Here is a 57,671-nt window from a genome sequence, read left to right as displayed (position 1 = left end):
GTTCTTGCAGGTGATCACATCTACAAGATGGACTATGAGATTATGCTGCAGCAGCATGTTGATAACAAGGCCGCTGTCACCGTTGGTTGCTTGACTGTCTCGCGTGAGGAAGCCAGCGCATTCGGTGTTATGGCTGTTGATGAAAATAGCCGAATCGTTGACTTTTTGGAGAAGCCTGCTAATCCTCCGAGTTCACCGGATAACCCGGATGAGTCCTTGGTGTCTATGGGGATATACGTGTTCGATTGGGCTTTGCTGCGTGAAATCCTGATTGCCGATGCGAATGATCCCGATTCCACGCACGACTTTGGCCATGACATTATCCCGCAGATCGTAAAAGACGGAAGGGCTTACGCGCACCGGTTTAGCGACTCATGCGTCATGAGCGGCCTTGAGACTGAGCCCTACTGGCGCGACGTGGGTACCCTGGACTCCTTCTGGCAGGCTAACCTGGATTTGACCGCCCACATTCCGCCGCTGGACTTCTACGATCGCACCTGGCCTATCTGGACCTATGGTGAGATTACTCCGCCCGCTAAGTTTATTCATAATGAGGGTGCCCGCAAGGGTACAGCGGTTCAGTCTCTGATTTCTGGTGACTGCGTGATTTCAGGTGCTCAGGTATCTAACTCTCTGCTCTTCACAGGGGTCAGGGTTCATTCTTTCGCTGAGCTGGATCAGGCTGTGGTACTCCCCCATGTAGATATCGGTCAGTCCGCTAGCCTATCCCGTTGTGTCATCGACAGCGACGTGCGCATCCCTGAAGGTCTCGTTGTAGGTAAGGATCCTGAAGAAGACGCCAAGTGGTTCCGCGTCACCAAGAACGGGGTAACTTTGATTACCCAACCCATGCTTGAGCGCCGTGCTGCGGCGCTGGAAGGTTAGTGGTAGGTATGGCTGGGCGCGTGAAACGTATACTTTCGGTTGCTTCCGAGTGCGCACCGCTGATTAAAACTGGCGGACTCGCAGACGTTGTGGGTGCTCTGCCCGCAGCTCTGGAGCCCCTTGGCTGGTCCTCCAGGGTACTCCTTCCGGCCTACCCTGGGCTATTGGACCGTATCGAGCGGGGGGTTCGAGTCTGGCATGATGATGACCTGTTCGGTGGCCCTGCAAGAGTGGTGCGAGGCAAGATTGACGGGTTAAAAGTGCTCTTGCTCGATGCGCCGCATCTTTTTGCACGCCAAGGTGGCCCCTACTCGGCGCACGGGCATGACCACCACGATAACCACATCCGTTTTGCTGCCCTCAGCTGGGCGGCAGCACAGATTGCCATGAATGGCACCACCGACAGCTGGAAGCCTGACCTTGTGCATGTTCACGACTGGCAGGCTGGGCTGGTGCCTTCCTACCTCAAGTATGCGGGGGCCAATATCCCCACGGTCATGACGGTACACAATATCGCCTTCCAGGGTGTTGTGGGTGCTGATCAGCTAGACGCTATGCGGCTGCCGACCTGGGATTTCACACCTGATTCACTTGAGTACTATGGTCTTCTTTCAACTTTAAAAGCAGGCATGGTTCATGCGTCGCATCTGAGCACTGTCAGCCCCAGTTATGCGCAGGAGCTCACCGACCCAGATTTCGGTTTCGGCCTTCAAGGTGTTGTTACGGCCCGCCGTGACCGCGGTGAGCTCTCCGGCATTATCAACGGTGTGGACACCACAGTATGGAACCCCGAGACTGACCCCGAAGTTGAGCCCTATTCCGCTGCTCAGCCGGAGGGCAAGGCCCTTAACCGTCAGAGGCTACTCAAAGAGTTCAATCTGCCGGAGCCTACCGGGCCCTTGGCTGTTGTGGTTACCCGTTTGACCTACCAGAAAGGTATTGACCTGCTGGTAGAGGCTCTCCCCAGTTTCTTGGATCGGGGGGGCGCGGTGGTTGTTCTGGGTTCTGGCGACGCGGAGTACGAGAGTGCCCTGATGGATTTGGCAGCTCGTTACCCGGATCGTGTGGGTATTCGAATCGGTTACGACGAGGCTTTAAGCCACCGTCTCTACGCCGGTGGGGATATCGTCTTGGTTCCCTCACGCTTCGAGCCCAGCGGTCTGACCCAGCTCTACGGTATGCGCTACGGCACTGTACCTGTTGTTGCGGCAACCGGTGGCCTGCGCGATACTGTGAGTGATGCTACTCCCGAGCGTCTGGCTGACGGTACCGCCACCGGCTTTACCTTTGGTGATGCTTACCTGGGTGGCAGGATTGATGCCGGTGCTTTGAGCTTCGCTCTAGGTCGCGCTTTAGACCTCTATGCAAATCCTCAAGCCTGGTCGAAGCTGCGCTCAACTGCCATGGATCAACCTGTTGGTTGGGAGCACTCTGCCCAGAAGTACTCGGAGATGTTTGATAATCTCATTGCATGAAGGTAGAAATTTGGGCACCTGGAGCTAGCAAGATATGGTTTTGTGTATTCGATGAGCAGGGGCTTGAAACCCGGCATGAGCTAACTCATCGCGACGGTGAGTACTGGGTAGGCGATATTGCTGGTTTACAGCCCGCAGACCGATACGGCCTGAGGGCTACCGGCTGCGACCCCATATTCAACCCGGATAAACTTCTGCTTGACCCGTGGGCTCAGCATCTTGATGCTCCCCTGCGCTGGCACCCTCTGATGGCAGTCGATGCCGAGGGCGACAGCGCAGCTGTCATGCCCAAGTGCATCCTGGCTGATCCTCTGCCTGAAGGACCGGATCCAAGGCTCAACCGCCCCGGCCATACCTGGGAGGAACTGGTGATTCTTGAGGCCCACGTTAAAGGTCTCACGGCTAAGCACCCCGATATTCGGCCCGAGATTCGTGGCAGCTACGCTGCTTTAGCGGATCCGGCAGTGCTCAAGCACTTGGGCGATATCGGCGTTAACGCCCTTGAGTTGCTGCCTGTCCAAGCTTTTATTGACGACCAATATCTTGTTCGACGTGGCCTAGTAAATTATTGGGGCTACCAGCCGGTGGCTTTCTCTGCACTTGAACCTCGTTATGCCTCTAAACACCCCAACGGGCTAGAGGCAGATGCAGAGTTCAGGCAGGCAGTGCATACTTTGCACGAGCACGGGATTGAAGTAATTCTTGATGTTGTTTTCAATCACAGTGGTGAAGGCGATCAGAGGGATTCCGTGCTGTCGATGCGCGGGCTCAACGATGCCGGTTACTATATGCGCAACTCCGATGGGTCCTATGCCAACGTCACCGGCACCGGCAACACCTTGGCGGTTCATAACCCTCAAGTACTGCGGCTCGTACTCGATTCGCTTCGCCATTTTGCTCAGCGCTACGGTGTGGACGGGTTCCGTTTTGATCTTGCGAGCACCCTGGGCCGTGATGAGACTGGGTTCTCCTCTCAAGCGGCTTTCTTCCAGGCTATCGCCCAAGACCCAGTGCTCAGGAAGCTCAAGCTGATCGCTGAGCCTTGGGATACCGGTTCAGATGGCTATCAGGTCGGAGGTTTTCCTCATCCCTGGCGTGAGTGGAATGATACTTACCGTGACGGAGTACGTCAGGCTTGGAGAGGAAACGGTGAAGCTGTAGGCCAGCTCGCTTCAGCTGTCATGGGTAGCGCCAGGCAGTTTGACCATTATGGGAGGCCAGCGACATCATCGATTAACTTCGTATCAGCGCACGATGGGTTCACCCTAGGCGATATCGTCAGTTATTCCCAAAAGCATAACGAAGCAAACGGTGAGAATAACAAGGACGGCCACAGCGAAAACTACAGTGACAACTTCGGTGTAGAAGGACCTACCGACAACCCAGATATTGCATCAGCCCGTCAGCGTCGCATTAGGGCAATGCTTGCTACCCTATTCCTTTCGCAGGGGGTGCCCATGCTGCTTGCCGGTGATGAGCTGGGGAATACACAGTTTGGTAATAACAACGCCTACTGCCAGGACAACGAGATCACCTGGATTGATTGGGAATCCGCTGATCGCTCCTTGATTGAATACGTTGGAAAGCTCACTAGCTTAAGGCGCCGTTTCCCTGAGCTGCGTCAGCGGGACTTTCTGCACGGTGAAGAGGTTAGCTGGTGGCGTTCAGATGGTGTACCCACTCAGGACCATGACTGGCTCAGCCCAGACTTTAAATGCTTCCAGGTAATGATAGAAAACATCCTGATGGTCTTTAACACCGGTGGTGAAATAGACCTGAAGTTACCTCCACACCCTGAAGGCAAAGAATGGCACCTTGAGCTTGCATCGGATGAATACCTACCGCAATCGGTTAGGGTCTACTCATAAGGCAAGGCTTTGGAGATAGTTTGATGGATTCATTCAGCGAGGCACACCGAGTATTGTTGGGTGTGCCTCGTTCTGTGTCTACAGCAGGGTGGGTTGTTGGCATTCTCCTGCGTCTGCCTCGCGGAGGTTAGCGATAGCGCGCTCAAAATCATCAAGGCTCTCAAAGGCCTGGTAAACGCTGGCAAAACGGAGGTAGGCTACGGTGTCGAGCTTTGAGAGCGGCTCAAGGATAGATAGTCCAACTTCATGCGCGTCAATCTCAGCTAGACCCTTGGCTCGGATGTTCTCTTCGACCTCTTGAGCTAGCTTAGCCAGGTCATCCTCCCCTACAGGCCTGCCTTGGCAGGCTTTTCGGACACCAGAAATAATTTTTTCTCGGTTGAAGGGCTCGGTCACACCTGAGCGCTTAATGACCGAAACAGCCGTTGTTTCTACGGTAGTAAAGCGTTTACCGCAATTGTTGCACTGACGGCGGCGGCGGATTGCTGAGCCGTCGTCGGTGGTGCGTGAGTCAACCACACGTGATTCGGCTTTGCGGCAGAAGGGGCAGTTCATAGTGGTGCCTCCTAGCGGTTAGTTCCCGGTTGGGTACGGACGGTAATTGCCTCACCGTGGGCAGGTAGATCTTCATCGATAGCTAGGGCAACGATATCGTCGCCAATTTCGGCCAGGGCATCTGCGCTATAGTCGATGAGCTGTACGGCCTTCATGAAGACTGAGGTGTTCAGGCCGGATGCGAAGGAGGCTGAGCCACCAGTAGGTAGCACATGGTTAGAACCTGCCGCGTAGTCGCCCAGCGGTACCGGTGAGTAGGAACCAATGAAGATGGCACCAGCATTGCGGATACGACCGGCCACTTCAGCGGCGTTCTCGGTGTGAATCTCCAGGTGTTCAGCGGCATAGGCATCGGCCACCGAGATAGAAGCTTCAAGGGTATCGGTGAGTACGATCCCCGATTGAGGGCCCGAGAGTGCCGTAGCCACACGCTCGGCGTGCTTGGTGGCTGCCGCACGGCGGTTGATAGTCTCTTGGACGGCCTTGGCAAGAGCCTGGGAATGGGTGATGAGGACCGAACCAGCGTTGGGGTCGTGTTCTGCCTGTGAGATGAGGTCAGCTGCTACGAATTCGGGCTTAGCGGTTTCGTCGGCAATCACAGCAATTTCAGTTGTACCGGCTTCTCCGTCTACCCCAACAACACCTTGGAGCGCACGCTTAGCCATGGCCACAAAGATGTTGCCGGGGCCGGTGATGGTGTCTACAGGGTCAAGGTAGTCCCCCGCGTCGTCTAGACCGTAGGCCATGGCGGCAAGGGCGCCGGCGCCACCAATCGCCCAGACCTCGGTGATGCCGAGCAAGCCTGCGGCTGCCAGGATGGTGGGGTGAGGTAGGCCGTCAAATTCTTTCTGGGGCGGGGTGCAGAGCACAAGGGACCCCACTCCTGCGGCCTGGGCCGGGACGGTGTTCATGATGACCGATGAGGGGTAGACAGCCAGTCCACCCGGGACGTAAACGCCGGCGCGGCGCACGGGGGTCCAGCGGTTGGTCAGAACAGCGCCGGGTGCTACCTCAATGGTCTGGTCGGCGGGGCGCTGGGCTGCGGCAAAAGCACGGGTGCGCTCGATAGCAACTTCCAGGCCCTTACGGACGGCAGGGTCCAGGTTTTCCAGGGCCCGGTCGATAGCTTGCTGGGGTACACGCAGCGCGCCCTGTTCTACACCGTCAAAGCGGGCGGCAAGCTGGCGCAGGTAGTCGGCACCGTCTGACTGAACCTTCTGGATGATCTCCTGGACGGTGGTGAGCGCGTTGCCAAGGTATTCGTTAGTCTGGCGGGGAACAAGGCGCCGTAGTTCTGCGTAGCTGTGGGTTGTCCCGCGCAGGTCAATGGTGCGCAGGGTGGGGGCGGGTGTTTCCCCTGAATTCTGGGTATTCTCTGATGTGCTCACAACCCCCATTTTAAGCCACCCGTCAAGCATAGAGGCATCTGTGACGCGGGCAAGCCCCTATGAGGTTTCTGTCTACCGCAATCCCCTTCAAATGCTGATAGATAATGCCCAGATTTTCTGGGCTTTCAAACCCACCACACCTGTTTTCTCTCAAAAATAAATACTCTTAAGCTATCGGTGATTACGGGGAGAAAGAGGTCGGGTATAGCCAGCCCACAAGGAAGGAACACCACAAAATTCCTGATGAAGCTCATTTAGAACAGGTTTACCCAGATCGCAACGCAGGTAGATATCATCCAGTGATGCGACGATATCGGCAATAGATCGGGGATCAAACTGCCCTACCAGCCGTTTTGCCCTACCCCTCACGTTGTTAGGGGTAGCACCAGCATCAATTACAGAGTGATTCCAGAGCCTACTATGGTGTGCACAACGATTTCGCAGATAGACCAGTGCCTTCACTCGGGAAGAAAAGCCCCTTTGAGCAAGACCAATCTCTGATGCAAGCCTCGCATGGAGGTTACCATTTGCACCTCGCTCGATTATTTTAGACAAAGTTCCAAAAGAAAAAGCTTGTACAGCTGACCAGATAGGAAGAGTTGAATACATCTCCCCTGTGGAAGATTGTTCTTCCTTGTATCGAAGAATATAGGGTTCTCGACTCCTACTGATATCCCTTAGACAAGATTCCACGACTCGGTCGCAAGTAGCCAAATAAAAGCTATCTTCCAGGTAGTTTCCATATGGCGAGTACTCTTCAGCTATCACTTTCGCAACTTTTGTTCGTAACATAAGTTCTACCGCAGTCAGTTGCCTGCTGAGCCGATAACGTATAGCTGCATCGGCTTGATAGATGTCTAGGATAGTTTCGAAAGAGGTTCCTTCGCTGAAGCTATCGTTGCCATCATGGGGTGCTTCCTGAAAATAGCGTGCATAGCCTGAAAACCGATAGTAGCTATCGGTTGCCAACAGTTGCCTGCAAGTGGTCTCATCCTCGATTATCAGGCCACGACTTTTGAGTAGTTCAAGCTGTTCTTGGATAGATAGGCTAGGCTTCAGGGTTTTTGCTCCAGATTGTTAAAAGGCCCCTCCCATTTGAGCATCCAAGAGAGGCTTGGGAGGGGGGCTATTACCTAAAGGCTACCACAGCAGTTATGGCTTACCTAGGCATCCAAGCAAGTTGGGCCTAGCAGTACCTTGAGGTCCCCGAAGAGCGCTGGGTTGGGGTTCACGCGCACATCGGCCCCCAGCCGCATCAAGACCCGTTTGGTTCGGGTATTAATCGCAATGCGCACCTCAGATTCACCCCTATGGTTGCGCAGGATATCGCGCAACTGCCCCAGGGTTTCCTCGGTAGCCTTGTACTCAGGAATCACAATGGTAACCGGTCCGCTAGCACCGTCAGCTGAAATCTCAGGGATGTGGAGCTCCTGCGCACTCAAGGTAACTGTCCCATCATCTCGGCGTTGCAGACGGCCCTTAATGGTGCAGATAAGATCCTCCGCCAAAATACCGGCAATCGGTTCGTAGGCACGGCCAAAGAACATGACCTCAATCGAACCGGTACGGTCTTCAAGTTCCAGACGGGCGTAGGGGTTACCGGAGTTCTTGGCAATACGCCGGGAAACACTGGTAACCATACCCGCAATGGTCACGATAGCCCCATCCGGCTTTACAGAATCCTCAGATAGCAAGCCCTGAACGGTTGAATCTGAAAGCGCATCCAGTGCATCCTCCAGCCCGCGCAGGGGGTGATCAGAAACGTATAGGCCCAGCATTTCGCGCTCAAAGTTGAGCTTATCGCGTTTCTCCCACTCGGGAACATCAGGAATCTGGACGGTCAGCTCGCTGGCCGGGTCATCGTCGTCCAGGCCCAGGCCACCGAAGAGGTCAAACTGACCTGCGGCCTCCTGACGCTTGACCGAGACGGTAGCGTCAATGGCCTCTTCGTGAATCATGGACAGCGGCCGGCGATCATGCCCCAGCGAGTCAAAGGCACCGGCTTTAATCAGGGAGTCCACGGTGCGCTTATTGCAAACCACCATGGGAACCTTGGACAGGAAGTCATTAAAGTTCTCGTAGCGGCCCTTTTCCTCACGCGCTTGGACCATGGCCGAAACTACGTTCGCACCTACGTTACGAATTGCGCCCATACCAAAACGAATATCATCACCCACAGGTGTGAAGTTCAGGGCAGACTCATTAACATCCGGCGGTAGGACCGTAATCTTCATGTGTCGGCACTCATTGAGATAGACCGCCAGCTTGTCCTTATCGTCGCCAACGCTGGTCAGCAGAGCCGCCATGTATTCCTGCGGATAATGGGCCTTCAAATAGGCAGTCCAGTAGGACACCAAACCGTAAGCCGCAGTATGCGCCTTATTAAAGGCATAATCAGAGAAGGGAAGCAGAATGTCCCACAGGGCCTTGACCGCTCCCTCAGAGTACCCGTTATCGAGCATGCCCTGATGGAAGGTAGCGTACTGCTTATCCAGTTCTTCCTTCTTCTTCTTACCCATAGCACGGCGCAGAATATCCGCCTCACCCAGCGAGTAGTTAGCCACCTTCTGGGCAATGGCCATGACCTGTTCCTGGTAGACAATCAGACCGTAGGTGGTGTCAAGAATCTCTGCCAGAGGCTCTTCCAGCTCTGGGTGAATAGGGGTGACTTCCTGCACACCGTTCTTACGCAGAGCATAGTTAGTGTGCGAGTTGGCACCCATAGGGCCCGGGCGGTACAGCGCCAAAACCGCCGAAATATGCTCAAAGTGATCGGGCTGCATGAGCTTGAGAAGCTGGCGCATAGGGCCACCATCTAACTGGAACACGCCCAGAGTATCGCCACGAGCCAGCAGCTTGTAGGACTCCACATCGTCAAGTTCAAGGGTTTCCAGGTCAAGATCAAGGTCACGGTTGAGTTTAATGTTCTCGATAGCATCAGAAATGATAGTTAGGTTACGCAGACCCAAGAAGTCCATCTTGATGAGCCCCAGGCCCTCGCAGGTGGGGTAATCAAACTGGGTAATTACCTGGCCGTCCTGTTCGCGGCGCATAATCGGGATAACGTCTATCAGGTTGTGGCTGGACATAATAACGCCCGCCGCGTGCACTCCCCACTGGCGTTTAAGCCCCTCAAGACCCTTAGCGGTCTCAAAGACCTTGGAGGCATCAGGGTCGTTCTCAATCAGGTCACGCAGTTCCTGGGCATCGTTATAGCGCTTATCGTCGGGGTTATAGACGTTGGCAAGCGCAATATTCTTACCCATCACATCATCGGGCATGGCCTTGGTGAGGCGCTCGCCGGTGGAGAAGGGGTAGCCCAACACACGGGATGAGTCTTTGAGGGCCTGCTTGGCCTTGATAGTGCCGTAGGTGACAATCATAGCCACCTTATCTTCGCCGTACTTCTCGGTCACATAGTGAATCACTTCAGAACGGCGGCGATCATCGAAGTCCACGTCGAAGTCGGGCATGGAGACGCGGTCGGGGTTGAGGAAGCGTTCAAAAATCAGATCGTGTTCCAGCGGATTCAGGTCGGTAATACGCATAGCGTAAGCCACCATGGAACCAGCACCGGAACCACGCCCCGGCCCCACGCGGATACCTTGAGACTTAGCCCAGTTAATAAAGTCAGCAACCACCAGGAAGTAGCCGGGGAAGCCCATCTGGGTAATAATCCCGACCTCGTACTCGGCCTGCTTGCGCACCTCATCGGGGATACCCTTGGGGAAGCGGTAGTGCAGGCCTCGCTCTACCTCTTTGACGAACCAGGACTCCTCGTTTTCCCCCTCGGGAACGGGGAAGTTGGGCATGTAGTTAGCCTTGGTGTTGAACTCAACGTGGCAGCGTTCTGCGATTTCCATGGTGTTATCGCAGGCTTCGGGGAAGTCACGGAAAAGTTCACGCATCTCAGCCGGGGATTTAAGGTAAAAGTTATCGGCGTCGAATTTAAATCGTTTGGGGTCCTGCAGGGTCGAGCCGGACTGCACACAGAGCAGAGCGGCATGGGCTTTAGCGTCCTCTGCGTGGGTGTAGTGCAGGTCGTTGGTGGCAACCAAAGGCAGCTTGAGTTCTTTGGCCAGCTTAATGAGATCGGACATCACGTTCTTCTCAATATCGAGACCGTGGTCCATAATCTCGCAGTAGAAGTTCTCCTTACCGAAGATATCCCTAAAGTCGCTGGCTGCCTGGATCGCTTCCTTGTACTGGCCAAGACGCAGACGGGTCTGAATCTCGCCGGAGGGGCAGCCGGTGGTTGCAATCAGGCCCTTACCGTAGGTCTGGAGTAGCTCCCGGTCCATACGGGGCTTGTAGAGCTGCCCTTCAAGCGATGCCAGCGAAGAAGCGCGGAACATGTTGTGCATGCCCTCGGTGGTCTCTGCCCACATGGTCATGTGCGTATACGCACCGCCACCGGAGACATCGTCACGACCGGAGTTCTCGTCGCCCCATTTGACGCGGGTCCGGTCCTGGCGGGCGGTGCCGGGAGTCAGATAGGCCTCAACACCGATGATGGGTTTAATCCCGGCCTGGTTGGCCTTGTTCCAAAAGTCGAAAGCACCGAAGAGGAAACCGTGGTCAGTTGTTGCTAGGGAACCCATACCCAGTTGTTTGGAATGCTCGAACAGATCGGTGAGTCGGGCCGCACCATCGAGCATGGAATACTCGGTATGCACGTGGAGGTGGGTGAAGTCTGTGCTAGCCAAAGCGCTTTTTCCTTACGAGATAGAGTCTCAGGGAGGGATGAGGGATCGATGTTAGGGGCGGTCAGAGCCAAAGTTGCCCTGACGCAGGGCATCCAATGCGTAAGCGAGGTCTTGCGGGTAGGGGCTCTCAAACTCCACCCTTTCCCCGCTCGTGGGGTGGGTAAACCCCAGGCGGTGAGCGTGAAGCCACTGGCGGGTAAGCCCCAGGTGGGCGCTCAAAGCGGGGTCAGCTCCGTAGGTGAGGTCACCGGCGCATGGGTGGCGCAGTGCCGAAAAGTGCACACGGATCTGGTGGGTGCGGCCTGTCTCCAGGTGTATCTCAGCTAAGGACGCCGGCCCAAAGGCCTCCACTACCTCGTAGTGAGTCACCGCAGGTTTTCCATCTTCGTTGACGGCAAATTTCCATTCGCTTCCGGGGTGACGGCCAATAGGCGCATCTATTGTGCCTTTGAGCGGATCGGGGAGGCCCTGAACCAAGGTGTGATAGACCTTGGTAACGGTCCGTTCCTTGAAAGCCTTCTTAAGTTCAGAGTAGGCACGCTCATTCTTGGTGACCACCATGAGGCCGGAGGTGCCCACGTCCAGACGGTGCACAATCCCCTGGCGCTCAGCAGCACCGCTGGTGGCAATCTCAACACCTGCGTGCTTAAGTGCACCAAGGACGGTGGGGCCGTGCCAGCCCATGGAGGGGTGGGCAGCAACACCGGTAGGTTTATCAACCACCACGATGTCATCATCCTGGTAAATCAGGCTCAGCCCTTCCACATGCTCCGGTTCAATTTCAGTTAGGTCACGAGGGGGCGTACCGGCAACAGTGATTGTTGTGCCTGCGGCGACCTTGGAAGATGCTTTAGTTTTGATGCTGCGGCCTTTACTGTCGGTGAGAGTTACTTGGCCATTTTTGAGCCAGTTACTCACTGTGGCCCGGGAATAACCGCTGAGTGTGGCTAGCAAAGAGTCCAGGCGCAGGCCAGCCTGTTCAGCACTGACAATACATTCGATGTTTACAAGCTCACTCATTCTAGGCTTCTTCTTTCTTCCCCTGTACGGTGGTTGCACTGATTTCACGCTGTCCATCGAGCCTGTACCCCAAGAAGGTTAGAAGAACGATGCAGGCCATGGACATGCAGATGGCTGCATCCGCGATATTGAAAATAGCGAAATTGGGCACTGAAATATAGTCGACGACATGCCCCCTACCGAAACCCGGTTCCCGGAAGAGACGGTCGTGGAGGTTACCCACTATGCCCCCCGCTAAGATAGCCAGCAGGATTGTCCAGACAAGAGCACGGGACCTCATAATCAGGACGGAAGTGACGATAGCTCCCACCGTTGATATCACCGTAAAAATCCAGGTGGAGTTCTCCCCCATAGAGAAAGCAGCACCAGAATTTAGGTAGAAGCGCCACCAGAGCAAGCCATCAATCACGGTGATGCTTTCACCGGGCAGCATGGTGCTTTCGACGATATGTTTAACCCACTGGTCAGCGCCGTACACCACAGCAAACAGAAACCAGACAAGAACAGCTTTAGCTACACCAGAGACTGTTCGCACGGGAACCAGTCTTGTATTTTCGTTGAGTGATTGCGCCACTACTGCCTCTCTGCCACCTTGGATAAAACTGCCTTCTTAGCTTATCGTGTTCCCACCATAACCAAGGACAGCACGAATTGTTTTAAACATGACAGGCGGCACCTCACTAAAGTGAGGTAGCCGCCTGTTTGTGAAAGGCTAGGCCTTTCTACTGCTGGTTATTGCTAAAGACTCCGCGCTGGCCGAGGTTATTGTTCCCGCCACCTTGCGAAGGGGTGGGCTGGGCTGCAACGGATGCCTCGGACTTAGGTTCAAGTGCGGGAGTTTCTTCCAGGTTGGCAAGTTGCTTGCTCAGGTAGTCACGCAGTGTTGTGCGGTACTGGTTCTCAAAGGAACGCAGCTTGGCAACGGATACCTCAAGTTCCCCCTTGGCCTTCTCGAGGTTGCCAAGTACAAGGTTTGATTTGTCCTGAGCTGCAGTAACGAGCTGGGTTGCTTCTTCGCGCCCCTCGTTGATGAGGCGGTCACGTTCACGCTTGCCCTCAAATACGTAGTCGTCGTGTACCTTCTGAGCCATAGCCAGCAGGCCGGTAGCACTGCTGGGCGATGCAGAGTGCTCTGCGGGGCTGGCAGTAGCGGGTTCAGCAAGGGCAGCAGCGGGAGCAGGAGTTGCTTTAGTCTCAACAACGGGCTCGGGTTCAGCTGCAAGAGGTGCACTTACCTGCTGGGTAGGAGCAAGCGAAACCTTAGCCTCAGCTTCTTCAAGCTGACGCTTCAGGCTGGCGTTTTCGGCGTTCAGTCGACGGAGCTCGATGACGATCTCGTCTAGGAAATCGTCAACCTCTTCTGGGTTGTAGCCTTCCTTAAACTTTGTCGGTTGAAAGCGCTTATTAATAACTTCCTCAGGCGTAAGTGCCACGGTCGTTCACCTCTATTTTCTAATCTTTTGCTTCGCCCGTAGTGTCCCCGGTGCGCAGGTTCGTATGCTGATATCAAGCTTTTAGGTGATAGCTAGCAGGCTAGCTCATCTTGAGCGCTGTGAAACTTTTTAAAGTTGCTTGGCGCTAACTTAACGAAGCTCGAACTTTCAGAGCGCTGAAAGCTCGGGTAGACCCCTATTTACTACAAGATAAAACTACCTGGCAAATGTAAAAGTCGCAACATTTGTAGCGGGTATTACCTTTATCTGGCCTACAAAGTAGCCGTTGTGCTGGACATTTCTAGGTCTTTGCTCTGGTCTTATATTGAGCTTCACGCAACTAGCTGTCTGACTAGTGGTTTTAAGAAAAGCTTGCTGTCAAAGAGATCAGAAGCTGGTAACCAATAAACAGGGCCATCAACAGAATCATAAAGCCAAGATCCAGGGAAAATGATCCAAGGTTCAGGGGCTTGATGTAGCGCCGGGCCAGGTTCATGGGTGGATCTGTTACTGAGTAGACCAATGATGCCAAAATCAAAGCTAAGCCGCGCGGTCGCCAGTATCTCGCAAACATCTGCACCCAGTCAAAGACTAACCGCACCATAAAGAGCACGATCAGAAGGTAGACCAGGACTGCTAGGACAGCAAAAATGTAACCCATGTAAGGTCTCTTGACTAAATCTGGTTAAAGGGAGTGGCTTCGTCGCTGTCTAGCGCAACAGGTACCTCAACACCTTCAGCGCCCAGAACCTCAAGGTTGGCTGGGGTCAGCAGAAAAACTTTGTCAGTCACACGCTCGATGTGGCCGTTGAGTGCAAAAGCAAGACCTGCTGAAAAGTCAATTAGACGCTTAGCGTCGTTATCCCCCATATCGGTCACGTTCATGATGACCGGAATGTTTTCGCGGAAAGACTCCCCAATAATCTTTGCATCGTTGTAGGACCGAGGGTGAATCGTGGTAATGCGGCTCAATTCTTCACTGCTTTCTTGGTTGGGTAGGGCTACTGCTGTTTGGCCGGAGTGGGAGGATTGAATAGGAAGAGGCTCCCAGGAGTTCCCCTCTTCGCTGGAAAGATCTTCGGGATTTTTTGAGTCAACATAGCCTGCCCGGTCACTTTGGTACCGCGAATTCTCCGGGGAGATTCCCCGCAGAACGTCACGTTCAGCTGTTTCTGCATAGACAGTCTCAGCGGGGCGATCCGACTCGTAGGCATACTGTTCGTATCGGTCATCAGCCTCAAAAACGGTTTCTTCATAGACCGTTTCGGGGTGACGGTGGGCTTGATCGGCCCTGTCGTCATCGTGCTCAACTTGACCCAAGCCTAAATAGGCCATGGCCTGATGTAGTGTGCGAGCCATCTATGCCCTCCCTCTGAACGGCTACATATACCGCTCTCTGCGGTATTTTTGCCTATGTTCCAACAACCTTTTACAGTACCAAAAACTCCGCCTTATTTCGTGCAGGCCAGCCACAGCATTGCCTTCCTATTCGCGGTGAAATTAGGCACTTGGCCGGGACCCCATAATTTGCGATCCCACACGAACTGTAGTTGCCCCCCAGTATATAGCCGCCTCCAAATCTTGACTCATACCTGCTGAAATCTCAGTTGCTTCGGGGTGTCGCTCCTGTAGTTTTTGGGCATAGCCGTAGAGCCGTTCAAAGGCTGCATAGGGGTCCTGCCCAAGAGGGGCCACCGCCATCAAGCCGCCCAGAGTCAGCCCCGGCGAGTTGCTGATAAGCTCAGCCAGCGACTCAATATGGTCAGGAGCCGCACCGCCCCGATACCCCTGGGCAGCCTGCCCAGCAGTGACAAGACCCGACTCTTCAAGACTTACCTGGATCAGACAGCGCAGGCCACCATGCTTCATGCCTGCGGGCGCTTGACATTCCCCCGCTTCATACCGTGCTAAGCGATTACCATATGCCTTGGACAAGGCTGTCACAAGCTGTGCTCGGTCTACTGATTGAACCTCCGTAGCATACTGTACCGCTGACTTGGCTTTGTTGGTTTGGAGCTGCCCGATAAAAGACCAGTTCAACGGATCCGCGGAGCCAGTATAGGTAGCCAGTTCCTGTGCCTTAGCGGCGGCCTCCTGGTCCCGGTTCTCCCCCACGCGCCGCACTCCAGCATCATAGAGTGCCGCCACATCTGAGGCCGGGAAGAACTTTGTGACCACTACCAGCTCAGGAAGTGGGTCAGAGCTCACCCTGGCCCCACCGGCCTGTGCGGCGGCCTGCTCAATAGTTACCCGGACGCTAGCTAACCTCCCGGCAAGATCAGATGCTCGCTCCGCGCCGTACACCAATCCCATCTCGATACTCCCGATTCCTTGAACTCTAATTCTTCTCAATCCAGACTAGCCCAGCAATGCGCCCGGCAGGCTCACCGTTTAGGGTGTGCCCTCGGTGCGAGAAAACGTCATGGTTTTCAAAGGTACAGGCCCCGAGCTGGCTAGAAACAGCCCCCTCCCCTAAGAGCTTGACAAGGATAGCGCCTGCTCCAGCAGGCAAGTCCAAAGCAGGTGTCCCCCAGCTGGTCAGAGACTCCACCTCGGGCAATAAGTTAGCTGACTCATCACGCATCTGCTGGGGCACTTCGTAACATTTTCCGCAGATTGAGGGGCCCAGCCAGGCCCTTAAACCCACGGCACCTCGAGCTTTGAGGTCATCAACCTCACGCTGAATTACCCCGTCCAGCAGCCCCCTTCGCCCAGCATGGGCTACACCAATGATGGGGCTACCGCTGCGACTATCTTCACCGACAAAAACTATGGGAATACAGTCAGCAACCATGATAGCCAAGGGAACCCCCTGGCTAGAGCTTGCAGCATCCGCCACCGGAGCCAGCTCCAGGAGCTGGTCAGGCTCAGAACCCTTAGACTCGATCCTTGGCCTCGAATCAGCATCGAAGACATCTGTACCGTGCACCTGGTTGAGGTAGATAAAGCCCTGCTCCCTCGCCCCGCCGAGTAGTTCACTTTCCAACTCCCGCCTATTCTCCAGAACTTCTTCAAGGTTCTCCCCCACATGTAGGCCTAAGTTACCAGCCCCTATCGCTGTAAAGCCGATGTGGACCCTCGATCCGTCTGAGGTGTGTGCAAGGTGTTCAGAAAATAACCGCGCAGAGGTTTGAGGCATGACTGTCCTTTGTTCACTGACCATCTTTTAAATGCAAAGGAGGGTGAAAGCTGTTTCCAGCTTTCACCCTCACATCTCTTAGTCCTGTACTAAGCTACCGGCTGCCGGGGCTTACTTGAGGAAGTCGGGCACATCGAGGGTGTCACGACGAGTTGCCTGAGTATCTTCAACAACGGGGGGAAGATCAACGTCAAAACCTGCGTTGGTGGGGATATCCGCACCGCTGCCGTTCCATGCGTTAGGAGCAGGTGCAGCACCAAAGCCATTGCCGGGAGCCACTGGAGCAGCTGAAGCGTTGCCGAAGCTCTGCTGGGTGCGAGCGGCCTGGGTGTTAGCTGCGCTGTTGTTGTTGGAATTGGTCTCGGGGTTTACCGAATCAAAACCTGCAGCAATAACGGTCACGCGAGCTTCATCGCCCAAGGCATCATCGATAACGGCACCGAAAATGATGTTTGCATCGGGGTGGGCAACCTCCTGAACCAGGCGTGCGGCTTCGTTGATTTCAAAGAGGCCCAGGTCAGAACCACCCTGAATCGACAGTAGAACGCCATGCGCACCGTCGATAGAAGCCTCCAGTAGCGGGGAGGCAATAGCCAGCTCAGCTGCCTTAACAGCACGGTCTTCACCCGATGCCGAGCCGATACCCATAAGTGCCGAACCGGCACCTTGCATAACGGACTTAACGTCTGCAAAGTCAAGGTTAATCAGACCGGGGGTGGTGATGAGGTCGGTGATACCCTGTACACCCGAGAGCAGAACCTGGTCAGCCGACTTGAAAGCGTCGAGCATAGAAACGTTGCGGTCTGAGATAGACAGCAGGCGGTCGTTAGGAATGACAATGAGAGTATCAACCTCATCGCGCAGTGCTGCGATACCGGTTTCTGCCTGGTTGGAGCGACGACGACCTTCAAAAGTAAAGGGGCGGGTGACAACGCCAATGGTCAGGGCACCAAGAGAGCGAGCGATACGGGCTACAACGGGAGCGCCACCAGTACCGGTGCCACCGCCTTCACCAGCGGTGACGAAAACCATGTCGGCACCCTTGAGGACCTCTTCGATTTCCTGTTCGTGATCCTCAGCTGCCTGACGACCAACATCGGGGTTAGCGCCTGCACCAAGACCGCGAGTCAGCTCACGGCCTACATCAAGCTTGACATCGGCATCTGACATCAGGAGCGCCTGAGCGTCGGTGTTGATGGCGATAAACTCAACGCCTCGCAGACCAACCTCAATCATGCGGTTGACGGCGTTGACACCGCCGCCACCAATACCGACGACCTTAATAACTGCCAGGTAGTTCTGGGGAGTTGTTGTATCCATGGATTCCCTACTATGTTTACTGTTTTCAGAGCAAATCAACCTTAGATTTAAGGTTGAATTTGGCACAAAACTATTGATTCAATCAATGAAAGATTATCAACTTCACCCAACAATGTCGCCCCAGTTTTACCTCAGGCCTTATTTTTCTCAGAAAATCTCTAGGTAAAGAACAACCTTAGGTAAAAGTTGAGACTATTTGACGGTGGGGACAAGGGGACTTGAGACGTCATAGGTTTGGACCGCAGTTTCTGCACCCACAGATGTCATCAGCTGAACTAAAACCTTAGCTTTAAGTTCACTTTCGTCTGGAGTGCCCCATACGACCTTCGTTCCGTCTACCATCTCCAGGGTGATAGTCGAAGCGGAATCGGCCTTAGCTTCCGATACCTGCGACAGGATAGAGGTCGGCAGAGCGGCCAGCACTGTTGTTACGGTATGGAAGGCCCCGCTCCCCAGAATCTCGAGCCCGCCACTGACCAGAGGAACCCCAGCAGCTTCAACAGAAGGAGCTGTACCAAGCTGTACACCCTCGTTATCGACGAGAACAAAAATCCCCTCATTATCAACAACTGCAACCGGAACTCGTTCACGAAGCTGGACAACTAGCTCATGAGGAGGTTTAGCTTGCAAGGTAAGGCCGTAAAGTACATTCTCATTACCAATAAGCGAAGCTACCTCAGACTCTGTAATTTGGGTCATCGGCACACCCTCAAGTTGCTTGAGTTGCTCTTGGATAGTTGCTTCATCAAGCAGAGAGGCTCCCTCCACCTTGATAGTGCGGGTTGCCAACAAAGGTGAAAAGAAGACAAGGCCAATAAATAGAGCTGCAAGAGCCAGCAAGGCCAAACTTGCATACAGCCAGTTCTTCCAATTCCAGCGATTCTTTCGCCGTGAGTTGAGGGCAATAGGGGCAGGTTGGTTGCCCCCATCCTCTGCGATGACAGGATCAGGAGAAATCTTGCTATGGTTTTGACGCCATTGAGCAAATTTGCTGTTCTCTGAGAGATCAACCAAATTGTCATTCGACTCTTCGAGCTGTGCAACCTTGGAAGAGTTCAGCCTAATACGCGGTTTACCTGCCTTACCTGTTGCCGAAGAAGTAGCTTCATCAGCTTGTGGGCCCTGATTGCGCTCCTCCACTAGCCCCGCACACTTTCACGATCAGAGAGCTTGTGCACGAGAACCTGACCAAGGTTCGTTACATCCCCTGCTCCCACCGTCATAATGATGTCGCCCGGTAAGGCCGCGGCGACAAGGGCATCAAGTGCCTCATCGACGTTAGCAGCATAATGGACCTCAGAGAACCCCGCATCGGTGATCAAATGGCTGGTAACACCCTCAATGGGCTGTTCGCGCGCCGGGTAGATATCTACAACGTATGACCGATCAGCTTGAGCTAAAGATTCCGCAAATTCACGAGCAAATTCTTTGGTCCGCGAGAAGAGGTGGGGCTGGAAAATAACATAGAGGTTATGCCCCTCAGCTACTGTCCGCCCGGTTTCTAGGGCCCTATGCACTTCGGTGGGATGGTGGGCATAATCGTCAAAGACCTTCACACCGGCCGCCTCACCGCGTAGCGTAAAGCGACGGTCAGTGCCCGAAAATTGGCTGAGCGCACCAACCGCGGCTTCAGGGCTCGCACCTGCTATCAGAGCGCACACAAATGCAGCTGTAGCGTTAAGCTGGTTATGAATCCCCGGGACGGGAAGGGTCAGAGTAATATGCCCGCTGTGAGCTTTATGGGCTACTGTAAAATCCCACACAAGGTTTGATGAGCATTCGGTGCCTTCAGAGGTGATGCCTGTAATCCGCACCATGGCGTCTTCACTCTCACCGTAAGTCACAACATGCACTCCAGCTGCAAGTGCGCGCGAGGCAAGCAAGGCAGAACCACGGTCATCGGCGCAGGTCACAAAGACTCCACCGGGAGCCATAGAGGAAATAAAGCGGTGGAAAGCCTCAAATACCCGTTCATCTGTGCCGTAAAAGTCGAGGTGGTCGGGTTCTGCGTTAGTAATCACCGCAATCTCAGGGCGGTAGCGCACGAAAGAACCGTCAGATTCATCGGCCTCTGCCACAAACCAGGAGTCCGGCCCTGCCGCCCCCAGGTGGGCGTTGGTGTTAAACCCGGCAATAGTTGACCCAACAGCAAACGAGGGTGCCAGCCCCAGACCGTCGAACATCACAGAAATCATAGAGCTGGTCGTAGTCTTGCCGTGGGTGCCCGCCACAGCGATAACCTGTGAATCACGCATGGTGGCCGCAAGTGCCTCTGAACGATGAAGGATACGCAGGCCCCGAGCGCGGGCCTCCGCCAGTTCCGGGTTAGTTTCCTGGATAGCGGTTGAGATGACCACGGTATCAGCGCCAGCGATGTTCTCAGCAGACTGCGGGACCGAAACTTTGGCCCCCAGTTCCCTCAAGGAGGCAAGAGCCGGGCTTTCTGACTGGTCTGAACCGCTCACGGACATACCGGCACTCAGCATCAAACGGGCAACAGCAGACATGCCAGCACCGCCGATACCCACAAAATGTACTGCCCCTAGCTCAGAGAGCACAGGCCGTTCCGGGAAAGGAGGGTTAAGAGGTGCCGGAAGATCAATCGAAAGATCCAGCAATGAGTCAGTCATGCGCGAGCCGCCTTCAATACTTCTTCTGCCATCACCTGCGAGGCATCACGGATGCCGTGCCGGTAGGACTTTTCTGCCATGTCGCTAAGTTTAGCCTTATCTGCAAGAAGCGCCGGGACATTAGCCCGGAACCAGCTAGCAGTGAAATCTGAGTCCTTGACCAGTATGCTGGCACCCGCAGATACCAAAGACTGCGCATTTAGGGCCTGCTCGCCATTACCGATAGGCAGAGGCACAAAAATTGCGGGCAAACCAACAGCTGCAATCTCGCTGACGGTTGCCGCGCCGGATCGCACAATCATCAAATCCGCTGCAGCATAAACGTCTTCCATAGATGTCACGAACTCCACCTGACGGTACCCGGGTGCCTGCCTAAGCTCACCGGCAGCATCTTTAAGCGCCTTATCGCGCCCGGTGATATGAAGCAGCTGGTAACCGGCAGGCTGAACCTCATCGATAATCTCAGAGATAGCACGGTTGAGGTTCAAAGCGCCGAGCGATCCACCCGTGACAACCAGAGTTGGTCTATCGGGGTCAAGCCCCAGACGTTCACGTGAACCTTTTTGAGCCTCTGGCCGGTTAAGAAAGGCAATGTTCTGGCGCATCGGCATACCCACAGTTCGCGCCCCGGCAATGGGGGTATCGGGGAATGCAGTGGCCACCAGGGCAGCTTTCCTAGCACCGGCTTTGTTGGCCAACCCGGGCTTAGCATTTGCCTCATGAATAACCACAGGAATATTTAGCTTGTGTGCAGCAAGGTACATGGGTGTGCAGACATATCCACCGACACCGACCAGGACGTCCGCTTTGGTATCGCGCAGGATGCTCTCCGCCTGCTTTAGGGAACCGCGAAAGCGCAGGGGGAATTTCAGAGCTTCGAGGCTGGGACGGCGGGGGAAAGGAACCTTAGGGATAAAGCTAATCTCAAATCCAGCTTCGGGAACCAGGGTAGCCTCCATGCTGTTTTCGGTACCTACCGTAAGAATCCTTGCCTCCGGCTCACGGTCTTGGATAGCCCGAGCGATAGCAAGCATAGGGTTAATATGCCCGGCAGTTCCGCCACCGGCAAGCACGACAGTAGGTGCATGGGTCATAGGATATTTCACTCCCTTAGGGTTCAGTTTCGCCCCTTAAGTTTACGCGTCATGGGCTCTTGGCACACTTTGAGCGCAAAGGGTTCAGTGTAACCTGCCCTTATTTTTTGTGATTAGGTAAATCTCGTGCCTTGCGGATGGTACGCAGGCCTTGAGGAACTTTCCGCTCTTGTGGGGCTAGGCGCTGAACATGGGCGCTCCCCTCAGCAGGAGCCTGTTTTACCTGATGCTGGGGTTTAGGAGCTGGTGCAGTGGTGCCTTCAGCGTTTGCTGGAGGCCGTGTGGCTGAGCCAGAAGCCTGAACTGAGCCACTCTGGTATGAAGCCGGCGGCTTCTGCTGAGTCCGCTGAGGACGAAGGGGTTCACCGGTGTTTAAGCGCGGTGCAGTAGTCGCTAGCTTTTGGCCTCCAGGCACAGGAGCCTGCCCCGGCCTTCTTGTCTGCTGTCGCGGTACCGAAGCCTGGCTCTCACCCAGAGCTGACGCCTTTCCTTGCGAGCGGTTATGACTTTTACCATTGGGGCGAGCCTTGCCTCCATCAACGAGGGCCTTCCACCGGTCCAGGAACTTTTCAAGGGTCCACCCGGCACCATCGGGGTCCTTGGCTAGTGCAATCTGTTCTCGAGCAACCACACGCCCAAGAGCCACGCGACGGGCATCGTCCTTTTGCTTCTTGGCGTTTACCAGGCCGGTACGTTCCCCCACAATCGGGTTAAGTGGGGTCTGCCGGGCGAAGGCAATCAGCACGCCCACACCAAATAGCACGGAGACCAGAGAAGAACCACCGGCAGAAATGAAAGGCAAGGGCACACCAATAACGGGCATGATGCCAACGACCATGCTGATGTTTAGCAAAGCCTGACCGGCTATCCAGGTGATGATGCCAATGGTCGCGTAACGGATAAACAAATCTGAAGAACGCAAAAGAATACGCATCGAGCAGTAGATGAGGGCAGCGTACAAGAGAATCAGAGCTACCGCACCCACCAGCCCCAGCTCTTCACCGATCACAGCAAAGATGTAGTCGTTGTGGGCCTCAGGAAGGTAATTATATTTCTGACGAGACTGGCCTAAGCCAACCCCCCAGAACCCACCGGTTGCCAGCGCTGCCAAGCCTGAGTTTGCCTGATCACAGGTCGTTTCCTGGCATTCGCTCCAGAAAGAAAAGGTGTTAAGGATACGCTCGATACGGTTAGGGCTGGTTACTACCAGAGCAAGAGCCCCAATCAAGAGCGCCACAATGCCGATGCGAACCGTTGAAGGCGACGGGCGCGCAGCCATGAAGATAGCTCCGAAGAACATAACGTAAATCAGAACCGTCCCAGCGTCGTGACCGGCCAAAATGAGAGCCACGACCAAGCCAAACCCCAGGATCGCGGGAAAGAGCGCTTTATAGAGCGCCTGGCCAGTTGTCCCCCGGTCAATTCTGCCCTGGCGGGAGTATACGGAGGCTAACCACAAAATCATCACGGGCTTGGCAAACTCAGAAGGCTGCATACTGAAGCCAAAAACATTCAGCCAGTTGCGATTACCGTTAACCACACTTCCAAAAAACATCACGGCAACGAGAAGGGCAACAACAACCAGCATCGCGAGGTTAAGCGCGAGGGAGGGCCTATAAAACCTAACAGGTACCAGGAACCCCACAATCAGCATGAGCAGGATGCCAACCGCAGCGAATACCCCCTGGGTGCTGGCCTGGCCATAGGGAGTGTGCCCCACGGAAATCTGCTCCACACTTGATGCCGAAAGAACCATCATCACACCAAAGATAGATAGAACAAACGCGGCAACAGACAGGACGATGGGCACATCGGTCAGCACCATCGAGCCCAAACGTGTTTGGGCCTGCTCCCAGATATCCCGGACCTTGGTGATCAAACCGCCCAGCCGGCTCTGCTGATTCTTCGATGATGGGGAGGCTGTAAGGTTCATGCTCCGGTTCTCTTCTCTTCAGTCAGGTGGCACTCACCCGGCGGGTTAGATGCTGGAAGAAGAGCACCTAGACGTATCGGTGCTCCCCCTGTTAGTACTAAGAATTAATCTGGTTCACAAGATCTGCTACCGCGTCGATGAAGGCATTGCCTCTATCGGCGTAAGAAACGAACTGGTCCATAGAAGCCGCTGCGGGGGCCATAAGAACCGTGTCATTCTGGGCTGAGAGTTCGTGGGCTTTAGCCACAGCAAGTCCCATGACGGCTCTTCCGTCACGAGCATCAGCTAGGAGCGGGCTCTCAGTCATGTTATAGACGGGCACTGCCGGTGCCTGCTTAGCCAAAGCTGAGATCAGGGCAGCGGTATCGGTTCCGATGACGACAACGGCTTTGAGCCTGTCCTTATGTTCGGCTACCAACTCATCGTAGGTAACTCCCTTGGAAAGCCCCCCGGCAACCCAAATCACGGGCGTGAAAGAACTCAAAGACGCGTTGGCTGCGTGCGGGTTGGTGGCTTTGGAGTCATTGACCCAGAGCACCCCGTGAGTATTAGCCACAAGCTGGATACGGTGAGCACCCGGCTGATAGTTCAGTAGGCCCGCTTTGACCTCCTCGGGAGAGATCCCGGCAGCTCGTGCCAGGGCAGCGGCGGCCAGCGCGTTCTCCACCGTGTGTCTGGTGGGGAGCTGTCCGGTATCGGCAACCTCTGCCAGCTCTAAAGCCTGGTTGCGGCGGTCTTCGAGGAAAGCACGATCAACGAGTAAACCGTCAATAACACCGACCATAGAAAGCCCGGGGGTATCAGCCCAAAAACCGATAGCTCGTGCGCCCTCAACTACGTCAGCTTCTTCAACCATCTGAACAATTTCTTGCTGGTTGGCGTTAAAGATGCAGGCAACCTGAGTGTTCTCGTAAATGCGTGCCTTATCGGCCAGATAGTTGGCGTAGCCTTGGTGCCAGTCCACGTGGTCCTCCGCCACATTCAGCACAACTGAAGCGAGCGGTGACATGGAGTAGGTCCAGTGGAGCTGGAAACTAGAGAGTTCAACGGTGAAGAAGTCGTAATCAACCGGGTCACGCAGGGCATCGAGGATAGGTGTACCCACGTTGCCCACCGCGATAGCTTTGTGACCTGCCGTTTGCAGAATTGATTCAGTCATGCCAACGGTGGTGGTTTTGCCATTGGTACCGGTGATACAGAGCCAGGGTGCTAGGGTTCGTCCCTCCCTCTCACGCAGTCGCCAGGCAAGTTCAACATCTCCCCAGATTTGGATTTTCTGGCCTACAGCATCGGCCAGGATGCCGATGGTAGGGGCAAGCCCGGGTGAGGTCACGACGAGCTCTGCTGGCTGACCGTCTACCAGGGGAAGCGCTTCCATAGCGTCGGGCCCAAGTACAGACCCGGCAGAACCAACAATCGCCAGGGTGTCTGCTTTGCCACGGGTGACCTCGTTATCATTCCCATCGACGACAACAACACGAGCTCCCAGTTCAATCAGAGTGTCTGCTGCTGAGAAACCGCTGATACCAAGACCCGCCACTACAACACGCAACCCAGCCCAGTCAGATTCCCAACGAGTTAGCGATTCAAGTCGCTCGTAGCCGTACACGGGATTAGCGTTTGTTGCCTGCATTAGAAGGCACCTCCGTTGATGATAAGCCAGTCGCCGTAGAAAATACCGAGGGCTACCGCTACAAAGAGGCCCGCCAGAATCCAGAAGCGGATAACGACGTTGACCTCGGCCCAGCCCTTCAATTCAAAGTGGTGCTGGAGGGGAGCCATACGGAAGATGCGCTTACCACCACTGAGCTTGAAGTAACCCACCTGCAGAATAACGGAGATAGCAATCGTCACGAAGAGCCCCGCGATGATGGGCAGGAGCATCTGGGTGCGGGTAATAATGGCGAAAGCAGCCAGTGCGCCACCCAGGCCCAATGAGCCGGTATCTCCCATGAAGATGGTTGCCGGTGAGGTGTTCCACCAGAGAAAGCCGATGAGGGCACCAATCAGTGAAGCGGCAAGAACCGCCATTTGGCCGGAATCAGGAACCTCATAGCAGACCCTGTCCAAGGAGCCGGGAACGCACAGGTGCTGAGCCTGCCACATAGAAATCAAAAGGTAGCCGCTGAAGACCATAATGGCTGCGCCGGTTGCCAGGCCGTCTAGACCATCGGTCAGGTTAACCGCGTTAGTGGTTGCCGTGGCAATCAGATTAGCCCAGATAATGAAGAGAATCATGCCAATAAGAGGGCCAGCAAAAGCCAGGTTCAGCCAAGAGATATCACGGGTGAAGGATAGGTGGTAGCTGGCAGGTGACCAGCCCCGGTCATCCTTGATCAGGAGAACACCTACCGCAAAAAGCGTGCCGATGAGCCCCTGCAGAATAATCTTGCCCTTAGGTGTCAGGCCTTCGCTTTGCTTCTTCCAAATCTTTGAGAAATCGTCAATGAAACCCACGCCGGCCATGCCCAGCATAAGGAACATGGTCAGTAAGACCGAAGCGGAAGGGGCCTGCCCCACGCCTGTCAGCAAGGGGGTCAAGGCCATGGAAAGGAAGAAACCGAGTACGGTGGCTACCATCATCACCACACCACCCATAGTGGGGGTGCCGCGTTTAACCTGGTGTGATGTGGGCCCGTCTTCGCGGATGAACTGTCCGAATTGCTGCTTGACCAGCCATTGGGTATAGACCGGAGTCGCTGCAATCGAAATGATCAGGCCCAAAGCCGCAGCCAACAAGATAGAAATCATGTGGTGTCTTTGCCTTCCCAGTTATAAGTTGTCTGAAGTGTTGGTGGCAGAAGCAGTTTCTGCACCACTGAAAGAGTTTAGCGGTTGTGCAAAGTCACCGGCGCTCTTCCAGGGCTGATTTGAGCCTTTTGAGCTCACCGGTACGGTGAGGTTGCCCTCAAAGTCTGCAACCTGTTGGCCTAGAATGCCCAGGCCAGCTCCATTTGAGGACTTGAAAAGTACAATGTCGCCTGGTTCAAGCTGGCCTTGCAAGAGTTCGAAGGCCTCTTCGCCGGTAGCAACCCAGGTTGCCTCATTCCCCCAGGAACCTTCCAAATGGGCGGTGTTATATATCGGTTTAGCGATCTCGCCCACTGCAATTAGTTTGGAGATGTTGAGTCGTACAGCGAGCTGGCCGATTCGGTCGTGCTCGGTGAGGCTCTGCTCCCCCAGCTCCAGCATGGCTCCCAAAACCGCCCATGTTCTGTTGGTGCCGGGTTGCCGGCCCAAAGAAGCAAGAGTTTGCAAGGCTGCTGTCATGGATTCGGGGTTAGCGTTGTAGGCATCGTTAATGACGGTTACGCCATCGGCCCGGTCAGTGCGTTGCATTCTCCATTTAGAAGCTGCGGCAGAGGAGATAAGGTTCTGCGCAATGACGTCGGTTGGGATACCAGCTTGGTAGGCAAGGGTAGCTGCCGCTAACAGGTTGTAGACGTGGTGCTCACCGATGAGCTGGGATGACACCTCATACCTCTGCCCATCAGGGAAAATAAGCGTAAATTCAGGTTTGCCTTGGGAGTTCGTGCTCAGGTTTTCCGCAATCACACGTTCCTCGGTTACCCCGGGGTTGGACGTGGTGGTCAGCTCAGCTTCCCGACCCGCCACACCAAAGTAAGTCACGGGTGTACTTGCACGGTTAATCATGCGTCGTACCCTGTAATCGTCAATGTTGAGTCCCAACCCATGACGAACACCTTCAGCCATTTCACCCTTGGTTGCTTCGATCTTATCGACGCCCCCAAATTCACCGGCGTGAGCGGTACCAACCTTGAGGATAATTCCGTAGTCAGGCTGAATCATGTCAGTCAGGTAGCGAATGTTGCCGACCCGGTCTGCCCCCATTTCAATGACCAGATAACGGGTATCTTCCTCCGCACGGAACACGGTCAGTGGAACCCCCACCTCACCGTTGAATGAGCCGACTGGTGCCACGGTCTTGCCCACTGCTCCAAAGATAGCGGCCAGGAGGTCCTTGGTCGTAGTTTTACCCGCTGAACCGGTAATACCCACCACGGTTACCTCACCACGTTCACGCAGACGAGCAAGGATGAAGGCGGCCAGCTGCCCCATCGCCAGGACAACGTCATCTACGAGTACTGAAGGGTAGGGAACCCCAGCTTCGTCCTTGACCTCGCGCTCCACCAGAGCCAGCCGTGAGCCCGCAGCAAAAGCCTGGGGTAGGAAATTGTGGCCGTCAGTCACTTGACCCGGCTTAGCTAGGAAAAGGCAACCGGCAGTGACTTGGCGGGAGTCGGTTGTAGCTGAGGTACACGAAATAGCAGCCGCCTCCGCTTCGGATAGGCCCAATAGGGTTCCTCCCACAGCGGCGGTAATCTCAAGGGCAGACAGTTCAATCATGGGTTTACCTTAAGCTACTTCTGTTCGTTCTGATAAGCGGGTAGGACGCTGTAACCAGCGGCCAGGAGCGCACATGCTGTTTCGACTCGGTCATCGAGTTCAAGGTCTGTTCCAGCTACGTCCTGAGCCACCTCGTGCCCTCTACCAGCAATAAGGATAGAGTCTTCGGGACCGGCCAGTTCAATAGCCCGGTTGATAGCGGCTGAACGAGGCTCGATATTGAACACCTGCTGAGCTCGGGCCCCGCCTTCAACGGCGGCCAAGGCACCTGATTCAACGGCCTCACGGATCGGGCCAGGAGCTTCATGGTGCGGATCATCGTCGGTCACGATTACGATGTCGGCGTAGGATGCGGCAATCTGCCCCATGAGAGGCCGTTTGGTCTGATCCCGTTCACCGGTGGCGCCGAAGACGATAATAATCTTGCCCTTGGGATTAGCTGGTTCGATTGCTTCAAGAGCCCGTTTAAGGGCATCGGGATTATGGGCAAAATCGACCAGTGCAGTCGGAGCGGTAGAAATGAGCTGCATCCGCCCAGGGACCACGGGTGCCAGAGTTTCAGAGCGAGAGAGCTTCTCTGCCACCTGGCTCCGCTCCCCTTCATGCTGGACAGACTCAAAGACCATCAGGGCAGCTAGAGCAGCATTTGAGACGTTGAAGTCCGCAGGGAGCTGAGTCGAGCTTGCCAGTTGCAAGCCGTCCCCGCGTTCCAGCACAAAGCTGTGTCCGATTCCGCTCCGCTGAACCCGAATCAGCTTCCAGTCGGAAGGCCCTAGCGTAGACAGCTCCGACCCGGCTTCAAAGCCAGCCCCCCTCTTGGTCGCCAAGCGAACGACGGCGCGGCTCCCCAGATTCTTGATAGCACGGTCAGCCATCTTCTGACCCCACTCATCGTCAACGGTAATCACCGCACGGCGGGTGCGTTGGGGGGTGAAAAGCTCGGCCTTGGACTCAAAATATTTCTCCATGGTGCCGTGCAAATCTAGGTGGTCTTGGGTCAGGTTGGTAAAACCAGCAACATCGTATCGAATGCCATCAACACGCCGGTAGTCCAGAGCGTGTGAGGAAACCTCCATAGCTGCGCTGCTGATACCCTGCTCACTCATGAGCGCAATCAAAGAATGGACGTGGGGCGACTCCGGGGTTGTTAGCTTGGAAGGAATTGCCTGGCCACCAGCCAAAATCTCAATGGTGCCGATCAAGCCCGTGGTGTGGCCCAGAGCCTGCATAGCTGAGTTAATCATGTAGGTGGTAGTTGTCTTGCCGTTGGTTCCAGTCACGGCAAAGAGTCGGGGTGCTCCCCCGTTTGCAGGCTGAGAACCGTAGATACGAGCAGAAAGTGGCCCAACCGCTGCCCGTACGTCGGCGGTCACAATCACGCCCAGTCCCTGCGGCAAAGCCCCGTCCTGCTTTATAAGTTCAAGGCCATCAGCATCAGTCAAAACTGCGGAAGCCCCACGCTCTAAGGCCGCAGCAATAAAGGTAGCACCGTGAGTCTTTGCCCCCGACAGAGCAACATACAGATCACCTTTCTGAATCTCACGCGAGTCCAGGGTGATACCGCTAATAGGCGCAGCGGCTTCCTGCACATGTCGTGCCTCCTGCCCCAGATCGATAAGCCACTCAGCAACCTGCACACAGCTGGTGCGGTTAACCTGACGGGGGCGCAGAGTCTGTGCGCTACCGTTGAGCAGTCTTTGATTGTTCACGGGGTTTCCCTCCAGGTATAGCGAGTGAAATTAAAACTTTATCTGGCGCTCTGGGCAGCGCCCCTTATTCGTAGCCTCTACTTTAGCCGGTTTCATCGTGACCCTCGGCAAATTTGGGGGTCAGCTGAGGCTCCGTTGAAGAACGCGGCACGTTATAGGTGTGCAAGGTCTTCTCCATAATCTCAGCGAACTGCTCGGTTGTGTTAGCTAGGCCTACAGCGGCGGCTGTTGTTTGAGGGCGATGGATCGTGACAGAGACCAAAAAGCGCGGATCTTCCGAAGGCGCAACCCCCACAAAGGAGGTAGTCCAACCGTCATAGGTCGATGAGTTCTTTCCTACGTTTTCAGCGGTGCCGGTTTTACCGGCAACCCTGTACCCCTCAACCTGGGCACCCTTGGCACCGCCCTCGTAGACAACGGCTTCCATAATGCTCAGGGTCTTGCGGGCAGTTTCCTCGCTAACAATTCGGGTGCCCTCCTCAACAGGGCGTTTTTCCTCGGTCCCCTGATTATCGAGAACAGCATCGATGATGCGGGGCTTGAGCATGACGCCCTTGTTAGCAATGGCCTGATAAATCATGGCGGTCTGGAGGGCCGTCTGAGCGATACCCTGGCCAAAGAGCACGGTGTACTGCTGGCGGATATCCCAATCCCGCCAATCACTAACCAGTCCCTGAGACTCACCGGTCAGCTCAACCCCTGTGAAGTCTCCCAGGCCAAATTTCTTGAGCCAGTTATAGCGCTGTTCTTTGGTCAGTTTGCTCCCCATCATCACGGTACCCGTGTTCATGGAGTCTGCGATAATTCCAGTTACGGTTCGCTTCTGGGCAGGGTGAACGAAAGCATCGGTAATGGTCTGCTGATCAATCACTAGCTCGGCGGGCACGTGAAAAACCGTCTCGGGAGTCACTAGCCCCTCATCAAGAACCGCAGCGGTGGTCAGGATCTTCTCCGTCGAACCCGGCTCAAAAACCTGAGAGATAGCACGGGGATTCATATCTGCAATCTCGAACTTATCAGAGCCAGGATCCATGGTAGAAGAATCCGCGAGCGCAAGGATAGAACCATCACGGACATCCATGACAATGGCAGTGCCCCACTCAGCTTTGAGCTCATCAGCACGCGCCTTGACAACCTGCTGAGCAAAATACTGAACGTCTTGGTTGATAGTAAGGCGAATGTTTTTACCGTCTTCAGCGGGTGTGTTCTGTTCATCTCCGATAGGGATACGGATACCGTCAGCGGAGATTTCATAGACTCGCAGTCCGTCCTTACCCGCCAGATGCTCTCCCATGGTTCGTTCAATACCCACAGAGTTATTGGCGGTTCGGGTTTGGTTACTGGTCCCGTCAACGGCTTCCTCAACGATGCTGTAGCGACCTACTACTGACCCAGCAACCTGCCCGTTGGGGTACTTACGTTCGCTCAGAATCTCACCGTATATATAGGGAGCCCCCAGTGCTTGAACCTTGTTATAGATAGCAGGAGTGACATTATCTTTAACTACCTTGTATCGCAGGTTGCCGTCCAAGGCGTTTTTGACATCCTCATCTTTCATCTCAAGGATATCGGCTAGCTCGTAGACAAGCTCGGTGGCAGTTACCTCAACTGGCTTGTTGCTCCCCTCCTCGTACCTTTTGAAGGGGCCAACTGCGGACTGATCAACGGTGATGTTATACCTTTGGACGCTTCGAGCCAGGACGTTACCGTTGATATCGAGAATTTCCCCTCTCAGGGCGGGGATGACCTGCTCGCGGGTTCTTTTCTTCTTTGCAGCATCCGCTAAGCCGTCGGGGTCAAGCCCCTGTAGGTAGGCAAGACGAGCACCCACAAGACCAAAACCAGCGGCCGCGATAGTGCCGGTTAAGAATCCACGGCGCCCTACAGTCTCTTTTATCCCCTGAACGGGATCTTCATACTGCGAGCCCTTCATGGTTCCACCTGGTTCTGTCACGGTATCTGTCTTCCTGGTTGTTGCGCTGATGCTGATGCGCTGAGGTGCCTGCCTTCTTAGGCAAGCACCTGAGCGTATAAGCCATGGTTACCGGTTGGCGGGTGCGCTGGAGGGAGTGGAAGGCTGAGGCGAAGCCTTGGATGATGCTCTAGCCGATGCTTTAGCTTTAGCCTTTGCCTTAGCTTCTTCTTGCTTCTTGCGTTCCTCCTTCTTGCGCTCTTCCTCGGCCTGGGCCTGAGCTTTCTCATAGGCTTGGGTATCGGACAGAGCCGGAGGGGCAATACGGTTTTTGCTTTCTGCCTGACCCTTCTCAGCTGCCATAGGAATACCGGTAATCTCTCCCGTATTTAGATTCAGCGTAGCTTGGCTTGAACCTGCTACCAAGCCAAGCTGGCTGGCGCGGATGGCCAGATCCTGGGGTGCCTGGTAGTACTCAATCTCCTGAACAAGCGCTTCATTTTCCTGGCTGAGAGCCTGCTCTTGCGAACGAAGCTCCACCAGCTTGTACTGACGAGACGCCATGACGATGCTAAGTACAAGTACAGTGAGCAAAGCAACCAGCATTGCACCCAGGGCAATGAAAACACGCCAGCGGTTTGACTGCGCTTTCAAAGACCGAGAACGAGACAGGGGACGACGTGCCGGGCTGGAAGTCCCAGCCTCAGCAGGGACCACAGTCAGGCGCGGTTTAGCATCCGCTGTACCAGAGTCAGCTGCAATAGGGAATCGGGGTTCCGCGCTCATGGTTTTACCTTAGTGGTCTTGATTTTTTCTGCTGCTCTTAGTTTTGCTGAGGCCGCCCGCGGGTTTTCTTGAATTTCTTGCTCTGTGGGAGGCTCAGCACCCCGAGTTATAATCTTAAGTTCGGGTTTGTGTTCCTCAAGCTCCACGGGGAAACCCTTGGGTGCACTCGATGTTGAACGTGCGGTGAAGCTCCGCTTAACAATTTTGTCTTCCAGGCTGTGATAGCTCATGGCAACACACCGACCACCCATATTCAAGGCATCAATTGCGGCGGGGATAGCTCGTTCGAGCGCATCAAGTTCATGGTTAACTTCAATACGGAGCGCCTGGAAGGAGCGCTTAGCGGGGTGACCGCCTTTACGTTGTGCGGCAAGAGGAACAGCCTGCTGGATAACCTTAACCAACTCACCCGTCGTTTCAAAAGGCCGTTCAGCGCGGGCCGCCACGATTCTCTGAGCGATGCGGGCAGCAAACTTTTCCTCGCCCCACTGGCGAATAATACGCCGCAGTTCAGTCTCTTCGTAAGTGTTCACTACGATTGCTGCGGTGAGTTCTTCCGTGCCGTCCATGCGCATGTCCAAAGGTGCGTCGTAGGAGTAGGCAAAACCGCGTTCACGTTCATCGAGTTGCATGGATGAAACGCCCAGATCAAAGAGAACACCATCGACCTCGCTGACACCGGCTTCCTCCATAGCCCGGGGAATCTCATCGTAGACGGCGTGTACCGGGATAAAGCGCTTACCAAAACGAGCAAGGCGCTCACCTGCCAACCGGTGAGCCATGAGATCACGATCGATACCAATCAGGGTCAGCCCCTCAAATCGTTCCAGCATAGCCTCTGAATGCCCACCCATACCGAGTGTTCCATCAATAACCACAGCACCTGGGCGGGAGATTGCGGGCGCAAGAAGGTCCAGGCAACGGTCGAGCATGACCGGAACGTGCCTGTCTTTGGCAGCCTTGCCGGGTGAGATGTTCTCTACCTGAGTCAAGGTTTTAGCTCCTTGCAGTGGTGGTTGGTTGTCAGCTAGTGAAAGTCTTTAGAGCATGAGCCCCGGAAGAATGTCCTCGTCTGTTTCTGCAAAGCTTTCCTCTTGTTCCCGGAGGTAGGTTTCCCAAGCCTCCGTACTCCAGATTTCAGCCCTTGAACCTGCGCCGATGACCGTGAGCTCCTTTTCAAGCCCGGCGTAGTCCCGCAGATTCTGAGGAATAGTAATTCGTCCCTGTTTATCGGGGACCTCATCTGAGGCTCCCGATAGAAAAACTCTAATGTAGTCTCTTGCCTGCTTTGAAGACAGCGGGGCCGCACGCAACTGCTCATGAATACGTTCAAACTCAGAGACAGTAAAAACGTAGAGACAACGCTCCTGACCGCGCGTTAGGACAAGCCCAGGCTCAAGCTGTTCGCGGAACTTAGCCGGCAAAATGAGCCTGCCTTTAGCGTCAAGACGGGGAGTGTGCGTCCCTAGAAACATCACACCACCACCTCTTGCTCTCGTTTTTCGTGTGCTTCCGAACCCAACGGGAAACTACACCAGTATTGCTCTACCCCTCCACTTTACTCCACAATGCCCCACTGCATATACCAAAACTAGAATTTTCAATAAGTTTTTGAGCGTTTTCACACTCAAGCCACCGCTGAGGTTTATGCAGGTTCGTGCATTAAACAGGAATTCCTTTTTGCCTCTTAATTCGTTTAAAAACAGCAAATCTCTTTAAGGCACAAAAAACCGCCCGGTAGCTACCGGGCGGTCCAAAGAACTGCCTGCCTAAAAGCGTGTACCGCCTTGGCGCTTATCCCATTTCTCCTCTAGTCCCCTCATAAAGGATGAGGGCCCTTTAGAGGACCTGGGGGCAGATACTCCCTTTCCTGCCTTCGGGGAGGAGTTCCGGGGAGCGGTAGTTGCAAAATATAGGCCAGCACTAGCAAGGAGGAACCCGAGGACACCCACAATAATGAGCTTGCTGGCTACACCGGCGATGATCACACCCAAACCCAGGACAGCCCCCAGGGCACCTAGAACCAGGTGACGAGGTGATGCAGTCAAAGCGGGAGCCACGACATCCTGCGGCCCGGTCATAGTAGATGCGAAAGCAGGATCGTCATTGAGCTGCTTCTCAAGCTGAGCAAGAAGTTCTTTCTCGCGTTCCGATAGCGCCATGGCATCTCCTAGAGCTTGTGGAAAGGACTGGAAAGTTACCGAGAACCGCGCTCAAACGCAGGCCAGGTACCGAACCATTTCAGTCTAACCATCTTACATTTTGTCAGGCTAAAGACCCAAGAAAAAGCCGCAAGGGTTTGAATTTTATTCTAGGGGCCCTTTTCTTTGGTCGGCCATCAGCAACCGTGCAGGTATCAAACCTCTAGCCCCGAACTTTGCCTGGATGAGGTCCATGGTAGATTCAGCGCCCTGCCAATGCTGGTGGCGGTCAAAGTCACCCACATCGAGGTCATCCTGAAGCAGGGCGAGTTGCACCCCTGCACTCTGAGCCTCCAGCTTGTCAGCGCGTACCCCCAGCAGACGGATCGGCCGGTGAGAATTCCCGCGAGAGTCGAGAATTCCATTCCGACTGAGATAGGCCTGAACCGCTTCGAAGATCTGCCGCCCTGAGCTTGTTGCCCCCAGAAGAGGGCAGGATCGGGTCAGCGTCTCAAAGTTGGAATAACGAATTTTGATGCTCAGGCTACGGGTTTGCTTACCCGAAGCACGCAGACGCCGCGCGACAGTCAGGCACAGGCCATAGAGCTCAGTAGCCAGGACTGTGGCTTCTTGTTGGTCCTCAAGAAATGTATGCTCGGCTCCTATGGATTTTTCAACCCGGTGGTTTTCTACCGCACGACGATCAATGCCCCTCGACATCTCAAACAGATGAGTTCCGGCAGACAGCCCAAAGCGACTTTGGAGCCACCCTAGCTCGTACCCCCGAAGTTGCTTGACTGTATGTATCCCCAGTCCCTCAAGATGGGCAGAGGTCTTGGCCCCAACACCCCAGAGCCGCCCCACCGGCATAGGGTCCAAAAAATCCTGTATTTTGTGGGGCGGAATGACCCAGAGGCCCTTGGGCTTAGAAGCAGAGGACGCCATTTTGGCAATAAATTTCGTAGAAGAAATGTCCGCTGATGATGGGAGCCCCAGTTCATCAGCTATCTGTCGCCGCGCCTTCTGAGCAATCTGTACAGGGTTGCCCTGGGCGCGGATAGCCGAGGTGAGATCGACAAAAGCCTCGTCTACGCTGACCTGCTCCACCCGGTCTGTAATCCGGTGCAGAATAGCCATGACCTTACGGGAGTAGTCACGATAGTTAGAGGATGGCTCAACCACAACAGCATTAGGGCACAGTTGCAAGGCCCTAGCTAAAGGCATGGCTGAGCCCACACCATACTTTCGAGCCTCATAGGAAGCAGAAGTGACCACAGAACGCGGAGTGTTCCTGGCGACAATGATGCTGCGCCCCTTGAGTTCTGGCCGGAAAAGCAATTCCACGTTCACGAAGAAGGCATCCATGTCAAGGTGCATGATTACGGGCGCTGGCTTCCTCAGCTGATAGCGCTCCCGACTCTCCCACCCCACCTGGCACCGACCTTTACAGCAATTAGAATATATGTTCTAACAATCTAGGTTAGTCGAGATACCCAAACTTTGCCAGACCAATCATTCAATCCACTAGACTGGTTACACCTGCTCATACCACCCAAGGACGCCATGACCCCCCAGCAAGCATCCGATCCCGCCTCTCTGGAAACCTCCCGCTATCTTGAGGCCTTGGAGCTTGAAAGACAGCGTTTCTTTGCGCGGCAAAGAGAAATTATGCTGGCTGTTTCCAAGGAGACTCTCCCTTTGCTTGACTCCATAGAATCTCTTTCCTCCGGAGGCAAACGACTACGGGCGCTTCTTGCCTACTGGGGATATCGCGGTTCAGGCGGTGCCGGTCTGACTCCATCTATCGTTAAAGCCGGGCTTGCTATTGAGCTCTTCCAGACTGCTGCGCTGATTCACGATGACATTATTGACGCTTCCGATACCCGCCGTGGTGCCCCCAGCCTACACCGCCGCTTTGAAGCCATGCACACTGACCTTAGCTACAAAACCAGCGCCGAAACTTTCGGCGTTTCTAGTGCAATCCTGGCGGGTGATCTCTGCCTTTCGTGGTCAGAGATGGTGTTCTCTTCTATTCCTGAGCTGACAGCACAGAGCGAAGCCCGTTTTATTTTTGACCTGATGAGAACCGAGGTTATGGCCGGGCAGTACCTCGATATTGTGGGTGAAGTTGTCCCAGAAGAAGAACCCGAGCTGGCCCTTGAACGCGCTCTCAACGTAATTCGTTTTAAGTCAGCAAAGTACTCCTGTGAACACCCTCTGGCCTTAGGCGGTGCTCTTGGGCAGGACCTGAAGCATGGGGAGCCGTCCTCCCTGCTCCATGGGTACCGGACTTTTGCCCTCCCCCTGGGAGAAGGTTTCCAGCTCAGGGACGATGTGCTAGGTGTCTTTGGGGATCCTGAGACAACCGGGAAACCTGCCGGAGATGATCTCCGAGAGGGCAAGCGGACCGTGCTTACGGCGTTTACCGCCATGAAAGTTTCAGCCCAAGAACGAGCTTTCCTGGAGGAATCCTTGGGTTCCCCCCAGCTGGATCCCGCAACTATCACGGCCCTCCAGGACCTCATGCGAAATAGCGGCGCGCTAGAGGCCACCGAGGCAATGATTAGCGAAAAGAGCGAGCAGGCACTGACCCAGCTGGCAGAGCTGAGCATCGATGCAGATGTGATGCAGGCCCTCCGAGAAATTGCAGCTAAGGCTCTGAACCGTAGCTCATAAAAAGACCGGGGTGCCAGTAGCTGTATTCAGCACACCAGCACCCCGGTCCAGAGCATCCATCTGATTTACCAGGCCAGAGCGGATGCCCTTCGGCGGATCTCAGTCTTTCGGCCTTCAAGGAGAGCATCGATAGGTCGACCGGGCAAGGAGTCATCCTCGGTGTAGAGCCACACGATAGCTTCTTCGGCGGTAAACCCTGCGTCCTTAAGAACAATGAGGGTACCCTTCAAAGATTCCAGGACACGGTCCTGACGGATAAAGAGCGCGGGAACTTTCCTAACCCCGCTCTCGGGGTCACGAACGGCAAGCAGAGTGCCATCGGAAAGTAGGTTATGAACGCGGGTTACTTTGAGGTCAAGGGCTTCGGCAATATCCGGAATCGTTAGCCAGTTACCTACCAGGCTCATTACTTGGGGTGTAGTTTTATCATCAGTCACCTAACCATTGTGCCCTAGAACCGGGGTAAGCGGTAGCATGACGTGTTCTTACCCTCATCACTTCTGCACTACCGCCCGCTAGCTGGCGCACGTAAGATGGTAAAGATGTCTGAACAGAACGCTGCTGCCCCCTGGCTGACCGGGGTAATTTTTGACGGTCATTTCGAGGTCGGCCACCTGATAGCCCGCGGAGGCATGGCAGAGGTCTACCACGCGGTTGATTTGTGGTCCAATAACCCCGTTGCGGTCAAGGTGCTTTTACCGCACCTTTCTGCGGATCCCACTCAGCAACAGAAGTTTTTCCGGGAGGGTGCGGCGCTCAGCAAAATCAAGCACCCTAATGTGGTAGGGGTTATAGCCTCAGGCACTGAGAAGGTCCATGGACAGCAGGTGATGTTCCTGGTTCTGGAATACGTCCACGGGTGCACCCTTTCTCAGCTACTGAAGGTAAGGCCTGTGCTCTCGGTCGGGGAGCTTCTCTCCATTATGATTCCTGCCGTCGAGGGACTGTCAGAAGTCCACGCTCACCGGCTCATTCACCGCGACATCAAACCCGCCAATATTTTGCTTGAAGATGAGCACCAGACCATCAAGCTTTCCGATTTTGGCCTGACCCGCCGCGCTGACCAGAATGCGACCGGCCAGCTCATGGGCACGCCCTCCTTTGTGGCCCCGGAGATTCTCGATGTTCGTGCTTCTGTCGGACCCGCCAGCGACATTTTCTCAGCCGGTGTCATGATGTACCGTATGCTCACCGGCCGTATGCCGTTCGCGGTAACAGAAAATGACCAGCAGGTGCTCTACCATAACACCAACACCGATATCCCCTCCGTCACTCAACTGGCCCCCGGAATTTCCTCGGATATTGCGGGTGTAGTCAGCTGGTCTACGCGTCGCAACCCTGCAGATCGACCCCAAGATGCCACCGAGCTCTACCGCGCTCTTCAAGACTGTCTGAACCGTTCCACCGCTGATGAGAGGGCTTTCCGTGCACCTCTAGTAACCGATCTGCCTCTCACAAGGATGTGGGAGGACGTTACCGAAATCGCTGACCGATCCGGCATGACCCGTGTGTATCGGAACACCCCTATCTCTGCTTTTGGACAGGCCGATGACCTCATTGATGTAGAAGCTGATACGTCAGCGCCACTGACTGCGCACGAGAAAGCGGTGCGTTCAGCCGCTTCAGCGCCGGTTCAGGTCTATGCCCCCACCCAGATAGCCGGTGTGGGCCCCATGACCAAGCCTCAGGCGACACAAAAGGCGAGCGCGTCAGCTACCCCAGAGTCTGACAGATCAGGCCATGAAACTCTCTACTGGGACGTGGCTCAGGACCCCAACACCACCGTGGCCTTCTCTGGACTAAGCCCTGCCACGGAAGCAGCAAATGCACCGGCCTCTGCGCCATCGGCAACCAGCATCTCCGCTAGTTATACCCCACGTCGGGCAGGGCAAACCCAGCAAGCAGGTGATGCTTTCATTCCCGCACATTCTGCTCACCAGAGTCCAGGCATCGTCACAGCTAAGAGCCAGGCAGAACGCCGCTCCCCTGCTGAACCCTGGCGAGCAGCACCTCAGCCGGTAGCCCTGCTAGCTTTCTCGGCCTTCTTACTCCTTGGACTGGTTGGTGCCGGATTCATCGGTTGGTGGCTAGCTACCCTACTGTTTTAGCTCTATGCTTCGACCAAAACTAAAAGCCATCTGCCCTATCTGGTACCAGATAGGGCAGATGGCTTTTCAGTAAGTAACTAGAAAGCTAACGGATTGAGACTGTCCCTTTTAGCGGCGGGCCAGGTACTCAGCAACCTGGAAAGCGATTTCCAGCGACTGCTGGTGGTTCAAGCGGGGATCACATAGAGTCTCGTAGCGGTCAGCAAAGGCCGCTTCCTCAATCGGATCAGAGCCGCCCAGGCACTCAGCGACATCGTCGCCGGTCATTTCAACATGGATTCCACCGGGGAAGGTGCCCAGGGCTTCGTGGACCTCAAAGAAACCCTGAACTTCATCGGCCACATCATCGAAGCGGCGAGTCTTGTAGCCCGAGGGAACAGAGATGGTGTTGCCGTGCATGGGGTCGGTAACCCAAACGACCTTGGCACCTGTTTTCTGCACGCCTTCGACAATCGCCGGTAGCTTCTTACGAATAGTAGCGGCGCCCATGCGGATAATGAAGGTTAGACGGCCAGGATCGCGTTCCGGGTCAAGCTTGTCAATCAGGGCAAGCGCATCGTCAGCGGTGGTAGTGGGGCCGAGCTTCACACCGATGGGGTTGCGGACCTTGGATAGGAAGTTGACGTGGGCATCGTCCAGGCCGCGGGTTCGCTCACCGATCCAGAGGAAGTGGGCTGAGGTATCGTAGGGGAGGTTGGTCCGTGAATCAATGCGGGTGAGTGCACGCTCAAAGTCAAGGAGCAGAGCTTCATGTCCAGTGTAAACATCGGTGGTTTTGAGCGGTCCAAAGTCAGTGCCGCAGGCCTCCATGAATTTGACGGCTCGGTCAATTTCGGCCGCGATAGACTCGTAGCGAGAGTGAGCGGGGTTAGAGGTGAATCCCTTATTCCAGGAGTTCACCAGTCGTAAATCGGCAAAGCCGCCCTGGGTGAAAGCACGAATCAGATTCAAGGTGGATGCGCTGGTGTGGTAGCCGCGAAGCATACGGCGAGGGTCGTGGACTCGGGATTCTTCGGTGAAGTCAAAGCCATTGACCATCTCGCCGCGGAAGGAAGGCAGTGTCACCCCGTTGCGGGTTTCGTCGTTGGAGGACCGGGGTTTTGAGAACTGCCCGGCCATACGCCCCATCTTTACAACGGGCATAGACGCACCGTAGGTCAGGACTACCGCCATCTGAAGCAGGGTACGAATACGGCCCGATATCTTATCTGCGGTTGCACCGGCAAAGGTTTCGGCGCAGTCACCACCTTGCAGGAGGAAAGCTTCACCGTTTGCCACCCGCGCTAAATCAGCACGCATCTGATCGACTTCACCTGCGAATACAAGCGGAGGTACGGTGCTCAGTTCACGCATGACTTGGGCAAAATCTGGGTGATTAACCCACTGAGGGTGCTGGTCAATCTTGAGGGAACGCCACTCGTCGAGTTCAGATAAATTCTTGGTGCTGGGGCTGATATCGGAGGTCATGACGCGATAAATCCTTAGTATAGTGGTCGTTCTCTGCCTCGTGGGGAAAGGCTTTCTTGATAAAGTATGGTCTTGGTTGGGGTGCCCTACAATGCGAGTCCATCATATGACACCCCTAACCGGTCTAGGCTTCCATGATGAGCCGGGGCACATACCCTCCTCGCTTAGGGGGTGTAATCAGGGTGCAACCTGCGCAGTGCTTCATCTGCGCTGATGTTCTCAGAGGCCATAAGCTTCTTAATATCGCCAGCATAGGCTGGGATAATCTTTCTGCCGGTGAGTTCACTAATTTTCTGCATAACTAAATCAGCAAGTTCCCGTTGAGCGGCCCACTGGTCTTCCCGGTGAGCGTAGGGGGTCGTATCAATCGGCTCACCAATAATGGTTCGCACGCGGATGGCTTTCCCCTGGTGGCGCACATGCAACCTATTAGATCCCGGCCTCTGAACATACTCATTGCCCAGTTGCGCAACCGGGATAATAGGAACTCCAGCTTCAAGTGCTAGGCGGGCAACACCAATTTTTGCCCGGTAGAGGCGGGCATCGGGGCTGCGGGTGCCCTCTGGGTAAATGCCCACCAGTTTCCCCTCTCGCAAGGCTGATACTGCCGCGGCAAGAGACTGGGCTGATTTAGCTCCACCAGAACGATCGATGGGAAGCTGCCCCACCGAGGTAAAAAACCATTTCATCAACCTACCTTTGAGGCCTGGGGTAGTGAAATAGTCTGATTTGGCCAGGAAAAAGACCTGACGGGGTGCGGCAAGTGGCAAGAAAAGAGAATCCACAAAGGACACGTGGTTACTTGCCAATATGGCACCTTGGTCACCAGGGATGTGTTCAGCACCCACCACATCGTGATGGTATACCCGTTGCAGGAGGGGTTTGAGCACGAAACGAAGCTGCATATACATGCGAAGTCACTCCTTGGGGCAGTACGCTGTTTTCCTACCAAACATTGTAAGCACGGGCCCTACTCTGCTAAAAAGAGAAGCGCACTCTTCCGGACTGCTTTTGTCTGTTTTTCAGGCTAAATATAACCGCTAGTTTAAGTAAGCTCATCGTGTAGATCAGTAGATTAAGAAAACAGCTCTCTAAGAGCGCTAATCGTGCAGTCCGATTAATTTTGCCCTGTAAAATTGCTCAGGATAAGATGCCCATGCGTGGTGCCGAAGCCACAGCCCGTTCCATCCCCAACGGTGGGGTGAGATTGCAAAGGTAGCAAGGTGAAAGAAATACACTCCCCGCAACTTGTCAGCGTTGACCCATGTATCAACGTGACTGAAATGGTGGAACGTCGCGCGCAGGACAGCAGGGACCCTGTTGTCTACCGAGTACAAAAGTCGCCAGGCAACTGGGTGAACGTAACCGCCAAAGAGTTCCGTCGTCAGGTCATTGACCTCGCCAAGGGGCTCATTGCATCGGGCATCGAAGCCGGAGACGTCATTGGCATTATGAGTCGTACCCGCTACGAGTGGACCCTGATTGACTTTGCGATTTGGTATTCAGGCGGTATCTCTGTACCTGTCTACGAGACATCTTCCCCCGCCCAGGCAGCATGGGCGCTTTCCCACTCGAAGGCTAAGGCCGTATTCGTTGAAAACACTAAGCTGGCCGGTGTTATTGAGAAGGCCCGTGACCTCACCGACGAGGAGCTCTCTCTTGAGCGCCTCAAGGATGTGTGGGTCATTGAGGACGCAGCTATTTCCACACTGGTTCAGGCAGGTTCCGGGGTAACCGATGAAGCTGTCTTAGAGCGGCGTGCCCTAGCAAACCTCGATTCGCTTGCTACCATCGTCTACACCTCGGGAACTACTGGCCGCCCCAAGGCCTGCCCCATTACCCACGGTAACTTTGTACGGCTCTGCGTTAATTCCAAGCTCACCATTCCTGAGATCGCCAACGAAACAAACTCAACACTCCTCTTTTTGCCACTAGCTCATGTGCTGGGTCGTATCATCGAAATCCTTGCTTTTGAGGCCGGGCTGACCGTGGGGCATGCCCCCGATATCAAAAATCTCTCCACAGATCTAAGTTCCTTCCGGCCAACTATGCTCCTGGTTGTCCCCCGAGTCTTTGAAAAAGTCTATGAGGGCGCAATCAAGAAATCAGAGAAGGGCGGCAAGATCAACGCTAAGCTCTTCCACCGTTCCGTTGAGGTTGCCATTAGGTGGTCAGAGGCTCAAATTGCGGGAAAGATGACCCACAAGCTAGCACTCCAGCACAAGTTTTACGACAAGCTGGTGTACTCAAAGCTCCGTGAGGCAATGGGGGGAAAGGTTCGTTTCGCTGTTTCAGGTGGAGGCCGCCTTGCCCCGCACTACGGCCACTTCTACCATGCTGTAGGTATCCAGGTTGTTGAAGGCTACGGTCTGACGGAGACTACTGCACCGCTGGCGGTGGGTCGTATTCGCGGATTCGATATCGGCAACGTCGGTACTCTAATTCCGGGCGGTTCAGCCCGAATCGCAGAAGATGGTGAACTTGAATACCGCGGTGTCGGTCTGATTTCTGGTTACTTGGATAACCCCGAAGAGAACGCGGCAGCCTTTACCGAGGACGGTTGGTTCCGAACCGGTGACCTGGCCCATATTGATGAGGACGGTAAAATCTATATCACCGGCCGTAAAAAGGAAATCATTGTGACCGCTGGCGGTAAAAACGTCATGCCGGTACCCGCCGAGGACCGCCTACGTCAGGCCCCTATGGTTTCTCAGGCCATGCTGGTAGGCGATGAGAAGCCCTTTATCGCAGCACTTATCACCCTTGATCCCGACGTCCTTCCCGATGAGCTGGAACGTATCGGCCTTCCGCCCACTCTTACTCCCAAGGAGGCCGCCAACCACCCGAGCGTCCGAGCAGCCATCCAGAAATTTGTGGACGACGCGAATGCCCTGGTGTCCAAGGCTGAGTCGATCCGCGAGTTCCGTATCGTTGACAAGGACTTCACCGAAGCTGAGGGACATCTGACCCCCTCCATGAAGGTAAGGCGCAAGCAGGTTCTTGCCGATTTCAACTCCTATATTGAAGATATCTACAACCGTACCAAGACTTCAGTGACCGAAACGGCGGCGCAGACTGCCGAACGTGTTCAGGAGATTAGGGCAGAGCAGACTGAGAAGTGGGAAGAGTTCAAGTCAGTGCAGGGCCAGAAGTTCCAGGACTTTACCGGTCACCAGGCTGGGCGGTTCCAGGAGCTGGCCGAAAAAATTCAGCAGGCATCTCCCCTCTCAGCTTCAAAGAATACAGCAGATCAAGGCCGTGAAGGATCTGCTGAGGGCGGTGCTAGTTCGGATTCGACCAAGCCCTAGCTTCTGAGGGTAGGTCAATCCAATAGAGTCAAGCCCCGAACCCTTATGAGGGTTCGGGGCTTGACTCTCGTTAGTTCTGAGCCGAAAGCAGAGAGAGCAACTAGAAAACTCTAGCCTCCGGTGCACGGTACCTCTATCTCAGAGTGACTTGCTAGGAGTCCAGCTCCAGGCCCAGAAGCGCGTTCTCTACAACTTCAGTCAGGGCCGGGTGGATCCAGTACTGGCCACGAGCCATATCCCGAGCAGAAAGGCCAAAGCTCATAGCCTGGATGAGGGGTTGAATCAGGGTTGGTGATTCTTCACCAATCAGGTGTGCTCCCAGTAATTGACCGGTATCCTTGCGGGCAATCAGTTTGCAGAGCCCCTCAGAGTCCTCCATGGCCCAACCGTAGGCAACGTCGCCGAACTTTTGCTCTTTGACGGTTATCTCAAAGCCCTCGCGGTCAGCCTCTTGCTGGGCTTCTTCCTCGGTCAGGCCCACCGAAGCAATCGGAGGGTAGGTGAAAACAGCGGAAGGGACAAAGCGGTGGTCTGTGGCTTTGAGGTGCTCAGGGTTGAGCAGATTCCACTGCACAGTGCGCATCTCAGCGTTGGCAACGTGCTTGAGCTGGAAAGGTGACGACACATCACCCAGCGCCCATAGGCCCTTGACCGGAAGGCCACCTGAGAGAACACGCTGGTACTCATCGACCTGCACCAGGCCTCGCTCATCAACGTCAAAGAAAGTGGCGGCCGAGATTGTATCCGAGTTCGGGGTGCGCCCTGTGGCTACCAGTACGGTATCGGCTTCAACCGTGACATCCTGCCCATGGGCCTCAAAGTGAACCGTCACTTTTCCACCCTGACTTGGTTCTATAGAGCGCAGGGCGTGGTTAAGGCGAAGGTCCCACTGATGCTGAGCGGCAGTGGTGAAAGTCTCTGCGATACTGCGGTCATGGCTCCTGAGCAGACGGTCGGAACGAACAGCCTGGGTTACACGAGCCCCAAGCCCGTTAAAGACATGCGCGAACTCAGCGGCGATAAAGCCACCGCCCACCACCACGATGTGTTGGGGTAGGTCCTCCAAGCGCATGATGGTGTCGGATGTGTGCACCTGGGGCAGGTCGATACCGGGAACCTGAGGCAGTGAAACGCGGGATCCGGTCGCTACAACAATCTGAGGGGCGGTCAGCTCAATACCTGAATCGGTACGTAGAGTGTGGGTGTCAATGAACTGGACGAACTCTTGGTAGACATCCACATTGTCCAGGGACTTACGCCACTGCAAACCGCCCTGGCTGATAGCATCGATACGCCCAAAAATGCGGTCACGGATATCGTGCCAGGCAGTACTGCGGTGTTCTAGCTCAACCCCCAGCCGAGCGGCCTCCTTGCTCCGGGTAACAACCGAGGCAGGGTAAACGTACATCTTGGTAGGGATACACCCCACGTTCAGGCAGGTTCCGCCGAACCGTCCGCCGTCAATAATGGCAATTTTCTTGCCTTCCATTGCTGCGTTCGGTAGAGAGTTACCGGAACCTGATCCGATGATAATAATGTCGTATTCGCGTACTGCGCTCAACACGGTACCTTTCGCTGTAGCTTTTGTGGGCACTGATTCGGTGTGCCCGTGTAAGGTTCAACATCGAACGCTGACAGGCTATTCCCGCCCACTGCCCCAGACTAAAATCCTCCCGATCAGCCTAGTGTGCTTATTCGTTGGTTGCCTTGTCTTGGGGAGTTTGCTTGGTCTGCTGAAGGTTCTGTTTCATCTGACGGAAAACAAGGACGTTACCTACTACCACGTGCAGACCGCCCAGAATCATTACCGGCAGGTTCCACCCAGCTTGAGGAGCAAGCGCCCCCACCAGCAAGAGAAGAGCACCAAAACCAATAACCATAATGTGAGTAATATTCATGCTACCTAGCTTATCTGGGCCCATTCACCAATCAAATAAAGGCGCTTCCGGGGGAACATATTCTCCAGCCTGCCAATGTGAGTAGTTGATCTCCCGGTCTCGAATCATCAGGCCAGGAGCAACTCTTTTGTACTGATAGTAGGTGCTGTAATCGATGTTGTCTTTACTAACCAAAATATATGTCTGGGCGCTTTCGCTCTGTATATATTTGTAATCCTGCATACTATATGTAATAAACGCCATTAATAGACCGAGCAGAAAGAAAATGAGGAAGATGGGCGTCCCGAGAACCCAAAGAACTGCGGTCAGAACTCCTGCAGTACTTTCCCTTTGCCCGGGAATGGCAGTTCTATGTTTCCAATTATTGATGCTCAAACTCAAGTAGATAGCACCCAAAATTGCGCTTACCCAGAGTGTAACCATAGCAACCACTACTACCCAACGGTCCACGATAGGCGTGAAAGTAAGGCCTCCTGCCCCCAGCGGATTCACATCACTGAACCTAGCTTGAAAGACGGTGTATCCAATCGAACACATGTAAAAGAGAGCAGTGCTCAGGAGCCAGGAAATCAACAGTCCACGAGTCTTTATCATGCCTAAAAAACTAGCACTGGAAAGCTGACCTGACTAGATTAAAGAAAGAAATACCCGCGAACTTACCCCTGCCTTAGGCCATCGGTGGGGGCAAAAGAAAGCAGCGGCCCCCGTTGCCCGGGAACCGCCGCCTTCTTACTCAGGTTCTCTACTGAACATTGACCACAATCAGCAGGTCACCACCAGCTACCTGCGAGATGTCCTTATAGACGATACGTTCGACGGTACCTGAGACGGTGGAAGTAATTGAAGCCTCCATCTTCATAGCCTCAATGGTGGCTACCTGGTCACCCGCCGCAATGACATCGCCGGGCTTGACCGTAATAGTCACACCACCGGCGAAAGGAGCCGCTATATGACCGGGATTGGAGGCATCAGCCTTCTCAGCTTCCTTGACGTTGGACTCAACCGAGTTATCGCGAACATAGACACTACGCTGCTGACCATTCAAGGTGCAGATGACCTCACGGATACCCTTATCATCTGGCTCTGAGATAGCCTGCAGGGTAGCAATCAAACGCACACCCTTACCCAGGGAGATGACGTGTTCGCGCTTGAAGACCATGCCGTAGAGGAAGTCACGGGTGTGCAGGATTGAAACATCGCCGAACTCCTCCCGGGCCTTCTCATAATCCTGGGTGGGGCCGGCAAAGAGCAGGCGGTTGAGGGTAGCGCGGCGGGTTGCCGAGTCCCCAGCCAAAGCCGCAAGGTCCTCCGCAGAAAGTTCCTTAAGGCTAGGCTTCGCCAGCTTGCGGCCCTCAAGTGCCCGGGTGCGGAAGGGCTCAGGCCAACCAGCAGGCGGGGTACCCAGTTCACCGTTGAGGAAGCCGATAACGGAGTCGGGGATATCAAAGTTCTGAGGATCTTTCTCAAAGTCCTCGGGTGAGACACCCATACCGACTAACTGGAGAGCCAGGTCGCCCACAACCTTGGAGGACGGGGTGACCTTGACGATATGGCCCAGCATGCGATCAGCTGCCGCGTACATATCTTCGATGTCCTCGAACCGCTCCCCCAGCCCCAGAGCCTTAGCCTGGGCGCGGAGGTTGGAGAGCTGACCGCCAGGAATCTCGTGGGTGTAGACACGCCCGGTCGGGGCAGACAAGCCCATCTCAAAGGGCTTGTAGATGGTACGAACAGCTTCCCAGTAGGGTTCCAGAGCGCAGGCGGCCTCAAGGGTGATAGAGGGCTGACGCTCGGTATGCTGGAGAGCACCCACAAGAGCTGAGAAAGAGGGCTGTGAGGTGGTGCCAGCCATGGAGGCTGAGGCCACGTCCACAACGTCAACACCGGCTTCAACCGCCGCAAGCAGAGTACCCACCTGGCCACCGGCAGTGTCGTGGGTGTGCAGATGCACTGGCAGATCAAAGCGCTCCCGCAGAGCGGTCACCAGTCGGCGGGCCGCCTCGGGGCGCAGCAGCCCTGCCATGTCCTTAATGGCTAGGATGTGAGCACCGGCCTCAACCACCTGATCGGCAAGGTTGAGGTAGTAGTCCAGTGAGTAGGTCTTCTCGTTGGGGTCGAGCATATCGCCGGTGTAGCAGATTGCCACCTCAGCTACCGCTGTGCCCGTTGCACGAACGGCCTTGATAGCCGGTGTCATTTGGGAGACATCGTTCAGCGAATCAAAAATGCGGAAGATATCAACACCGGTGGCTGCTGCCTCCTGCACGAAAGCATCGGTTACTTCGGTGGGGTAGGGCGTGTAGCCCACAGTGTTCCTACCCCGCAGTAGCATCTGGATAGGCAGGTTAGGCATGGCCGCACGCAGGTGGGCAAGGCGTTCCCAAGGGTCCTCAGTCAGGAACCGCAGAGCAACGTCGTAGGTAGCACCGCCCCAAGCTTCAACAGAGAAAAGCTCCGGGGTGACGTGAGCTACAGCTGGTGCTGCTGCCAAGAGGTCACGGGTACGCACACGGGTTGCCAGCAGTGACTGGTGAGCATCTCGGAAGGTTGTATCTGTGATCAGCACTTCCTTGGTCTCACGCACTGCCTTGGCAAAGCCCTCCGGCCCCAGTTCTAGCAGGCGTTGCCGCCAACCAGCTGGAGGCTGATGGGACGAAGCGTCAAAGGGTGAGCGGAAAGGCTCTGAAACCTTATCCCCGGGGAAACGTGGGAGCTTAGTGCGCGGGTCAATACCGTCAATGCGGGGGCCGTGAGGCTTATTGACGGTTACGTTCGCCAGGTACTGAAGAGCCTTGGTTCCACGGTCAGCGGAGGGTTTCTTGATCAAGAGCTCGGGGTGCTCATCGATGAAGGGGGTGGAGACATCGCCCGCGCGGAAGGTGGGGTCCTCCAGCACCGCCTGGATAAAGGGGATATTGGTGGCAACACCACGAATACGGAACTCCGCCAGCGCACGGGAGGCGCGCTGAACAGCTGATTCAAAGGTACGACCCCGGCAGGTCAGTTTGACCAGCATGGAGTCAAAGTGCGGTGAAATCTGCGCCCCGGTGTAGACGGTGCCACCGTCCAGTCGGATGCCGGAGCCACCGGCCGAACGGTAGTAGGTTACCTTGCCAACGTCCGGGCGGAAACCGTTGGCGGGGTCTTCGGTAGTGATGCGGGACTGAAGGGCGTAGCCACGTACTTTCAGGTCCTCCTGGTGGATTCCCAAATCATCCAGGGTTTCACCGGCAGCAATACGCATCTGTGACTGAACCAGGTCAACATCGGTCACCTCTTCGGTGACGGTGTGCTCCACCTGAATACGGGGGTTCATCTCGATAAAGACATGCTGGCCAGCGCGCTCACCTGCGGTATCGACCAGGAATTCCACGGTACCGGCGTTGACGTAGCCTAGCTCCCGGGCGAACTTCACAGCATCGCGGAAGAGGGCCTGACGGATCTTATCGTCCAGATTGGGGGCAGGAGCGATTTCAACGACCTTCTGGTGACGGCGCTGGAGCGAGCAGTCACGCTCAAAGAGGTGAACGATGTTGCCCTCTGCATCGGCAAGAATCTGCACCTCGATGTGGCGGGGGCGCAAGACAGCCTGTTCCAGGAAGACAGTGGGGTCACCAAACGCGGTTTCAGCTTCACGCATCGCCGCTTCGATGGAGCCTTTAAGAGCTTGGCGGTTTTCGACCCGGCGCATGCCACGGCCACCGCCACCGGCAACAGCTTTCACGAAAATGGGGAAGCCGATTTCTTCCGCCTGGCTCAGGAGGTAGTCGATGTCTGAGCTGGGTTCGGTTGATTTGAGCACCGGGATACCTGCGCGGCGGGCGGCACGCAGTGCCTCTACCTTATTTCCCGCTAACTCCAGTACCTCCGGGGGCGGGCCAATGAAGGTGATACCAGCGTCAGCTGCAGCCCGCGCCAAATCAGGATTTTCGGAGAGGAAACCGTAACCAGGGTAGATGGCATCGGCGCCGGCTTCTTTGGCGACGCGGATGATCTCATCAATGTCCAGGTAAGCCCGAACGGGGTGTCCCTCTTCACCGATGGGGTAAGCTTCATCAGCCTGCTGGCGGTGAATGGAGTGGCGGTCTTCGTAGGGGAAGACACCGACTGTCTTTGCACCAAGCTCATAGGCCGCTCGGTAGGCGCGAATCGCGATTTCGCCACGGTTGGCGACCAAGATTTTTGAAAACATTTCTTTCCGTTCCGCTCCGTCGAAACCTAGACAGGCAGGCGGAGCTAAGCCACAAGAGTGTGTGAACACCTCAAATATAGCTTTTTTTGACGGCCCAGACTCCCTTTTGAGGCCATGTTGTGTGATGAGGACCGTAATCTATGGATTTTATGGTCACTAGCACTACACTTGGTATTTTCTCCTGCTAGCCCCTTCCCAGGCGTGGGTATAGGCAAGCTCATCGTCCCCAGCTTTTTAGGTAGCATAGTAAAGGCAGTGTGTTCCCAGTAATCGAGAGGCTTCCCAGTATGACCAGCATTGTAAGCATCAGTAGCCTTAAAGGCGGCGTGGGTAAAACCTCTGTTACTCTAGGGCTTGCTTCTGCCGCCCAGGCCTGCGGATTACGTGTTCTGGTCATTGACTTGGATCCGCACGGGGATGCTTCAACGGGTCTGGGCTCACCTACCGATGGTGCCGATATGGGTGCCATGCTCTCAGCGCCCGACAATTATTGGCTCAAGGACGAGATTCGTCCCTCCTCATGGACCGCTCTGGGCAGTTTGGGGCAGGCTTCCCGAACTGGCTTAGAAGCCGGGGTGTGGGTTGGGCGGGCGTCAGCCCGGCTGACAGCCCTGGAACGGTCTGAGCCTACAGACATTCTGTTGCCTCATCTAGCACGATTGCTAGAACCCGTGAGCGACGATTTTGACCTCATCCTCATCGACTGCCCACCAACCCTTGGTCGCCTGACCGAGATGGCCTGGGCGGCTTCCGGGCGGGTTCTCTCTGTTGCCGAGCCTTCCCTCTTCTCTGTTGCCGGCTCTGAACGCACTATGCGAGCTATCGCCCGCTTTGAGTCAAACACTGAGTACGCTGTCGGAGCAGCATCCATCATTATGAATAAGGTCAGGGACAATGACCCTGAGCACGAATACCGCACCGAAGAAATGCGGGTCCTCTTTGGTGATCTGGTAGCAGAAATCCCGATTCCTGAGACTCCCCTGCTTCAGCGAATTCAAGGCTCCGCCTACCCCGTCCACTACTGGCCTGAAGCAGAAGCCCAGCCTCTGGCAGATGCTTTTACAGCCCTCTTAGCCGGGCTGGTAGAGCTTGAGAAAGCCAAGTAAGGCGCCTAGGAATACAAAAGGGGAAGGAAACCCTTGAAGGGTTTCCTTCCCTTATGTGCTGTGTTTACACAGAACAAAACTAATAGCTGATTAGGCGCCAGCTTTACGCGCCCGGCGGGCAGAGAGCTCATCGTGAATTTCGGGGCCCTGAGCGACTTCTTGTGCGGTGTTCTCGCCGGGTAGCTCACTGAGCGAAACTTCGAGTTCACGCCAGACCCGGCCAATGGCAATGCCGAAGACCCCCTGGCCAGCCTGTACCAAATCGATTACCTCGGCAGCTGAGGTGCATTCATAGACCGATGCACCGTCAGACATGAGAGTGATACCGGCTAAATCTTCGACACCCCGGGCACGCAGGTGCTCCACCGAAGTGCGGATCTGTTGCAGGGAAACCCCGGTGTCCAAAAGGCTCTTAACGATTTTAAGAACCAGGACATCGCGAAAAGAATATAGACGCTGGGAACCTGACCCCTGAGCAGAACGCACGGTGGGTTCGACCAGGTGAGTTCGGGCCCAGTAATCAAGCTGGCGGTAGGTAATGCCAGCAGCTTTACAGGCCGTAGGCCCACGGTAGCCCAGATTTTCATCGACCAGGGAAAGCGGATCGTCAAACAGAACGCCCTGCTCGCCTACCGGGGCACTGCGAGGCATGACGTCGTCAATACCCAGCAAGGGCTGATCCAGAGGGGCAGGTACGCCTTGTAGCGCATCAGTTGCGCTCTTGTAACCGTTATCGTTATTCACGGTGATAGCGATTCCTTCCCTCATGTGGATCATGGACTCTCTTATCCTACCTGCCCCAACCCGATTGACTGTTATTTAGGTCAGCCAGACACCCGGCGTTTTAAGGTGGTCTAAGTCATTAAAATACCGCCACCAGAAAGCTAGCCAGAGACTCAGCCTTCAAAGAGCCTAATCAAAGCTTGGCATTGCGCCTGCGACAAGGGCCATGTGTAGGCGGAGCATCAACTGGGCAATTTCACCAGCAAGCTCAGCCGCCCTGGCCTGAGATTTTTCGTCCTTACGCAAGGCCAGCGGGCCGACAGCGGTCTCCACCAGGTCTACTTCCCGGTCAGCCGCCGCCCGGAAAGCCCTCAGGTGGCGCGGGTGTAGGCCGTGGACAGTGAGCTGGTTACAGACCTCGGTGACAGCCAGATCATACTGATCGTAGGCTTCTTTCCCCTCTTCTAGCAGCCCGTAGTTGAGGAGTTCACGGAGCAGGGGCATATCAACGCCAGCCGCCTGGCCCAGCTCTCGCAGAGTATAGACCTGCCCAGGTTCAGCAGGAAGAGCTGGGCGCTGACCCGGAGCAACAGCAGGAACGGTTTTCTCTTCCTGAGACTGGACGGCCTCGGGCGCAAGCCCAGCATCTAACTCAGCTAGACGCTGCCTGATAACTTTGAGCGGTAGGTACTGGTCTCGCTGAAGCTGGAGGACATAGCGTAGGCGCTCAATATCCTGCTCAGAGTACTTACGGTAACCGGTATTAGTGCGCTGCGGGCTCACCAGCCCCTTGTCTTCAAGGAAGCGAATTTTAGAGGCGCTAATACCCTCAAACTCACCTTCGAGGGCGCCGAGTACCTGGCCGATCGTCTTATTCTTGGCCCCGGCACCGCTAGCGTCAGCAGATTGTGCCTGGGGTTTCATTACTTGCCTTGACCCTGGTAGAAAGCGAAGTGAAACTTGCCGATGTGGATTTCATCGCCGTTCTTGAGGTAAGCCTCATCGACGCGATCACCATTAACATAGGTACCGTTCAAGGAATCAGCGTCGGTCAGGATGAAGCTACCAGCGTTTGGAATAAAGAGTGCGTGGCGACGCGAAACGGTGACGTCGTCTAAGTAGATGTCAGACTCAGGGCTACGGCCGGCAATAGTGGGTAGAACCCCACCGTCATCTGTCGCATCGGGAGTCAGCAGGAAACGAGCACCCTTGAACTGACCATCAATACCAATAAGAACAGCTGAGCCAACAGGAAGAGTTGCCAGCAGGGCGGTTTCCTCAGCAGTAGGAGTGTGAGCCTGAGAAATCCCCAGGGCGGTGAGGCTAATGGTGCTTGTCTGTGGGTGGGCTTCGGCGGGGGCCATACAATCTAGTCCTTTGTGGGATGGTGCGACAGAAGAATCTTGGGGTCTGGAACCCGGGGAAGATGACTACGTCAAGGGATATGTTGTGTTGTGGTATGAACCGGCACAAGGTCACGAAATGGTAAACAGTGAACCGCTTGTTTAATCTTAGCCATTAGGAACGATTTATGGCTATTTCAGGCCGTGTTCCATCCGGTATTTTTCGTGATTTTCGCTCAGCAGAAGGGCACCGCCCTCCCCGGCAGGGAAAAGGCGGTGCACAAGCTCTACGAAAAGTGGGAAAGCTACTGGGCTTCAATCTCAGCTAGGTAGCCCTCAGCAGAAAGCAGGGAATCAATATCAGCTTTGTTCGCCGGGCGGAGTTCAATCAGCCAGCCCTCACCGTAAGGATCAGAGTTCACAATTTCGGGCGAGCTTTCCAAGGCATCGTTGACAGCTACAACTTGGCCAGAAAGCGGAACGAAGAGGTCAGAGACGCTCTTGGTGGATTCAATCTCACCGAATGTTGCCTCAGCTTCGAGGGTGTCCCCCACTTCGGGCAAGTCAACGTACACAACGTCGCCCAGTTCACCCTGGGCGTGGTCTGTCACCCCAATACGAACTGTTCCGTCTGCGGTGAGTTGACCAACCCACTCGTGTTCTTTGGTGTATTTGAGTTCTGCGGGAACATTGCTCATCGGAGGTGTCCTTTTCTAGTGATCAAAGATGCCGATCGAGGTGCGTGAAGCTCGAACTAACTGCGCATGATTCCAGTGAGGGAAAAGGAATCAGCCTAGGCACGATTATATGACACAGAAAACAGTGATGCGTGTTTGGCGCCACCTCTTTTACTGTCTTCTTACCATAAAAGGCCCGCCCCTCATGGTGAAGGGCGGGCTGGTCTTTACCGTGGATTAGATAAGGCCCTCAGAGAATTTGTAGGGGTTACCGAAACGGTGGGCAGTAATCGAAACGGCCTGCTCCCGGATAAAGGGCAGAATCTCGATTCGACCGGCTTCTGTCACAGGCTGGAAGTAAACCGCAATGTCGGGTCGGCCATTCAAGGCCTGGTAGACACTCGTGACATCCTGGCCAATGTAGCGGATACGGGCACCCTCAAAAGCGGTTCCCTCAAGCTTCTTGGAGGGGGTGTGAGCAATTTTGGCAAGAGCCGAGCGGTACTGAGCATCGTCCTGAGAGACAAGGCTGATACCTGCGGCGCCCAGAGCTGCGGTCAGAGCAGTGGGTAGCTCCTGGGCGGTGGAGAACTCAACCCGTGCCCCGGCAACCAGCCCCGCCAGCAGAACGCGCAAGGCAGCGACAAGCTCCCCATCTTGGTCTAGACGAACCTGAACCGTAGTTGGCAGGTAACGCAGGATATTGCGTTCTACACCCAGCTTACTGGGGTCGTGCCCCTGCCCGAACTCAGTTGCCCAGGCATCAGCATCAGAGCTTGCGGCGCGAGCCAGCATATCCAGCTCTTCTGGTGGGAAGCCATCCAGGCCGCGAACAGCGGTCAGCACAGAGAGCACCTTCTGGTCGGAGGGGGCGGTGGTCGCAGTTGCGGGTGCGCTTTCCCAGTCGCTGAGGGCCACCAGGTAGTTGGGGCCGCCAGCCTTGGTGCCCGAACCTACGGTGGACTTCTTCCAGCCGCCGAAGGGCTGACGCTGAACAATCGCGCCGGTGATGCCTCGGTTGACGTAGAGGTTACCCGCCTGAACCCTGCTGAGCCAGAGTTCAAGTTCACCGGAATCCAGTGAATGCAGGCCAGCGGTCAGGCCGTAGTCGGTTGCGTTCTGAAGCTCAATGGCTTCTTCTAAAGTTGCGGCCTTCATGACACCCAGAATGGGGCCAAAGTACTCGGTCAGGTGGTACTCGGAGCCGGGTTTGACACCTGCGCGGACGCCGGGTGACCAGAGCCTGCCGGTCTCATCGAGCTGCTGGGGTTTGAGTACCCAGGTCTCGCCCTCGCCCAGCTCGGTCAGGCCGCGCTTGAGCTTGCCCTCGGGAACCTCAATGACCGGGCCCATCTCGGCTTCAATGTCCTGGGGGTGGGCAACGTGCAGGGACTTTACCGCATCGACCAGCTGGTTGTAGAAGCGTTTAGACTCCCCTACCGAGCCAACAAGAATAACCGTTGAAGCCGCTGAACACTTCTGCCCGGCATGACCGAAGGCCGAGTAGACCACGTCTTTAACCGCCAGATCAAGGTCAGCATTGGGGGTCACAATAATGGAGTTCTTACCGGAGGTCTCACCGAATAGCGGCAGGTCCTTACGCCAGGACCGGAACATCTCGGCGGTCTCGTAACCGCCGGTCAGAATAAGGCGGTCAACGCTGGGGTGGGCAATCATGGTGGAACCGGCCTGGCGGTCGGTGACCTTGACCAGGCGCAGGACCTCCTCGGGCACTCCAGCCTGCCACAGCACCTCAGCAATCAGTGCGCCCACCCGGGCGGTGTTGCTTGCGGGCTTGAAAATCACGGCGGAGCCAGCGGCCAGGGCAGAAAGCACACCACCGACGGGGATCGCTGTGGGGAAGTTCCAGGGCGGAACGACCAGGGTCAGCTTAACCGGGTGGTGCTTGGCACCGTCCACAGAATCAAGGCGCTCAGCCAGCAGAGCGTAGTAGTAGGCAAAGTCGATAGCCTCAGAGACTTCAACATCTCCCTGGTCCAGGGTCTTGCCGGCCTCAGCAGCCATAATCTCCATGAACTCGCCACGGCGGACCGCCAGGTTGACGGCTACCTTACGCAGGATTTCGGCACGTTCGGAGGCGGGGCGGGCACCCCAGGCGCGGCCAGCTTCCACGGTCTGGGCGACCAGGGTCTCAGCCTCTTCTGATGAACCCAGCTCGTTAGCTTCCAGAGCATCCAGACCAATCTGGGTGGTCTTGGAGCGCTCCAAGATAGCGCGGCCCCATTCACGGTTACCCGCCAGGGCTGGGTCGGTATCGGGAGTGTTCTCAAAGGTCCCGGGGGCAGGCTTGAAAACAGTATCAGCAGTCTCCTCCAGCCTGTTCTGGGTGCGCTGGGGCGGCTGAACTTCATCGGTCACAGCCTCCAGGGAGCGCAAGAATCGATTCTTTTCGCGTTCAAAGAGCTGGGGGGAAGAATCCAGGTCAAAGACCGCGCTCATGAAGTTCTCGCTCGATGCGTTCTCTTCAAGGCGGCGCACCAGGTAGGAGATAGCGACATCGAACTCTTCGGGGCGGACCACGGGGGTGTAAAGCAGCAGGTGGCCCACACGCTGGCGGATAACCTCCGCCTGCTGGGAGGCCATGCCGATGAGCATCTCAAATTCGATATCTTTTTCGACCCCTCGGTCTTCGGCGAGAAGCAGTGCAAAAGCGACGTCAAAGAGGTTGTGGCCGGCAACGCCCAGGCGGATGTTGCGGGTGCGTTCGGGGGTCAGTGCATAGTTGAGGATGCGCTTGTAGTTAGTGTCAGAGTCCTGTTTGGAGTCGCAGGTAGTCAGGGGCCAGCCATGAACGGCGGCTTCTACCCTTTCCATGGACAGGTTTGCGCCCTTGACCAGTCGAACCTTGATGCGAGCGCCACCGGCGGCAACGCGCTGAGCGGCCCACTCCTGAAGGTGCTGCATGGCGGCCAGGGTGTCGGGCAGGTAGGCCTGGAGCACGATGCCGGCCTCCAGGTTCTTAAGCTGGGGTTGGTCAAGGATCTTGGTGAAGACCGCGATGGTCATGTCCAGGTCCTTGTACTCTTCCATGTCCAGGTTGATGAACTTGGGGGTCGGTGATGCCGCCGCCTGCTCGTAGAGGGGGGTCAGGCGTTCAACGGCATCGGCCACGACCTCTTCGAAGGCCCAGTGCGAGTGGGGGCCAGATACGGAGGATACCTTAATGGAAACGTAGTCAACGTCGTCGCGGGCCAGCAGTCGCTTGGTTTCACTCAGGCGGCGTTCTGCCTCGCGGTCACCTAGGACGGCTTCACCCAGCAGGTTGATGTTGAGCTTGTTGCCTGTTGAGGTCAGGTGTTTGATGGCGGGGCCCAGCTTCTGGTCGCGGGCATCGACAATCAGGTGGCCCACCATCTGGCGCAGGACGGTGCGGGCAAGGGGTACGGTGGGCCAGGAAGCCTTGGCGGCCAGCTTGCCGCCCACCCCTACAGCGCTTTTCATGTACCAGGGCAAGAAGGAGGGCACGATCGGGGCGATTCGGCTCAGGTTTTTACCGGCGACTTGCTGGTCTTCGGGGCGGATGACGCCGTCCACAAAGCCCACGGTGAAGTCTAGGCCGTTAGGGTCTTTGAGAACTCCGGCCAGTTTTTCTGCGGAAGGGTCAGAGGGAATCTGCTGGGCTGCCTGAACCCAGTCAGCAACCAGCTGGACGGCCTGTTCTGCTAGTTTCTGGTGGTGGGTGTCGGTGAAGGGTTGTGCCATGGGGTGACCTCCTTGTTGGCCCGCTCTTGGCGGGGCGAAAACCTGCTTCTTGTTATCCATTTCACCATCTTTAGGTTCTGGTTACACT

Annotated in this window: 45 protein-coding genes (1 of these 45 running past the window's edge); 7 read left to right on the top strand and 38 right to left on the bottom strand. The window is 55.4% G+C overall.

Translation table 11 applies throughout. From position 1 onward, the window contains the following. The 3 genes in view from glgC to glgX are tightly spaced (at most 20 nt apart) and all read left to right on the top strand, a layout consistent with a single transcriptional unit that may run on beyond the window. Positions 1–885 carry the 3' portion of a glucose-1-phosphate adenylyltransferase gene (glgC, locus tag ACN080_RS05680; RefSeq protein ID WP_419113264.1) on the top strand. Its footprint begins 414 nt before the window's first position, so the window shows 885 of its 1,299 coding nt (coding positions 415–1,299); its start codon lies beyond the left edge, outside the window; its stop codon occupies positions 883–885. 20 nt (positions 886–905) lie between these two features. Then, complete coding sequence (glgA, locus tag ACN080_RS05675; protein WP_419113263.1) at positions 906–2,360, top strand: glycogen synthase GlgA; 1,455 nt, start codon at positions 906–908, stop codon at positions 2,358–2,360. After that, a complete protein-coding gene (gene glgX, locus ACN080_RS05670) occupies positions 2,357–4,228 on the top strand; it encodes a glycogen debranching protein GlgX (RefSeq protein WP_419110638.1) in 1,872 nt (623 codons plus the stop codon). Before glgA ends, glgX begins: the two co-directional genes overlap by 4 nt. Positions 4,229–4,306: 78 nt before the next feature. On the opposite strand, the gene nrdR is transcribed toward glgX, so the two are convergent. From nrdR to dinB, 26 genes are all read right to left on the bottom strand, one after another. After that, positions 4,307–4,783 carry a transcriptional regulator NrdR gene (gene nrdR / locus ACN080_RS05665; protein ID WP_419100071.1) on the bottom strand — a complete coding sequence of 159 codons (477 nt, stop codon included), beginning with the start codon at positions 4,781–4,783 and terminating at the stop codon, positions 4,307–4,309. 11 nt (positions 4,784–4,794) lie between these two features. Further along, positions 4,795–6,171 carry a histidinol dehydrogenase gene (gene hisD, locus ACN080_RS05660; protein WP_419113262.1) on the bottom strand — a complete coding sequence of 459 codons (1,377 nt, stop codon included), beginning with the start codon at positions 6,169–6,171 and terminating at the stop codon, positions 4,795–4,797. Between the two features lie 171 nt (positions 6,172–6,342). Continuing rightward, a complete protein-coding gene (locus ACN080_RS05655) occupies positions 6,343–7,140 on the bottom strand; it encodes an Abi family protein (RefSeq protein ID WP_419112459.1) in 798 nt (265 codons plus the stop codon). A 194-nt stretch (positions 7,141–7,334) separates the two neighbouring features. Then, a complete protein-coding gene (gene dnaE / locus ACN080_RS05650; RefSeq protein ID WP_419112460.1) occupies positions 7,335–10,877 on the bottom strand; it encodes a DNA polymerase III subunit alpha in 3,543 nt (1,180 codons plus the stop codon). A 51-nt stretch (positions 10,878–10,928) separates the two neighbouring features. Next, positions 10,929–11,897 carry an RluA family pseudouridine synthase gene (locus ACN080_RS05645; RefSeq protein WP_419113261.1) on the bottom strand — a complete coding sequence of 323 codons (969 nt, stop codon included), beginning with the start codon at positions 11,895–11,897 and terminating at the stop codon, positions 10,929–10,931. A gap of 1 nt (position 11,898) precedes the next feature. Further along, on the bottom strand, positions 11,899–12,471 hold the full coding sequence (lspA, locus tag ACN080_RS05640; RefSeq protein ID WP_419110643.1) for a signal peptidase II: 573 nt from the start codon (positions 12,469–12,471) through the stop codon (positions 11,899–11,901). Between the two features lie 148 nt (positions 12,472–12,619). Continuing rightward, complete coding sequence (locus ACN080_RS05635) at positions 12,620–13,330, bottom strand: DivIVA domain-containing protein (protein ID WP_419113260.1); 711 nt, start codon at positions 13,328–13,330, stop codon at positions 12,620–12,622. A gap of 361 nt (positions 13,331–13,691) precedes the next feature. After that, a complete protein-coding gene (locus tag ACN080_RS05630; RefSeq protein WP_419100064.1) occupies positions 13,692–13,991 on the bottom strand; it encodes a YggT family protein in 300 nt (99 codons plus the stop codon). 14 nt (positions 13,992–14,005) lie between these two features. Next, complete coding sequence (locus tag ACN080_RS05625) at positions 14,006–14,689, bottom strand: cell division protein SepF (RefSeq protein WP_419100063.1); 684 nt, start codon at positions 14,687–14,689, stop codon at positions 14,006–14,008. 141 nt (positions 14,690–14,830) lie between these two features. After that, positions 14,831–15,643 carry a YggS family pyridoxal phosphate enzyme gene (locus tag ACN080_RS05620; protein ID WP_419113259.1) on the bottom strand — a complete coding sequence of 271 codons (813 nt, stop codon included), beginning with the start codon at positions 15,641–15,643 and terminating at the stop codon, positions 14,831–14,833. Between the two features lie 25 nt (positions 15,644–15,668). After that, positions 15,669–16,469: a polyphenol oxidase family protein gene (locus ACN080_RS05615; protein ID WP_419113258.1), complete on the bottom strand. Its 801-nt coding sequence runs from the start codon at positions 16,467–16,469 to the stop codon at positions 15,669–15,671. 111 nt (positions 16,470–16,580) lie between these two features. After that, positions 16,581–17,789: a cell division protein FtsZ gene (gene ftsZ, locus ACN080_RS05610; RefSeq protein WP_419100060.1), complete on the bottom strand. Its 1,209-nt coding sequence runs from the start codon at positions 17,787–17,789 to the stop codon at positions 16,581–16,583. 192 nt (positions 17,790–17,981) lie between these two features. Further along, entirely contained in the window at positions 17,982–18,929 is a 948-nt protein-coding gene (locus ACN080_RS05605; RefSeq protein WP_419104248.1) for a cell division protein FtsQ/DivIB, read from the bottom strand. After that, a complete protein-coding gene (murC, locus tag ACN080_RS05600) occupies positions 18,929–20,419 on the bottom strand; it encodes a UDP-N-acetylmuramate--L-alanine ligase (protein WP_419113257.1) in 1,491 nt (496 codons plus the stop codon). The genes ACN080_RS05605 and murC overlap by 1 nt, the downstream gene beginning before the upstream one ends. Beyond that, positions 20,416–21,513 carry an undecaprenyldiphospho-muramoylpentapeptide beta-N-acetylglucosaminyltransferase gene (gene murG, locus ACN080_RS05595; RefSeq protein WP_419113256.1) on the bottom strand — a complete coding sequence of 366 codons (1,098 nt, stop codon included), beginning with the start codon at positions 21,511–21,513 and terminating at the stop codon, positions 20,416–20,418. Before murG ends, murC begins: the two co-directional genes overlap by 4 nt. 100 nt (positions 21,514–21,613) lie before the next feature. Next, a complete protein-coding gene (locus ACN080_RS05590; protein ID WP_419113255.1) occupies positions 21,614–23,446 on the bottom strand; it encodes an FtsW/RodA/SpoVE family cell cycle protein in 1,833 nt (610 codons plus the stop codon). A 97-nt stretch (positions 23,447–23,543) separates the two neighbouring features. Then, positions 23,544–25,079, bottom strand: coding sequence for a UDP-N-acetylmuramoyl-L-alanine--D-glutamate ligase (gene murD, locus ACN080_RS05585; protein WP_419104245.1), 1,536 nt, complete (start codon positions 25,077–25,079; stop codon positions 23,544–23,546). After that, a complete protein-coding gene (mraY, locus tag ACN080_RS05580) occupies positions 25,079–26,197 on the bottom strand; it encodes a phospho-N-acetylmuramoyl-pentapeptide-transferase (RefSeq protein ID WP_419100054.1) in 1,119 nt (372 codons plus the stop codon). Before mraY ends, murD begins: the two co-directional genes overlap by 1 nt. A gap of 21 nt (positions 26,198–26,218) precedes the next feature. Continuing rightward, complete coding sequence (locus ACN080_RS05575) at positions 26,219–27,814, bottom strand: UDP-N-acetylmuramoyl-tripeptide--D-alanyl-D-alanine ligase (protein WP_419104244.1); 1,596 nt, start codon at positions 27,812–27,814, stop codon at positions 26,219–26,221. A 14-nt stretch (positions 27,815–27,828) separates the two neighbouring features. After that, positions 27,829–29,523: a UDP-N-acetylmuramoyl-L-alanyl-D-glutamate--2,6-diaminopimelate ligase gene (locus tag ACN080_RS05570; RefSeq protein WP_419104243.1), complete on the bottom strand. Its 1,695-nt coding sequence runs from the start codon at positions 29,521–29,523 to the stop codon at positions 27,829–27,831. Between the two features lie 82 nt (positions 29,524–29,605). Further along, a complete protein-coding gene (locus ACN080_RS05565; RefSeq protein WP_419113254.1) occupies positions 29,606–31,477 on the bottom strand; it encodes a peptidoglycan D,D-transpeptidase FtsI family protein in 1,872 nt (623 codons plus the stop codon). A gap of 87 nt (positions 31,478–31,564) precedes the next feature. Next, complete coding sequence (locus ACN080_RS05560; RefSeq protein ID WP_419104241.1) at positions 31,565–32,221, bottom strand: hypothetical protein; 657 nt, start codon at positions 32,219–32,221, stop codon at positions 31,565–31,567. Continuing rightward, on the bottom strand, positions 32,218–33,213 hold the full coding sequence (gene rsmH, locus ACN080_RS05555; RefSeq protein ID WP_419104240.1) for a 16S rRNA (cytosine(1402)-N(4))-methyltransferase RsmH: 996 nt from the start codon (positions 33,211–33,213) through the stop codon (positions 32,218–32,220). The genes ACN080_RS05560 and rsmH overlap by 4 nt, the downstream gene beginning before the upstream one ends. 48 nt (positions 33,214–33,261) lie before the next feature. Then, positions 33,262–33,696, bottom strand: a complete 435-nt coding sequence (mraZ, locus tag ACN080_RS05550) for a division/cell wall cluster transcriptional repressor MraZ (RefSeq protein WP_419100048.1) — start codon at positions 33,694–33,696, stop codon at positions 33,262–33,264. Positions 33,697–33,990: 294 nt separating this feature from the next. Further along, positions 33,991–34,383, bottom strand: coding sequence for a DUF3040 domain-containing protein (locus tag ACN080_RS05545; protein WP_419104239.1), 393 nt, complete (start codon positions 34,381–34,383; stop codon positions 33,991–33,993). Between the two features lie 144 nt (positions 34,384–34,527). Continuing rightward, a complete protein-coding gene (dinB, locus tag ACN080_RS05540) occupies positions 34,528–35,739 on the bottom strand; it encodes a DNA polymerase IV (RefSeq protein ID WP_419113253.1) in 1,212 nt (403 codons plus the stop codon). A 186-nt stretch (positions 35,740–35,925) separates the two neighbouring features. Here dinB and ACN080_RS05535 point away from each other — a divergent pair, with 186 nt between their 5' ends. Beyond that, the gene (locus ACN080_RS05535; RefSeq protein ID WP_419113252.1) at positions 35,926–37,038 is read left to right on the top strand and encodes a polyprenyl synthetase family protein; all 1,113 of its coding nucleotides are present in this window, start codon (positions 35,926–35,928) and stop codon (positions 37,036–37,038) included. Between the two features lie 65 nt (positions 37,039–37,103). On the opposite strand, the gene ACN080_RS05530 is transcribed toward ACN080_RS05535, so the two are convergent. After that, on the bottom strand, positions 37,104–37,445 hold the full coding sequence (locus ACN080_RS05530) for an Rv2175c family DNA-binding protein (RefSeq protein ID WP_419100121.1): 342 nt from the start codon (positions 37,443–37,445) through the stop codon (positions 37,104–37,106). A gap of 135 nt (positions 37,446–37,580) precedes the next feature. Here ACN080_RS05530 and ACN080_RS05525 point away from each other — a divergent pair, with 135 nt between their 5' ends. Beyond that, entirely contained in the window at positions 37,581–39,146 is a 1,566-nt protein-coding gene (locus tag ACN080_RS05525) for a serine/threonine protein kinase (protein WP_419104236.1), read from the top strand. 108 nt (positions 39,147–39,254) lie between these two features. On the opposite strand, the gene ACN080_RS05520 is transcribed toward ACN080_RS05525, so the two are convergent. Together ACN080_RS05520 and ACN080_RS05515 are read right to left on the bottom strand one after the other, a co-directional pair. Continuing rightward, positions 39,255–40,613: a class II 3-deoxy-7-phosphoheptulonate synthase gene (locus ACN080_RS05520; RefSeq protein WP_419104235.1), complete on the bottom strand. Its 1,359-nt coding sequence runs from the start codon at positions 40,611–40,613 to the stop codon at positions 39,255–39,257. A gap of 164 nt (positions 40,614–40,777) precedes the next feature. Then, positions 40,778–41,524 carry a lysophospholipid acyltransferase family protein gene (locus ACN080_RS05515; RefSeq protein WP_419104234.1) on the bottom strand — a complete coding sequence of 249 codons (747 nt, stop codon included), beginning with the start codon at positions 41,522–41,524 and terminating at the stop codon, positions 40,778–40,780. 312 nt (positions 41,525–41,836) lie between these two features. Here ACN080_RS05515 and ACN080_RS05510 point away from each other — a divergent pair, with 312 nt between their 5' ends. After that, positions 41,837–43,921, top strand: coding sequence for an AMP-dependent synthetase/ligase (locus ACN080_RS05510; protein WP_419104233.1), 2,085 nt, complete (start codon positions 41,837–41,839; stop codon positions 43,919–43,921). Between the two features lie 151 nt (positions 43,922–44,072). Here the strand turns inward: ACN080_RS05510 and ACN080_RS05505 are convergent, their stop codons facing one another. The 4 genes from ACN080_RS05505 to ACN080_RS05490 all read right to left on the bottom strand — a co-directional run bounded on the left by ACN080_RS05505 (position 44,073) and on the right by ACN080_RS05490 (position 50,011). Then, positions 44,073–45,482, bottom strand: coding sequence for a mycothione reductase (locus ACN080_RS05505; RefSeq protein WP_419104232.1), 1,410 nt, complete (start codon positions 45,480–45,482; stop codon positions 44,073–44,075). A gap of 130 nt (positions 45,483–45,612) precedes the next feature. Further along, complete coding sequence (locus tag ACN080_RS05500; protein WP_419100040.1) at positions 45,613–45,819, bottom strand: hypothetical protein; 207 nt, start codon at positions 45,817–45,819, stop codon at positions 45,613–45,615. A 24-nt stretch (positions 45,820–45,843) separates the two neighbouring features. Continuing rightward, positions 45,844–46,242, bottom strand: a complete 399-nt coding sequence (locus tag ACN080_RS05495; protein ID WP_419100039.1) for a hypothetical protein — start codon at positions 46,240–46,242, stop codon at positions 45,844–45,846. Between the two features lie 319 nt (positions 46,243–46,561). Then, positions 46,562–50,011 (bottom strand): pyruvate carboxylase, encoded by a 3,450-nt coding sequence (locus ACN080_RS05490; RefSeq protein WP_419113251.1) that lies wholly within the window; start codon positions 50,009–50,011, stop codon positions 46,562–46,564. Between the two features lie 287 nt (positions 50,012–50,298). Between ACN080_RS05490 and ACN080_RS05485 the strand changes: the two genes are divergently transcribed. Further along, on the top strand, positions 50,299–51,117 hold the full coding sequence (locus tag ACN080_RS05485; protein ID WP_419100037.1) for a ParA family protein: 819 nt from the start codon (positions 50,299–50,301) through the stop codon (positions 51,115–51,117). Positions 51,118–51,207: 90 nt separating this feature from the next. Here the strand turns inward: ACN080_RS05485 and ACN080_RS05480 are convergent, their stop codons facing one another. From ACN080_RS05480 to ACN080_RS05460, 5 genes are all read right to left on the bottom strand, one after another. After that, on the bottom strand, positions 51,208–51,768 hold the full coding sequence (locus tag ACN080_RS05480; protein ID WP_419100119.1) for a MerR family transcriptional regulator: 561 nt from the start codon (positions 51,766–51,768) through the stop codon (positions 51,208–51,210). A gap of 261 nt (positions 51,769–52,029) precedes the next feature. Further along, positions 52,030–52,764 (bottom strand): MerR family transcriptional regulator, encoded by a 735-nt coding sequence (locus ACN080_RS05475; protein WP_419100036.1) that lies wholly within the window; start codon positions 52,762–52,764, stop codon positions 52,030–52,032. Further along, entirely contained in the window at positions 52,764–53,204 is a 441-nt protein-coding gene (locus ACN080_RS05470; RefSeq protein WP_419100035.1) for an FHA domain-containing protein, read from the bottom strand. The genes ACN080_RS05475 and ACN080_RS05470 overlap by 1 nt, the downstream gene beginning before the upstream one ends. A gap of 284 nt (positions 53,205–53,488) precedes the next feature. Next, complete coding sequence (gcvH, locus tag ACN080_RS05465; protein WP_419110660.1) at positions 53,489–53,881, bottom strand: glycine cleavage system protein GcvH; 393 nt, start codon at positions 53,879–53,881, stop codon at positions 53,489–53,491. A 216-nt stretch (positions 53,882–54,097) separates the two neighbouring features. After that, a complete protein-coding gene (locus ACN080_RS05460; protein WP_419113250.1) occupies positions 54,098–57,583 on the bottom strand; it encodes a bifunctional proline dehydrogenase/L-glutamate gamma-semialdehyde dehydrogenase in 3,486 nt (1,161 codons plus the stop codon). Positions 57,584–57,671: the final 88 nt, after the last annotated feature.

The organism is Rothia sp. CCM 9416, from assembly GCF_048513535.1.
GTDB lineage: Bacteria > Actinomycetota > Actinomycetes > Actinomycetales > Micrococcaceae > Rothia.
This window is presented reverse-complemented; position numbering and strand designations above follow the sequence as displayed.

What these genes read in the sequence shown, in the direction of transcription:
- mraY (WP_419100054.1), bottom strand. Translation starts at nt 26,197, where the DNA reads ATGATTTCTATCTTGTTGGCTGCGGCTTTGGGCCTGATCATTTCGATT.
- ACN080_RS05490 (WP_419113251.1), bottom strand. Translation starts at nt 50,011, where the DNA reads ATGTTTTCAAAAATCTTGGTCGCCAACCGTGGCGAAATCGCGATTCGC.
- ACN080_RS05625 (WP_419100063.1), bottom strand. Translation starts at nt 14,689, where the DNA reads ATGGCTCGCACACTACATCAGGCCATGGCCTATTTAGGCTTGGGTCAA.
- ACN080_RS05520 (WP_419104235.1), bottom strand. Translation starts at nt 40,613, where the DNA reads ATGACCTCCGATATCAGCCCCAGCACCAAGAATTTATCTGAACTCGAC.
- ACN080_RS05620 (WP_419113259.1), bottom strand. Translation starts at nt 15,643, where the DNA reads ATGGGATTGGTGTACGGCGCGGAGCGAGCATCTGATCTTGCCGGGAGG.
- ACN080_RS05535 (WP_419113252.1), top strand. Translation starts at nt 35,926, where the DNA reads ATGACCCCCCAGCAAGCATCCGATCCCGCCTCTCTGGAAACCTCCCGC.
- murD (WP_419104245.1), bottom strand. Translation starts at nt 25,079, where the DNA reads ATGCAGGCAACAAACGCTAATCCCGTGTACGGCTACGAGCGACTTGAA.
- mraZ (WP_419100048.1), bottom strand. Translation starts at nt 33,696, where the DNA reads ATGTTTCTAGGGACGCACACTCCCCGTCTTGACGCTAAAGGCAGGCTC.
- ACN080_RS05575 (WP_419104244.1), bottom strand. Translation starts at nt 27,814, where the DNA reads ATGATTGAACTGTCTGCCCTTGAGATTACCGCCGCTGTGGGAGGAACC.
- ACN080_RS05515 (WP_419104234.1), bottom strand. Translation starts at nt 41,524, where the DNA reads ATGTATATGCAGCTTCGTTTCGTGCTCAAACCCCTCCTGCAACGGGTA.
- nrdR (WP_419100071.1), bottom strand. Translation starts at nt 4,783, where the DNA reads ATGAACTGCCCCTTCTGCCGCAAAGCCGAATCACGTGTGGTTGACTCA.
- ftsZ (WP_419100060.1), bottom strand. Translation starts at nt 17,789, where the DNA reads ATGGATACAACAACTCCCCAGAACTACCTGGCAGTTATTAAGGTCGTC.
- ACN080_RS05470 (WP_419100035.1), bottom strand. Translation starts at nt 53,204, where the DNA reads ATGGCCCCCGCCGAAGCCCACCCACAGACAAGCACCATTAGCCTCACC.
- ACN080_RS05485 (WP_419100037.1), top strand. Translation starts at nt 50,299, where the DNA reads ATGACCAGCATTGTAAGCATCAGTAGCCTTAAAGGCGGCGTGGGTAAA.
- ACN080_RS05475 (WP_419100036.1), bottom strand. Translation starts at nt 52,764, where the DNA reads ATGAAACCCCAGGCACAATCTGCTGACGCTAGCGGTGCCGGGGCCAAG.
- ACN080_RS05460 (WP_419113250.1), bottom strand. Translation starts at nt 57,583, where the DNA reads ATGGCACAACCCTTCACCGACACCCACCACCAGAAACTAGCAGAACAG.
- gcvH (WP_419110660.1), bottom strand. Translation starts at nt 53,881, where the DNA reads ATGAGCAATGTTCCCGCAGAACTCAAATACACCAAAGAACACGAGTGG.
- ACN080_RS05630 (WP_419100064.1), bottom strand. Translation starts at nt 13,991, where the DNA reads ATGGGTTACATTTTTGCTGTCCTAGCAGTCCTGGTCTACCTTCTGATC.
- ACN080_RS05590 (WP_419113255.1), bottom strand. Translation starts at nt 23,446, where the DNA reads ATGAACCTTACAGCCTCCCCATCATCGAAGAATCAGCAGAGCCGGCTG.
- ACN080_RS05500 (WP_419100040.1), bottom strand. Translation starts at nt 45,819, where the DNA reads ATGAATATTACTCACATTATGGTTATTGGTTTTGGTGCTCTTCTCTTG.
- ACN080_RS05480 (WP_419100119.1), bottom strand. Translation starts at nt 51,768, where the DNA reads ATGCCTCGCAGTGCCCCGGTAGGCGAGCAGGGCGTTCTGTTTGACGAT.
- ACN080_RS05615 (WP_419113258.1), bottom strand. Translation starts at nt 16,469, where the DNA reads ATGCCTCAAACCTCTGCGCGGTTATTTTCTGAACACCTTGCACACACC.
- dinB (WP_419113253.1), bottom strand. Translation starts at nt 35,739, where the DNA reads ATGCACCTTGACATGGATGCCTTCTTCGTGAACGTGGAATTGCTTTTC.
- ACN080_RS05645 (WP_419113261.1), bottom strand. Translation starts at nt 11,897, where the DNA reads ATGAGTGAGCTTGTAAACATCGAATGTATTGTCAGTGCTGAACAGGCT.
- murG (WP_419113256.1), bottom strand. Translation starts at nt 21,513, where the DNA reads ATGACCCATGCACCTACTGTCGTGCTTGCCGGTGGCGGAACTGCCGGG.
- ACN080_RS05545 (WP_419104239.1), bottom strand. Translation starts at nt 34,383, where the DNA reads ATGGCGCTATCGGAACGCGAGAAAGAACTTCTTGCTCAGCTTGAGAAG.
- ACN080_RS05525 (WP_419104236.1), top strand. Translation starts at nt 37,581, where the DNA reads ATGTCTGAACAGAACGCTGCTGCCCCCTGGCTGACCGGGGTAATTTTT.
- ACN080_RS05530 (WP_419100121.1), bottom strand. Translation starts at nt 37,445, where the DNA reads ATGAGCCTGGTAGGTAACTGGCTAACGATTCCGGATATTGCCGAAGCC.
- glgX (WP_419110638.1), top strand. Translation starts at nt 2,357, where the DNA reads ATGAAGGTAGAAATTTGGGCACCTGGAGCTAGCAAGATATGGTTTTGT.
- ACN080_RS05495 (WP_419100039.1), bottom strand. Translation starts at nt 46,242, where the DNA reads ATGGTTACACTCTGGGTAAGCGCAATTTTGGGTGCTATCTACTTGAGT.
- ACN080_RS05560 (WP_419104241.1), bottom strand. Translation starts at nt 32,221, where the DNA reads ATGAGCGCGGAACCCCGATTCCCTATTGCAGCTGACTCTGGTACAGCG.
- murC (WP_419113257.1), bottom strand. Translation starts at nt 20,419, where the DNA reads ATGACTGACTCATTGCTGGATCTTTCGATTGATCTTCCGGCACCTCTT.